The sequence below is a fragment of the Caballeronia sp. INDeC2 genome (genome assembly GCF_023631325.1).
GTDB lineage: Bacteria > Pseudomonadota > Gammaproteobacteria > Burkholderiales > Burkholderiaceae > Caballeronia.
Genome location: NZ_JALQDG010000037.1, coordinates 1 through 56020, shown reverse-complemented (window position 1 = coordinate 56020; position 56020 = coordinate 1). Strand labels below are relative to the sequence as shown.

The following is a 56020-nucleotide window of genomic DNA, read 5'->3' as shown; positions in this document are numbered from 1 at the left end:
TGCCCGGAGCGCAATTCGACGGCGCCTTCCTCGAATTCGATGACGAGCGTGCCTTCGACGGCGACGAAAGTCTCGTCCGAATTCGGATGAAAGTGCCATGGGTACGGCGCGTCCATCACGCTGATGTGGACATCGTGGTCGTTGGCGGTCGCGATGATGCGGTTCATGTAGCCGTCGCGGGCGACGTCGGCGATGGCTGCGTAGTCGATGGGTTCGTTCATTCGGTCAGGCTAACGCGGTGGGCGCGACGTGACAAACGAATGTTTTTCGCGTCGATGTGAGCGGAATTGGCATCCTCACACCCCACTCTGAACCCCGGAAAAATTCCCCCGCCCCATGATCGCCGCGATATTCCCAACAGCAGGCTGAACATAACGCACCGGCGGCGCATCCAGCGGCAGCGGCGCCGGGCCGGAATCCGTCGCGCGAGGATAGACCGGCAGCGGCGGCGCACTCTGCGCGCTCGACGCCACCGGGAACACGGGCCCGCCCATGATGCCCACGCCGATGAACGGATGCGCCTGCGCCACCGTCACAAGGCCAAACGTCAGTTTGGCGGCCACTATCGCGTATCTGATCGCTCTCATTTCCCGTCTCCCGCGTTGCAGTTGTTTGTCGATGGAGACATTCTGCGCGACGAAAATGAGCAAAGAATGAGAGCGATACATCGTCGTCGGTCTGCCGCGCGCGCACGCCCGCAAGCGCGGCTAAAACACCTTGCCCGGATTGAGCAGCCCGTGCGGATCGAGCGATGCCTTGATCGCGCGCATCGCCGCGATATCGGTCGCGCGGCGCGCGAGGTGCAGATAATCGCGCTTCTTCACGCCGATGCCGTGCTCCGCCGAAATCGAGCCTTCGAACGCGCGCGTGACGTCGTAGATGACGGCATCGATGTCGTCGTGGTCCTGTTTTCCCCTGCCGGGGAGATCGACGACGATGTGAATATTGCCGTCGCCCAGATGGCCGTACGTCATCACGATCGCGTCGGGCCAGCGCGCGCGCAGACGCGCTTCGCATTGCGCGGCCGCGTCGCCGACCTGCGCGATCGAAAAGCTCACGTCGTACGCCGCGTGGTTCGGGATGAAGCGATCGTATTCGCCGGGCGCATCGCGGATCGCCCAGAAGTCCCGCGCGTGCGCTTCGTTCGATGCGATCGCCGCATCCGTCACGATGCCCGCTTCCAGCATGCCGCCCAGAAATTCCTCGAAGGCTTGGCCGTGCCGGACCGGATCGGTGCCGACGCTTTCCAGCAGCACATAGAACGGATGCGCATCGGCGAGCGGCGCGCGCAGATTCTTCAGATTGGCGATGACCGTATCGTGATAACCCGCCCACATCACCTCGAACGCGGACACGCCCGGCGCGAGACTCGCCTGCGCGCGCGTGAGCAGCGTCGTGACCGCGGCGAAATCCGGCAGCCCGCACCATGCGGTGGCGGTCGCCGTGGGCTTCGGACGCAGCCGCAAGACGACGCGCGTGATCACCGCGAGCGTGCCTTCGCTGCCGATCAAAAGATGCCGCAAGTCGTAGCCGCTGTTGTTTTTGATCATCTTGTTCAACCCGCCGACAATCTCGCCGCTCGCGAGCACCGCTTCCACGCCGAGCACCTGATCGCGCATCATGCCGTACTTGATGACACGGTTGCCGCCTGCGTTCGTCGCGAGATTGCCGCCGATGGTGCAACTGCCGCGCGCGCCGAGATCGAGCGGAAAGTAGAAGCCCGCCGCGCTCGCCGCTTCCTGAACCACTTGCAGCGGCGTGCCCGCTTCGACGGTCATGGTCGCGGAAATTTCGTCTATCTCGACGATGCGGTTCATGCGATCGAGACTCAGCGCCACTTCGCCGCCGAGCAGATTCGCGCCGCCGACCAGTCCCGTAAGACCGCCTTGCGTGACGACCGGCTGCTTGTGCTTCGCGCAGATGGCGAGCGCCTGCGCGACTTCATCGGTGGTCCGCGCACGGATGATCGCGAGCGGCGTCTCGCCGGGCAAACCGCTCCAGTCCGCGACGCGCCTGTCGCCGAATTCGTCGGGCAGCGCCACGACCTGTGCGCCGAGCGCTTCACGCAATGCCATTACCGCTTCGTTTGCCGCCATGCGTCGTCTCCGTTCGTTGCTTCGCGTCGTTGTTACGCGTTGTGGTCAGATGCGATAGTGTGAACCAGATTTGGGAGACGACGATGGAAGGTGCGGATTTCGAAGGCGCGCTGGCTCAACTGACCGGCGCGGCGGAACTGGTCGCGGCGGGCGTGAGCGCGGATCGGCGCGTGCAGGCCTTCGAGATGCTGGCGTTCTTCCGGCTGCGTCAGGCACGCGCGGGCGAATCGCGTGCGCCGTTCACATCCGACGACGAGCTCTTCAAGGACACCGCAATCGCCGCGCTCACGATGGCCGGCAGAAAGCAGTTTCTCGCCGCGGCCGCGTTGCTCGAACAGGCGCGCGGGTTGTCGCGGAGTTAGGCATCCGCTGGAACTGCTAGAACAACTCGGTGTCCAGAGGCATCAGGTTGATCCACTTGACTGCCGTGCGCCGCTCCACGCCGTCGTCATGGATCGACCGTATCATCACGCGCTGGCCGCGCGCATCCCCGAGCACTTCGACGATTCTGTTGCGATATCGCGCAAGCGAGCCGCGTAACGGCTTGCGCTTCCTGCTGTTGCGGGGAGAAACTGCGGGCATTGGACGTGACAGCGATTTATGACGGCCACATCATAACGATGCTCACGCCCGCACTCAAATATTCAACCTCCTCACTGTGAACCGCCACACCATGCGTCGAATCATTGTCCGGACATCGCCCGTTCATGGCCGGGGCGTCTTCGCTCTCGCAGATCTGCCCATCGGCGCGATGCTGCTCGAATACAAAGGCCAGCGTCTGTCGTGGAAGGAAGCGCAGCGCATGCACGCGAAATCGACCGCGGAAGAGGGCCATACCTTTCTCTTCGGTCTCGACGACGGCAGCGTCATCGACGGCGCGCGCGGCGGCAATTCCGCGCGCTGGCTGAATCACAGTTGCGCGCCGAATTGCGAAGCGGAGCAGGACGGCGAGCGCGTCTTCATCCGCGCGATCCGGCCGATCGAGAAGGGGCAGGAGTTGTTCATCGACTATTGCCTGACCGTGGATGGCCGGCGCACCGCCGCGCTCAAGCGTCTCTATGCGTGCCGATGTCTCGCGTCGGGCTGCCGGGGAACGATGCTGTCGTCGCGCAGGTAGGGTCCGCGCGCCGTTGCATCCCCCGCGGCTCGCGGTCCGTATCGTCGTCTGAAGCGACGCGGGTCGCGAGACACATCGGCATCGCCATGAAAACAGCAAGTGAGTCGCGAAACACGGTGCTATATTGCGCGACATACCCAGCCCGAAGCGCAGCCCGGCTCATTCTGCACATGACGGACAACACCTCAGACGGCGCCGAGAACTTCGCCCCCGATTCCTCCGACGACGCCGACCGTCTGCGCCGCGAGCGCGCCAATCAGATGCTCGCGAACGTGGCGAAAGGCGACGAGCACGCGTTCGCCGAGTTGTATCGCGCGACATCGCCGCGCGTATTCGGCGTGATCGTGCGCATGATCCACGACCGCGGCGAAGCCGAAGACATCCTGCAAGAAGTGTTCGCCACCGTATGGCGCCGCGCCGATTCCTTCGATCCGGCGCGCGGCAGCGCGATCACATGGCTCGTCACGCTCGGGCGCAATCGTACGATCGACCGCATGCGGCAGCATCGCGAGGAACTGCTCGGCGAGAAAGACACGCCCGAAATCGCCGACGAATCGCCGACGCCCGCCGTCGCGGCCGAATCGCGCGAGGAGCGGCGGAGGCTCGAAGATTGTCTCGACCTTCTCGAACCGCAGCAGAAGAGCGCGATCCGCGAGGCCTTCTTCAGCGGCGCGACGTATAGCGAACTGGCGCAACGGCTCGCCGTGCCGCTCGGCACGATGAAGAGCTGGATTCGTCGCAGCCTGATGCAACTCAAGACGTGCCTCGAACAATGAACACGCCCGCCCGCGATGACGACGATCTGCGCTGCGCCGAATACGCGCTCGGCGTGCTCGATGCGGAGGAACGCGCCGCGCTAGAAGCGGACGTGACCCGCGATCCCGCGTTGCAGCGCGCGCTCGGCGCGTGGCAGCAACGGCTCGCGCCGCTCGCGGAAGACGTTCGCGCGATCGCGCCGCCGGAGCGCGTGTGGACGCGCATCCGCCGCGATCTGGGTTTCATGACGCCGCAAGCCGCGCCGCAGCGCAAGCGCTGGTGGGACAGCCTGAGCGTGTGGCGCTGGCTCACGATCGGCGCGAGCATCGCCGCGCTCGTCCTGCTCGGCGTGACTTTCAACGTGCTGCGGCAGCCGCCGCAAGCACCGCCGACGGCCGCCGTTCCCAACGAATACCTCGTCGCGAAGATCGCGCGCAAAGACGGCCTCGTGCACTGGACCGCGACCGTCGACGTGCGGCGCGCGCGCATGGTCGTCGTGCCCACGGCGCGCGCAACGGTGCCCGCGAATCGCACGACGGAACTGTGGCTCATCCCGCCGAACGCGAAGCCGATCGCGCTCGGCGTCTTCCCCGCCGATCAGCCCGCGACGATAACGCTGCCGCCCGACATCGTCGCGCAGATGAACGCACAGGCCGTGCTCGCGGTATCGGACGAGCCGCCGGGCGGATCGCCGACGGGCGCGCCGACCGGCGCCGTGCTCGCGACAGGCCAGATGCATTCGACCTGACGATTGCTGTCCTTGTGCGCCGCCCGCTGCTGCATCCGCTTGCGCGCGGCGTCCGTATCGCTCTGTGAACGTATGTTTGCGGAGCCGTCATGCCCGTCGTCGCTACTGTTTCAATCGTCGTCATCGGCTTTGTGCTGATGTTTTCGGTCGCGTGGCTCTGGCAGTTGCGCACGGAAAACGCCGGCATGGTCGATCCGGTCTGGGCCGCGTCGCTCGGCGCGGCCGCGGTTTTCATCGCCGCATGCGGAACGGGGGCGATCGTCAATCGCGTGTGCGTCGCGGCGGGCGGCGCCGTCTGGGGCGCACGACTCGCGCGGCATCTGTGGCGGCGCAATCACGGCAAGCCCGAGGATCCACGCTATCGCGCGTTTCGCAAGCGTTGGGGCGCGCACGCCGCGCGCAACATGCTCGGGTTCTTCCAGTTGCAGGCGTTTATTTCGATGCTGCTCGCCATCGCGTTCTTGGTCCCCGCGTATGCGAGCGACGCGGCGAGTCCGCTGGGCGTCGCGGGATTCGTCGCGATCTGGGCCATCGCCGTCTCGGGCGAAGCTGCGTCCGACCGACAATTGAAGCGCTTCGTCGCCGATCCCGCGCATCGCGGGAAAGTGTGCCGCGAGGGATGGTGGCGCTATTCGCGTCATCCGAATTACTTCTTCGAGTGCGTGCACTGGCTCGCTTATACGGTGCTGTCGATCGAACTGCCGTGGGCCTGGGCCACGCTCGCGCCGCCCGTGCTGATGGCGTGGCTGCTGCTGAAGGTATCGGGCATTCCGGTTCTGGAAGCGCGTCTGGCCGAAACCCGCGACGGGTATCGCGACTACATGCGCACGACGAGCGCACTGATTCCGTGGCCACGCAGGCAAGCGCGTATGAGCAGACGAAGGACATGGCGATGATGTCGGCGCGCGCGAAATGCCTGCAACACCGCGGACATGCCCGATGCGCTCGCGCGCGGCATGCGCATGCTTCTCGGCCAGCGTCTCATCGACGAACATGCGTACGACAAATCGCTGTGCACGCAGGCCTTCGAACGCCTGCTCGCTGAACCGCGCGCGAGCCCGATCGCAATCGACACGCAGGCCGCCAACGCCCAGCACTATGAATTGCCCGACGCCTCTGTATCTGGCCTATTGCGAAACCGCTTTCGATGAAGCGCGCACGGATGTCGTGCACTTCATCGTGTCGCGCGGCTAGTGCTTGGGCATCGAAGAAACCAAGGCCATCAGGTTCTGCGGCTTGACGCGGATGAGCCCGTTCCGGGGACTGTCGATGTCCGCGATCAGCGTGAACGAAATGGAAACGATCAATGGCATGAGCATCAGGAACCGCCGGCCCGGGTTCGGGCTGCGCGTGCCGTATCCGATCAGGACGTTGCAGAACAAGCCGATGGCGACCATGAGCGCCCACGCCGAGACCGGAATATGGTTCCACCAGGCGGCTTGCGTATAGCCTTGGGTATTGATGACATCATTCATTCCGGCGATCGTCAATGCAGTGAGCGGATTCGGTTGCGAACTCGCGCCGGCGCGCGCTTCGCTCCAAAGTTGCGATTGCAACTGATTCGTCGCTGCATTGATTTGCTGAAGCTCATCGCCGTCGTCTACCCGATAGAACCTTATTCGCTGATCCGTGTACCGGGCCAGAAGCGTCCGGATCGATGAAGCCTGTTCGACAGGAAGCAGGTCGGCGCGCAGCAACTCCGTGCCGATCGCGTTGGCTTCTTCCTCTTCGAGGTTCTTTCGCTGGTCGTAACGCCCTACCGCCATCGAAAGACTGAAGCCGATCACCAAAGCGAGCAGGGTCAGCGCGGCCGACTGCACGACGCCGAAATCGTCGCGCATGTCGTCGGCCATCGGCCGGACACGCCGTAACCGCGAGCCGAGATAGGCGGCCACCGACAGCAATAGAAAAGAAAGAACGAAGAAGGTGATCGGATGGCTGACCAAGCGTTGCACGTTGGGCTCCTTCGGCATCCGTTGACGAATCTGGCGATCGACGCCGCACGCATCGCGCATGACGAGCAATACCACATCGCTCGCCTCTACGCGCCGCCTCTCAACCGCCTCCGCTCACCGCACGATCCTGCAACTCTGCAACTCGATCCCTATCTTGAGCGCCTGACTGTCCGGCTTATATAGTCCGCTGAGCGTCGTCGCCTGACCTTTCACCAGATCAGCCGCAGCCGACAGCGAAGACGGATCGCCGATATCGCAGCGCACGAGATCCTGAAAGCCCTGATCGTCGATGTTCTTCGGCGTATGCCCGACCAAAGTCACCACGGCGGTCTGCCCGGACCCCACGATGCTTTGAACTTTCCCGTTCATCCGCAAGACCTTTCCCGAATACTTCGTATTGAAACCAAAAGTATTCTGCTTGTAGCGCGTGACGGCATCCGAAGCGGACATCGAAACCGATTCGGTGGCAGGCGCCGTCGCATTGACCGAACCGACGAGTCCGGAAGACCCGAGCTGATCGATCAATTGTTTGTTGTTTGCCGGATCGCTCTGCAAGAGCGCGAGCGCATTGCGGGCATCGATGTTCGTGGCATCGGTGGAGAGACCGCCGTTTCTTGCCGCCAATGCCGACAGCGCGAGCAACTGTCCCATGCGCGAGTAGACGCTCGCCGTCGACACGCAGGGCTTCGGACCGGCCGCTTGCGATGCGAGCCATTCGGCATTCAGACGCAGACTCGCGCTCGCCAGCGCATAGTCTCCCAGTCTCATCTTGGCAAGCGCCGCGTTCGTGCCGCTTTCGATGGTCTGATTCGTCACCGGGCTGCACGCGATATAGACGTTCATCCCGGACCCTTGCGCGTCCTGCGCGTATGTAGTCACGATCGCATCGAGATTGCCGGGCTGCGCGGTGTCCGAGCTATTTTGCGGCGACGCGCCGCCGCCTAGCGTATGCGCAAGAGACTGCACTGCGCCCAAGAGTCCCGCGATCGGATTTTGCTGGGCCATGACCGGCGCGCTGGTGACAGCGATGGCGATAGCAAGAGCGACCTGTTTCATATCTGTTCCTACGAGTTTGTCGAAAAGCGCCCGGAAGTCTCGGGCTCGACTCGGGGCAAGAGAGCGATAACGGCAAACTTTTCGAAAACTTGATCGAAAAAGGTCTATATCGGTCGACGATGCGGGGTTCTGTCAGCCAGCGTACCGTGCGTCTTCAAGTGGACTATCATCCGTCGTGTCACTTACGCCCACCGACCATGCCCGAGCACCTTACACACAGGATCGAGGCGAGAGAGCGAGCCGCCGGGTTCCTCTTCGTTGTCGCGTATGCGGCGCTTTCGTTGACGGCGATAGCGCTGGTCGGCCCTTACGGCTGGGACGACGGCGCCATCACCATGGCCTATGCGCGTACGTTGGGGCAGCACGGCGTCTTTGCGTTGACGCCGGCTTCGGCATCGGCGGAAGGTACGTCGAGCTTGCTCTTGACGGCAATGTTGGCGATGGGCCATTGGCTTTTCAATCCGGACTTCCTCGGCGCGATCACGACGGCGCAGTTGCTCGCGTTCATCGCACTCAGCGCTACCCTCGCGCTCGTGTGGCGCGCACTCGAACCGTCCCTGCCGAACCCGATGCATCGCGTCATCGTGGTTTCCTTGCTCGGGCTGCTGCCGACCTGTCAGGCCGAGATCGTCAATGGCATGGAAATGACGGTCTTTGCATTGCTGTTGTTTGCGTTCGTGCTTTCATGGCGCGCGCGATCGACGCTCGCTTTTGCGCTGTTGCCGCTTCTGTTGCTGACTCGCTTCGAGGCGGTGTTCTATCTGGGTTTCGCGCTCGGATGGATGGTCGTGTTTTGTCCACGGGATCGGCCGCGTGCCGTTCGAATGTGCGCCTGGCTCATGCTGTGTTTTCTGCTGATGACCTTGTGGAGATACTGGGTCTTCGGAGCGCTGCTGCCCAACACGATCGTGGCCAAGCTCCAGGTGCCCTACAGTAAAAAAGGCTGGGACGGCGTACGGGAAAAGCTGCGCGGGCTCAAGGATTTCCTCTTCGTGAATGCCGCGCTGCTGACTGGCCTGTACGTGAGCCGTAAGGGCGGACAGGAGCGGCGTCTGGATCCGATGCCCCTACTTCTGATATTGGCCTTCGGCGTATTCGCACTGATTTCGGGAAGAAACTGGGGCTATGCCGGGCGGATGTTCATCGCGGTGCTGCCCCTCTTCGTCCTTTCGCTCGCGGAACGTTTTGCGAACATGCGCCGACCGCGTGTATTGCGCGGGCTTTTGCTGTGTCTTTGCGCGAGCTTCCTGTTCAACATCGGCGTGCTGCGCGAAAACGTCGACACGATGATCCTCGGTGCGGCAATGCGTGGCGCACTGCCGGCCGCGCTGCATGCCACCGGCGACGCCGTCCGAAAAAGAGTGTGGCGGCACGATTCCCCCGGCGACTGGCGCGGTATCACGCCGAAAAACTACGCGATGACGGCTGCGTCGGTCGATCGTCTGCGCGAGCGTCTCGGACAACCGACGCTCAAGTTCATGACGCCGGACGTCGGTGGCGCCGCATTGTGCTGCGAACGTTTGAACATTCTGGATTCGGGGCTGCTCACCAATCCGACGCTGGCGCGTGGCGGTTATGCGCAGTTCGCGGACTATCTGAACACCGAACGCCCGGAAGTCATCGAAACGCATAGCTTCTGGAGCAGCGACAGCGGCATCTACACCGTCGCCGAATTCGAAACGGAGTATCTGCCCGTGGTTTTCGACGGGACGCTTTTCTGGCTACGTCATGACGTCCTGCAGCGTCTCGTGGCTCGCGGCGTGACGGCCGATTCCGTTCGCCCGGAGACGCTGCTCGACACGCGTTATCTCGGAGACAGCCGAGACGTTTCCTATCTGATGCGATTCCCCGCCGTGACGGTGCTCGGCCGATAAACCGCCGCAAAAAAAAAGCCCCGAACGAGCCGGGGCGAAGGTACGAGACCACCTTGTGTAGCGTTGAGGCTACCCGGCGAGCATAGGCAGACTCGCCCGCGCTCGACACTAGTAAAGTCCGAAACGCCGTGCGCGCATCGTCGCATGCTGACCGATGTCGTCCTTCAGAATCCCCACGCGCTGCCGATAACACACGCAAACGTCAACCCGGCACCGCCGTCACCAAACGATGAATCGCGACCCTTCCGAAAGCCCGCTCAAGGCCGCGTTCCTGCGGCACGAAGACACACTCGCGCCGCCCGGGCGCGCGCTCGGCGAGGACGATCACGCCGTCTATCGCACGCTGCTCGAATCGACCAAGGCGATTCCGTGGAAGATCGACTGGGCGACCATGGAATTCGCCTACATCGGACCGCAGATCGAATCGTTGCTCGGCTGGGCGCCGTCGTCGTGGAAGACGGTTCACGACTGGGCCGAGCGAATGCATCCGGACGACCGCGAAGCCGTGGTCGACTTCTGCGTGTCGCAATCGAAAGCGGGCACGGATCACGAAGCCGATTACCGCGCGCTTACCCGCGACGGCGGATACGTGTGGCTGCGCGATGTCGTGCACGTCGAGCGCAACGGGCAAGGCGAGGTCGATGCGCTGATCGGCTTCATGTTCGATATCAGCGAACGCAAGCGCACCGAGGAAAAGCTCGCGCAGTTGCAGCAGGAACTGGAGCGCCTCTCTTTCAGCGACAGCCTGACGGGCGTCGGCAACCGCCGCCGTTTCGACGACGTGATGGGTCGCGAATGGAATGCCGCGAAGGATTCGGGCAAGCCGCTGTCGCTCGTCATGATCGATATCGACTTCTTCAAGTCGTACAACGATTACTACGGCCACGTTCAAGGCGACGAATGCCTGAAACGCATAGCGGGCGTGCTCGGCGAAGCGGCGGGTCCGCAGCACTTTCTCGGCCGCTTCGGCGGCGAGGAGTTCGCGCTGATTCTCGCCGATACCGACGCCGAAGCCGCGATGCGCATCGCGGAGCGTTGCCGTGCGCTGATCGACGCAAAAGCGATCCCGCACGTGCGCTCGCCGCACGATCAGCAAGTGACGGCGAGCTTCGGCGTAGGCACCGTCATTCCCGGCGAGCGCATGGACGTGACGGCGTTCATCAATCTCACCGACGCGCAGTTGTATCAGGCGAAGGACAACGGCCGCAACCGGATCGCGGCGGTCGATCGAGCGGGCATGCAGGGCGAGGCGTTCAAGGCGCAGACCCGCTGAGCGTCAGACGCGCCCGGTCACCGGAATTGCCGCGCCCGTGATGCATTGCGCATCGGGCGACAGCAGGAACGCTATCACCGCGCCGAGTTCTTCCGGCTTCACCCAGCGGGAGAAATCGGCGTCGGGCATGTCGCGGCGATTCGGCGCGGTATCGATGATCGACGGCAACACGGCGTTCACCGTGACGCCCTTGTCCTTCAGTTCTTCCGCGAGCGCTTCGGTCAGGCGCAGCAGCGCGGCCTTCGACGCCGCGTAGGCGCCCATGCCCATGCCCGCTTTCATCGACGCGAGCGCGCCGATATTGACGATGCGCCCGCCCTCCTTCGCGCCAAGTTGCGCAAGCGCCGCCTTCGATGCGTTGAGCGCGGTCTTCACGTTGACGTCGAACATGGATTGCCAGGTGCCGGCGCTGCCGTCCGCGATCGTCTCCCAATGGAACGCGCCCGCCACGTTCACGAGCGCGTGCAGGCCGCCCGTCTGCTGCACGATGATGTCGACGGCTTTTTGCGCCGAGCGCGCATCCGTCAGATCGATGCCGGTAACGACGCATGCATCGGCAAGCGGCGCGGGCAATGAATCCGACGATCCTCCGTGACCGATCAACGCGACGCGCGCGCCGCGTTCGGCGAGCACGCGCGCGGTCGCGAGTCCCAGACTGCCGAAGCCGCCCGTGATGGCTACGATCTTTCCCTCGAGGCTGTTCATTGCGTGGCCGCTCCGTTCAATGGCGCAGGAGGAAGCATAGAACGGAACGCGGCGTGCGGCGAGTCGATCGCACCCGGCTATTCAGCCAATGCGGAAGCGTTCGCGCCGTCTTCTACGGGCGCGCGGCCCGCGAGCAGCCACACCGCCGCCGCGATCGTCAGCGCGCACACGCCCGCCACGCCGAGCGATGCCGCGAAGCCGCTCGCGAAACTCTCCCGCGCGATCCGCATGATCGCCGCGCCCTGCGGCCCGGCGAGGCCTCCTCCCGCATGCGCGAGATCGCCCGCGAGCAGGCGCGAGAGGAACGTGGCGTCGAGCACGCGCTGCGGATCGGCGAGGCTCGACGCATGGGTATCGAGCGCGGCGTGCGTGCGCGTAGCGAGCACGGCGCCCAGCACGCCCACTGAAGTGACGATAGCGGTGAAGCGCGTCGTCGTGCTGATGCCCGAGGCCATGCCGGTGCGGTGCGCCGGCACGCACGCCATGATCGCCTTTTGCGTGTCGCCGTTGAGCACGCCCGCGCCGAGGCCCGTGACGATCATGCCGACCGCAATCATCGCGTAACTCGACATGCCTGCGAAAAGCGCCGTCAGGAGATTGCCCGCGCCGATGGTCGCGAGGCCGAGCGTCAAGAGCGCCATCGGCGGGACGCGCTTGCCGAGCGACGCGCCGATATGCGGACCGACGACCATCGCGATCGCGAACGGCAACATGCCGAGGCCCGCGCGCACCGCTGGCAAGCCGAACGCGTTCTGCAGATAGAGCGGCAAGAACGTCATCATCACTTGCGCGCACGCGGCGTAGCCGAACATCGCGAGCACGGCGGCGACGAAGCGCGGCTGGCGGAACAGCGCGAGGTCGATCATCGCGTGTGTGCGCGAGCGCTGCACCCGCACGAAGACGACGAACAGCACTGCGCACCCGCCGAGACGCGCGACGGTGCGCCAGCCGGTCCAGCCCTCGGCTTGCGCGTCGATCAGCGCCCAGATGCCGAGCGCGAGCGCGCTGGCGAATAGCGCGCTGCCGGCGAGATCGAGTGATCCGGCTTCGCGGTTGCGAGATTCGCGCATGCCGCGCCATGCGCATGCCGCGAGCACCGCGCAGATCGGCAGATTCATCAGGAAAATCCAGCGCCATCCGGCCCATTGGGTGATGACGCCGCCGACGAGCGGCGCGATGGTCGTCGACACGCCCATGCACGTTCCCCACACCGCCCACGCGCGGGCGCGCGCCGCGCCTTCGTGAAAGGTGTTAGCTATGATCGCGAGCGCGGAGGTCAGCAGCATCGCCGCACCGAGGCCCTTCGCCGCGCGAGCGAGGTTCAGCGCCAGCGCGGACGGCGCGAGCCCGCAACCGAGCGACGCCAACGAGAACACGGCGAGGCCGACGATCAGCATCTTCTTGCGGCCGATGCGATCGGCGAGCGCGCCCGCGGGCAGCAGGCACGCGGCGAACGCGACCATGTACGCGCTCACGACCCATTCGACCTCGGCGAAACCGGCATGAAAGTCGCGCGCGATGGACGGCAGCGCCACCGCGACGACGTTCGTGTCGAGCGTGATCAGCGCGCAGGTCGCGGATGCGGTGAGCAGGACGAAGCGGTTCCCGGATGTGTTCGACATGACGATGCGCGGAAAGAGCGGAGAAGTCTCTCGATGCTAGTTGCGTCCGTCTTTCCTGTCATTGGCATAGAATCTTCGAATAATTATCGAATTCGTGAATACGGACATGCCTGTCGAGTTGCGTCATGTGCGCTGTTTTCTCAGCGTCGCGCGGCATCTGCATTTCGCGCGCGCGGCGGAAGAGCTCGGCATCGCGCCGCCCGCGCTCACCAAGCAGATTCAGGAAGCCGAGCGGCTGTTGGGCGTGCGGCTGTTTCATCGGACGAAGCGATCGGTCGCGCTGACGGCGGCCGGCGAAGCCTATCTCGGCGAAGCCGCCAGCGCGCTCGATCATCTCGCGCGCGGCGCCGAGCGCGCGGCGCTGGCGGAGCGCGGGGAACTGGGGAAGATCGTCATCGGGTATGTCGGGTCGGCGGTGTATTCGGGCGTGTTGCAGGCGACGGTGCGCGGCTTTCGGGAGCGCTATCCGCTCGTCGAGATCGGCATCGAGGAAATCGTGATGCGTGAAGCGGGCGCGCTGTTGATGGAAGGCCGCATCGATATCGCCTATGTGCGGCCGCCGGTGCCGTACCCGGAAGGCGTCGAGGCGCGCACCGTGCATCGCGATGCGTTCATCGTCGCGTTGCCGGGCGATTCGCCGCTGGCGGCGTCGAGCGTCATCGCGCCGGCGCAACTGTGCGATCAGTCGTTCGTCGTGCCCGAGCAGGAATCCGGCACGCTCGAAGTGGCGCGGCGCGGGCGCTTCACGGCGCGGATCGTCGCGCAGCCGGGCACGCTCGCGGACGTGCTCGCGCATGTGTCGCTGGGCGGCGATATCGCTATCGTGCCGCGCTCGCTCGCGCAATGCGTGACGGTGCCGGGCGTGGAGTATCGGGAGATCGCGGGGAAGGCGGTGCCGTCGGAAGTGGCGATGGTGTACCGGCGGTTCGAGCGGGCGGCGGCGGTCAAGGCGTATCTGGGTTTCGCGGCTTCATGATCGAAGCGCGCGCTGCGCAATCGGTTCGAAACCCGCGCGATGCGCCTTCGCCAGCGCCAATGCCTTGTCGTGCAGCGCCGCGCGATCCATCGCCAATGCTTCGCGCATCGCCGCATGGATCTCCGTGATCGGCACGACGTGCGGCGCATCCGCGATTTCCCATGTCGATGCATACGCGTGCTGCTTCGAAGCGTCCGCGTTTGCGTGCTGAAAATTCACGCGCGGCAAGCCGTACGCCATCGCGACGATCCGCCCATGCAGGCTGCTGCCCGCGAAACCTTCGCTGTTCGCGATCAACGCGCATATGTCCCACACATTCAGCGATTCGAAGACGGTCACTGCCGCATGGCGCATGCGTGCGGCCACGCGCGCGTAGACGGGGATGTCGTCGTGCCACGGCGCCGCGCCCGCGCGGAACAGCACGATGCCGAGGCTCGTCGTCTTGCCGAGCAGATCCAGTTGATGCGCGATGTGCGCGAGCGTCGCGTCATCGCCGAAATCCGCGCTGAATTGAACCGCCAGATAGCCGCGGCGTGCATCCGAATGCTTGCGAATGCGCTCGTCGAAGAGTTCGGCGATCAGCGATGCCGGGTCGGGCACGAGCCGCGCGTCGATGCCCGCGCGCTTCAACGTGGCTTGCGTTTGCCTGTCTCTCACGCTGATATGGTCAGCCGATCGCAGTTTCGTCAGCACTTCCTCGCGCAACGCGGCTTCACGGGCGTCGAGCGTTGCGCCGCCGATCGCGTTGAAGCAGATCGACGCGGCGCGCGCAAACGTCTCGCGGCCGATGACATACGGCGCGAGCGCATCCGTGCCGAGTTCGGCGCGCGCCCATGCGTTGCGGTCTTGCGCGCACGAGTCGTATCGGGCGATGCGCGTTTGGACCTCCTCGGGCTTGGTCAGCATCACGGCCGCTTCCCATGCGTCGCACGTCAGCAGTTCGCCGCCCGCGTGGATGAACGCGACGGGTTCGTCGCGCCAGCGCTTTGCCCGTTGCGAAAGCGCGGCGATGTCATGACCGCCGTGCGCCCGCAAGTCCCGCCGCCCGCATCCCGCGAACACCGGCTCGACCTCCGGACGACGCTCCGCCAGCAGACGCGCGACGACATGCGCGAACAGCATGTCGCCGAAGTTGTGTCGATCGAATGCGCCGAAGATGATGATCCGCCGCTTCGGCGCGGATAGAGCGTCAGGCAATCGGCCTCCTGTCGAACGTCCTCACGATCCTCTAATTCTCCACGATCAGACTTCCTTCACACACTGCATCGCAGGAGGGAAAGATGAAGATCGAACCGACGCCTATCGTGGCCGCATCGCTGATCGCCGGGAACGCCGGGCGCGATGCATCGTCCGAAGAAACGAGCGCTGACGCAATCGCCGCTTCCGAGCCGATGCCCTACGAAGATCTCCTGCCCTATCTGCTTCTGCCGATGGCCGGCGCGTACTGAATCCGAACCGATGGAGCATCCGATGTTCATCCGAGACGGCGTCACCTATGAGTTTCATCACATGGGCATCCCGACGCACGCGCCGCGCGCAGGCGAGCGTTACAGCGCGCAGTTCCGCATGTACACGAGCGACGCCGATTGCGACCTCATGCGCGTGCAATATCACCGCTTCGATGAAGGCAGCACGCTGCCCGAATTGATGCGCACCGTGCCGCATGCCGCGTTCAAGGTCAGCGATCTGGCGCGAGCAATCGAAGGCAAGGCGGTTCTGCTCGGCCCGTATGAGCCGATCGATGGTTTTCGCGTCGCGGTAATTCAGGATGGGGAATCGCCCGTCGAGTTGATCGAAACGATGCTCACCGACGAGCAGATCTGGGAGCGGGCGAAGAGCGGTGTGCGGGCGTCGATGTATCGTTGAAATGAAGCAAGAGGCCGCTTGGATAAGCGGCCGCTTTTCTCGTTTCTACAAGCGTTAGCGTTGATGCAACCGGCCGGAGCCGGTTCATCCTGGCATCGAGCATCAGGCAGTCACCCGTGTGATCCCGCCGCTCGACAAGAGCCGCACGCGCTGACCGGCATAAAACATCTGCCCGTCGGCGGACTGGGTGATCGCGCGCAGATCGCCGTTGTCGAGCCGCACCGTGATCTCGAGGCCCTTCTGCCGTTCGAGATGGTCCTGCACCTGATCGCCCGCCACGGCGCCGGCCAGTCCGCCGATCACACCGGCGAGCAACGAGCCGTGTCCGCGGCCGACCGCGCTGCCCGCGACCGCGCCGAGCAGGCCGCCGCCGAGCGCGCCGAGCGGGCTCGACTCGCCGTTGTTGTTTTCGATCGTCACGCCGCGCACGCTTTCGACGGTCGCCATGCGCACCGTTTCTTCGTGTTGCGTTTGCATGCTGTTGTACACGTCGGCGGAACTGCCCATCGACGCACAACCGCTCAATGCCACCGTGCAGGCGACGGCCAGTGCGCATACCGCCTTAGTCGACTTGTTCATGTTTTGCTCCTCAGATCGGACGATGCCTTGTTGGGTTCGGCTCGCGTCACGTATGTCGCGTCGCCATGGAATGCATCGTAAAGAGGCTGAATGAGCGCTGAATGATGACGCGCGGCGCGCTTGACCTGCATGATTGAAGCGCTTATACAGAACTCTCACCGCTCGCGACCGGAGTCCTGAATGACAAGAAACGCGATTCCCCTCGTGGTTTGCGCCGTCGCTCTCGCTGCGTGTTCCACCGACGGCTCCTATACCGCACCACCGCCCGGCACCGTGACGACCACGCTGCCCTCCGGCGGCGTCTACAAAGGCTCGCTCAAAGGCAGCGCCGCGGAAGCCACCCTGCTCATGCTCTTCGACGGCACCGCGTATCTCTTCTACGGCGGCGCGGGCGGCACGGGGCTCGCGGGCGTCGCGGTCGCGAAGAACGGCGCGCAGTCGAGCGACGGCCGCTTTACCAGCGATTCCGCGTTCGACTATCGCGTCGGCCGGGCGCCTGCATCGCCCGCCGTGTTCAACGTCGACTTCGCGCGTGCGCCGGCCGTCGATGGAACCGTCGCGAACAAGGACGGCAGCGCGGGGCTTGCGTTCTCCGGCAACGCCGCGACGATCCTCGACATCGCGCCGACTCGCGCCAACTTGGGCGGCCTCTACAGCGGGCGCGGCATGGCGCTGGGCGGTACGACGCAAACGCGCATCACGATCGCGGGCGACGGCTATCTGGCCGGCACGACGACATCCGGCTGCATCTTCAAGGGCACGGCCGCGCCGCACGAAGGCGCGAACGCATACGATATCTCGGTGACGTTCGGCCCCGCGCCCTGCCCGCTTCCCGATACGACCGTTACCGGTAATGCGGTGCTCGACAGCGCGCGCCTCATCGTGGCCCTGCCGAGCCCGAATCGTTCCGACGTATTTCTCTTCGACGGCCGGAAATAGCTTCCGCGTGAGGCGGCGCGCGGCCCCGAAATCAGTCGTCCAGTGCTTACATAAGCGTTTTCTGTCCTAAGATTCTTTCACTGCAGGCAGCGTCGCGGCGTTCGCGTCCGGTTGCTTTCCGGGCCATGCGGTTCGTCGAAAGTAGTCGTGGGTTGGTCGGTGCAAGTTTTCGAGGAGTCTTGCTTTGCATGGAACCGGAGCGCAGCGCCCAAGCGCCCGATCCGGTCGACAACAACAGGAGACAAACCAGATGAACGCAACGCTCAAGCTTTTGCCGTTGGCCGCCGGTGCGATGTTCGCCTGCCTGCCGTATGCGAACGCCGCGCAGGACAACGTCAACACGCTGTCGAACTTCCGTCAGACCGGCAATACCGCGCCGGCCGAAACCATCCCGCAAGCCGGCCAGACCGCCGACGCGCTGCGCAAGAATCTCGAGCAGATCAAGCTGCCGCCGGGCTTCAAGATCGAGCTGTACGCGGTGGTGCCGGAAGCCCGCGCGATGACGATCGAGCCGTCGACGGGCGTCGTGTTCGTCGGCACGCGAAAGAATCGCGTGTGGCAGGTGACCGATCGGACCAAGCAGCGCGTCGCGAGCGATGTCGTGCAATTCGCGTCGTCGGTGACGTTCAAGGTGCCTAACGGCGTGTGCTTCTCGCCCGACGGCGTGCTGTACGTCGTCGAGCAGAATCGTGTGCTCGGCTTTCCGGCCGCGCAGTTCTTCGGCGAAGGCGGGCCGGATGTCGCGGCGGCGGTCGTCGTGCCGCAGGGCAAGCTGATTCCGACGCAGTTCGAAAGCTTCAATCACGGCGCGCGGTATTGCCGCGTCGGGCCGGACAAGAAGCTGTACATCGCGCTCGGCCAGCCGTGGAACGTGCCGCCGAAGGACAAGCTCGCGGAACTGGATCGCAACGGGCTCGCCGGCATCATCCGTCTGGATCAGGACGGCAAGAACCGAGAAGTGTATGCGCACGGCGTGCGCAATTCGGTCGGCCTCGATTTCAATCCAAAGGACAAGACGCTCTGGTTCACCGATAACCAGGTCGACGGCATGGGCGACGACATCCCGCCCGGCGAGCTGAATCACGCGACGAAAGCGGGCGAGAACTTCGGCTTCCCGTGGTACGGCGGCGGCAAGGTCCGCACGGTCGAGTACAAGGACCAGAATCCGCCGGCGGGCGTCGTGTTTCCGCAGGTCGAGTTCGCCGCGCACGCCGCCGATCTCGGCATGTCGTTCTACAACGGCAAGATGTTCCCGCAGAAGTATCAGGGCGGCGTCTTCGATGCGGAGCACGGCTCCTGGAACCGCACGAAGCCGATCGGCGCGCGCCTCATGTTCATCCCGATCAAGGACGACGGCACCGCGGGCGAGGCGGAAGTCTTTGCGGAAGGCTGGCTTACGTCGAGCGGCGAGTACATGGGACGCCCGGTCGACGTGCAGATGCTGCAGGACGGCTCGCTCCTCGTCTCCGACGACTACGCGGGCGCGATCTACCGCATCTCGTATACGGGGGCCAAATGAGGATGACGTTGACGGCGGCAGTGTTGGCAGGCGTATTCGCGGCGATGTCGCACGCCTCGTTCGCCGCCGGCGACGTGAAGGCCGGGCGCGCGAAGGCGTCGGCGTGCGCGGCGTGTCACGGCATCGACGGCATGTCGAAACTGCCGGAAGCGCCCAATCTCGCCGGGCAGACGGAGGAGTATCTCGTGAAGGCGCTCAACGATTTCCGCTCGGGCGAGCGCAAGAACGAGATGATGTCGATGATGGCGAAGACCTTGTCGGACGCGGATGTCGCCAATCTGGCAGCGTATTACCACAGCCTCGGCAAACAGTGACTGCGGCAAGGTGTTGCAAATTTGCTGCGGTACAAACCCGATTGCGATTTTTTTATTTTAGGTATTGACGCGGAGGCTTAAGGGTTTATACTTACACCTGTCTCCTCCATGTCTCAACCGATGTGGATTCAAGCCCGCTCAATGAAGCGGGCTTTTTTTTCGCCTCGTATTTCTGCGCTAACCAGCGTCGCCGCGCCGCGCATCCAGCGCCTCGCGCGAACGTTCCAGCTCTTCCGCAATCATTTTTTCGTCGGGCAGCACCGTCTGATATTCAGCCGCCAGAATCTTGTTCGGCAGATTGTCGAGCGCGTAGCGTGCCTCCGCACTGCCCTTTCCCGCGCACAGAATCAGCCCGACCGGCGGGTTTTCGCCCGGCTTCATCCAGTGCTCGCGGGCGTAATTCAGATAGAGATGCATCTGGCCCGCGTCCGCGTAGCTGAACCGGCCGACTTTTAGATCGATAACGACGAGGCACTTCAGCCGTCGATGGAAGAACAGCAGATCGACGCGGAACCACGTATCGTCGATGCGCAGCCGTCGCTGCCTTCCGACGAACGCGAAGTCGTCGCCGAGTTCGAGCAGGAAATCCGCGAGGCGCCGGATCAGCGCGTCCTCCAGATCCGACTCGGAATACTCGTCCTTGATGTCGAGGAATTCGAGGACGAACGGATCCTTGATCGCTTCCTCGGGCGTGAGCGCATCGCCGGGCGCGCGCTCGGCGGCCTTTTCCAGCAGCGCCGCCTTGTTGCGCGACAGCGCGAGCCGCTCGAAGAGCTGACTGTTCACCTGCCGGTCGAGCTGGCGGACCGACCAGCCCTCGCGCAACGCTTCGCTTTCGTAGAAGGCGCGCGCGGCGTCGCTTTTCACGGAAAGCAGTCGCACGTAAGCCGACCACGGCAGTGCGAAACGGGCAGCGAGCGCGGCTAGACGTACGTCGGCGGTAGCGGACGGCGAGGAAAGCGCGGATTTTCCAGACGCCGTCTGGAGCATTTGCGAATCCGCCGGCGATTTTCCAGACGCCGTCTGGAAAATCCGCTCGGGCGGCCATTGCTGATAGAACGCGCGCATGTTGGCGAGGTTCGCCTTGCCGAATCCTCTGCCGAAACGGCTCGTCAGATCAGTGGCCAGCCGCGCGATGAGCGTCTCCCCGTAAGCCGCCCGATGCGCTCCGCCCTGCTCCGATTCGACGATCCGCCGCCCGATTTCCCAGTACGACGCCGTCATGATCGCGTTGACGCTCCGTGCGGCGGCGCGCCGCGCGCTTTCGAGCACCTCCACGATGCCCGAACGGAATTCGTCGTAGTCGTTTGCGGCAATCTCGTGCTTGGTCATGCGTCGAATGTCTCCGTGCGGTGCGGCCCGTCGGCACGCATCAGCGCTCGAATATAGCGGATTCGCCTCCCCGTCGAGGCGCGGCATCCGCACGGAGCTTCGATCTCGTCGATTGCTGGTCTCCAAACGCGCCCCTCGCGCAAGGCTTGGGGTTACCCTCCCAGGCTCGTAGGCCTCGATGCTTTATGTTGTCCACAGATTTGGTGCACAAGCCTGTGGATATCGTTTTAGATATTGCTGCAACGCATTGATTCGACAACGCTTACATCCGACGCCCAGCGACGCGCCCCGTTCGCGCCAGCCGGTTCAGTCGGCATTCGGCATGCAGGACGCGACTATCGCGTCGATGCGATTCATCTCGATGCTGAAAATCGACTGCGGCGCGGTGGCGTTCAACTCGTCCGCGGCGGAGCGCGGCAGCGCCATCGCAATGGTGGCCGTCGCGAGCAGCGCGACAACCACTGACAGGAACCAGGAAAGAACGACCATCGCCAACCTCGTCAAGAAAGTCTCTCTGAATCGGCGCGCGTGAACGTCAGCGCGTGATGTAAAGAGTACGGCCGCGCGATGCTTCGCACAGCCCTACGGACGGGGGGACTTGAAGGAGGGTGACTACGGGCGCAGCCGCGGCGCGGGCGTGGTCGAAACGCCCTGTGCGAGCGCCGCGGCTTCCTGCGCGCGCATCGCGCGGAGAAAGCCTTCGCGTTCTTTCAGGCGGCGCCAATATTCGGCGATCGACGGCGCGAAGCCATCGCTCAAATCCACAAACTCCGCGAGCATCAGCGCAAAGCCGACGGAAATGTCCGCCGCCGTGAAGCGCTCCGCGCACAGATACGGCTGCGCGTCGAGAAGCGGCGCGAGCGTGCGCAGGCGGGCGTGAAACCATCGCGCGTAGTCATCGGCGATCTGCGGCTGCAGGCGCTCCGGCGGCTCCAGATGCCGATAGCGCAGAACGAGCGTCTGCGGAAAGGTGAGCGTCGCTTCGCCGAAATGCAGGAAGTTGAGATAGCGGCCGAAATCCGCCTCGTGCGGCGCGACATCGAGCGCGCCCGGCGAATAGCGCGCCGCCAGATACTGGCAGATCGCCGACGATTCCGTCATGAAGAGCGCGTCATCCTCGAACGCCGGAATCGTGCCGAGCGGATTCACGTCCTTGAAACCGCGAGCGAACACGCGCGGCGGAAACGGCAACATCTTCAGTTCATATGGCACGCCGATCTCTTCCAACGCCCACAGCGGCCGGAACGAGCGCGCGCTCACGCAGTGATGCAGCGTAATCACGTCGATGCCCCGCTCAGCCGAGCCAGGACGGTTTGCGCTTTTCGAGGAAGCTGCGCACGCCTTCGCGACCTTCGTCCGATGCGCGAATCCGCGCGATGCGCTCGGCGGTCTCACCGATCAACGTTTCGTCGATGTCCTTGCCGGCGAAATCCGCGACGAGCCGCTTGCATTCGCGCACGCCGTTCGGGCTGTTCGCGGCGATGCTGGCGGCGATGGCATCGACGCATGCGTCGAGCTGATCGGCGGCGACGGCTTCATGCACGAAGCCAAGACGCAGCGCTTCGGCGGCATCGAAGCGCTCCGCCGTCACGAAGTACCGATGCGCCGCGCGCGCGCCCATCGCGCGGATCACGTAGGGCGCGATCGTCGCGGGCATCAGGCCGAGCTTCGCTTCGGAGAGGCAGAAGTGCGCCGTATCGGCCGCGACCGCAATATCGCACACCGCAACGAGGCCCATGCCGCCCGCGTAGGCGTCGCCCTGCACGCGCGCAATCACCGGCTTCCCGCATGCGTAGATCGTGTTGAGCATGGTCGCGAGGCCGAGTGCATCGGCGCGGTTTTCCGCTTCCGAATAGCCTGCCATGCGCTTCATCCAGGTGAGGTCCGCGCCCGCGCAGAACGCCGGGCCGTTCGCGGCGAGGATGATGACGCGCACGTTGGCGTCGTCGTCGAGCGCGCGGAAGGCGGCGGTCAGCTCGACGATCGTCGCATCGTCGAACGCGTTGCGCACGTCGGGACGATCGAGCGTCACGCGTGCGACGTGCCCTTCGATGCCGAGCTTCAGGCGTTGCAGATTCGTTGCGTCCGTCACGGTGTCGTCTCCCTGATACATGCGAATTGAGCGTTACTCAATTTATTGAGGCTGTCGGCCGAATTTTGTCGTTCAGTGTCTGCGAAAAACGCGCAAAAGGTCAACTCAATTGTTTGAGCACGACTCACAACTGACCGGACCACAATCATCCGGCCAGACCCATGATCGACATGTAACAGAGTGAGCATGCGCCGACGTAATATAGTCGGATATATTACGGTCTCGCCGAACTGCACGGCCCCACGCTCGCGGCCGCCAACGCGCCGCCCAACGTCGATCCATAACCAGAACTTCCATTCGATTTAAGGAGCCTTACGTGAAGACTCGTATTTTGCGCGCTTTGCTTTCCGCCTTCGTTCCGTTAGCCGTCGGCGTCACCGCGGGCATCGCTGCCACGTCGGCGCTTGCCGGGGAAGTGCAGGTCGCGGTCGCAGCCAACTTCACGGCGCCCGTGCAGGCGATCGCCGCCGACTTCGAGAAGGACACGGGCAACAAGGTCGTCGCATCGTTCGGCGCGACGGGTCAGTTCTACGCGCAAATCAAGAACGGCGCACCGTTCGAAGTGTTCCTCGCCGCCGACGATTCCACGCCCGCCAAGCTCGACAGCGAAGGCGCAACGGTGCCCGGCAGCCGCTTCACGTACGCGACGGGCGCGCTCGCGTTGTGGTCCGCGAAGGACGGCTACGTCGACGACAAAGGCGAAGTGCTGAAGAAGAACGACTTTCGGCACATCGCGATCGCCAATCCGAAGGCCGCGCCTTATGGCCTCGCCGGCTATCAGACGCTCGACAAGCTCGGCCTGACGGCGGAGATCAAGCCGAAGGTCGTCGAAGGTCAGAACATTTCGCAGACGCAGCAGTTCGTCGCGACGGGCAACGCAGAGCTCGGCTTCGTCGCGTTGTCGCAGATCTACAAGGACGGCAAGATCACGAGCGGCTCGGCGTGGATCGTGCCGTCCAATCTGCATGAGCCGATCAAGCAGGACGCCGTGATTCTGAACAAGGGTAAGGACAATCCGGTCGCGAAGCAGTTCATCGATTATCTGAAGGGCCCGAAAGCCGCCGCGGTGATCAAGTCCTACGGCTATCAACTGTAATTCCGCCCATGCCGCTCGATAGCGCCGATCTCCAGGCCATCACGCTGACGCTCGAACTGGCGTCGCTGACGACGGCGCTTCTGCTCGTCGTCGGTACGCCGATCGCGTGGTGGCTCACGCACACGCGCTCGAAGGTGAAAGGCATCGTCGGCGCGGTGGTAGCGCTGCCGCTCGTGCTGCCGCCGACGGTCATCGGCTTTTATCTGCTCGTACTGATGGGGCCGAACGGTTACGTCGGCAAGCTGACGCAGTCGCTCGGCATCGGCTTGTTGCCGTTCACGTTCACCGGTCTCGTGGTCGGCTCGGTGATCTATTCGCTGCCCTTCGTCGTGCAGCCGTTGCAGAACGCGTTCGAAGCCATCGGCCGCCGTCCGCTCGAAGCCGCCGCGACGCTGCGCGCCGGTCCGTGGGACACGTTCTTCACGGTGGCGCTGCCGCTCGCGCGGCCGGGCATCGTCACGGCGACGATTCTCGGCTTCGCGCATACAGTCGGCGAATTCGGCGTCGTGCTGATGATCGGCGGCAACATTCCGGGGCGCACGCGTGTCGTGTCCGTGCAGATCTTCGATCACGTCGAAGCGCTCGAATACGCTCAGGCGCACTGGCTCGCGGGCGGCATGGTGGTATTCTCGTTCGTCGTTCTTCTGATGCTCTATTCCAGCCGGCGTTCCGTCGCGGCTCATGTCTGAACTCACTACTTCCCGTCCGACGCTCGGCCACGCGCAACCCCGTTCCGGCGAAGCCATCGCGGCGCGCTTTCTCGTCGAGCACAAAGGCTTCACGTTCGATATCGATCTCACGCTGCCCGGGCGCGGCGTCACCGCGATCTTCGGCCATTCCGGTTCCGGCAAGACCACGCTTTTGCGATGCCTCGCGGGCCTCGCGCGGCCGCGCGTCGGGCGGCTCGTCGTCAATGGCGAAGTGTGGCTCGATACCGAACGCAACATCTTTCTGCCGACGCACAAGCGGCCGCTCGGCTATGTCTTTCAGGAAGCGAGCCTCTTTCCGCATCTGAGCGTGAAGAAGAATCTGCGCTTCGGGCTCGATCGCGTGGCGGCGGCGGAGCGTCGCGTGGATCTGTCGCAGGCGGCGGAACTGCTCGGCATCGGGCATCTGCTGGAGCGCGCGCCCGCCGGCTTGTCCGGCGGCGAGCGGCAGCGCGTGGGCATCGCGCGGGCGCTCTTGACGAGCCCGCGTCTACTCTTGCTCGACGAACCGCTCGCGTCGCTCGATCAGAAACGCAAGCTCGAAATCCTTCCGTATCTGGAACGTCTGCACGACGAGTTGGATATTCCCGTGCTCTACGTGAGCCACGCGCCGGAAGAAGTCGCGCGCCTCGCGGATCATCTCGTGCTGCTCGAAGGCGGCCGCGCGCTCGCGAGCGGCCCGATCGCCGATACGCTCGCACGGCTCGATCTGCCGCTCGCGCTCGCCGACGATGCATCGGTCGTATTCGAAGGCATCGTCGATGGATACGACAGCGCGTACGGTCTGCTCACACTCGCGTTGCCGGGTTCTCGCGCGAAGCTCGCCGTCGTGCATGCGCCGATGACCTGTGGCAAGACGATGCGCGTGGCCGTGAAAGCGCGCGACGTGAGCCTCATCACCGGCACGCACGAACACGAGCGCAGTAGCGTGCTGAACGTGTTGCCCGCGACGGTCGTCGGCATTGCGGACGACACCAATCCGTCGCAGGCCGTGGTGCGACTCGATGTCGACGGCTCGCCGCTGCTCGCGCGCGTCACGCGTTATTCGATCGACCGGCTCGGCATCGTCCAAGGCATGCGGCTGTGGGCGCAGGTCAAGGCGGTGTCGCTACTCGCCTAAGCGCGCCTTCAGCGCGGCGTATTGCAGAAGAATGATCGTCTTGCCGTCCACGATCTCGCCGCGCTCGATCATCTGCATGGCCGTTTGCAGCGGCACTTCGATCGTCTCGATCTCCTCGCCCTCTTCCTTCACTCCGCCGCCTTCCGACACGCGCATCGAGCCGTCGTAGTCCCCGATATAGAAGTAGAGCTTCTCCGTCACCGATCCCGGGCTCATGAACGCCTCGAAGATCTTTTCGACGTGATGCACCCGGTAGCCCGTTTCCTCTTCCACTTCGGCGCGGATGCGCTCTTCAGGCGTTGCGTCGTCGAGCAGGCCGCCGGGCGTTTCGATCAGCATGCCGTCGTGTCCGTTGACGAACGCGGGCATTCGAAACTGGCGCGTCAGCAGCACGTTGCCGATCTTGCGGTCGCGCAGCAGGATGGTCGCGCCGTTGCCGCGGTCATAGGTCTCGCGGCTTTGGCGCTGCCAGGCGCCATCGCGGCGCTGAAAATCGAAGGTCACCTTTCTGAGGACGTACCAGTCGTCCGCCAGGACTTCGGTTTTGAGGATGCGCACGCGGTCTTTCGTTTCCATCGGATCACCTGTTCGACAACTCGTTGAACTCATGGTAGCGTGCAGTTTCGTGCAATATCAAGCATATTCGTGCAACGCCATGTTGACCAGCCAACGCAAGAAAGCGATCCTCGACGCCCTGAAGCGCGACGGCCAAGTGCTCGCCGCTGAACTGAGCGCGCGTTTCGGCATTTCCGAGGACACCGTCCGGCGCGACCTGCGCGAGCTCGCCGCCGAAGGGCTGCTCCAGCGCGTGCATGGCGGCGCACTGCCCGCTTCGCCCGCGATCGCGCCGTTCGCGCGGCGCGAGGAAATGGAATCGGATGCGAAACGGTGCATCGCGAAGAAGGCAGCGGAGATGATCGCGCCGGGACAAATCGTGATCGTCGATGGCGGCACGACGTCCGCGCTGCTCGTGCGTCAATTGCCGGAGAATCTGCGCGCGACGATCGTCACGCATAGCCCGAGTGTCGCGGTGGCGCTGGCGGACCACGCATCGGTCGAAGTCGTGCTGATCGGCGGCACGCTCTACAAGCATTCGATCGTCACCGTCGGCGCGGCCGCCGTCGAAGCCATGTCGCATATTCATGCCGACATCTATTTCATGGGCGTCACCGGCGTGCATCCGACAGCCGGACTCACCACCGGCGATTTCGAGGAAGCGCACATCAAGCGGGCGCTCGCGGCGCGCGCGGCGGAAACCGTCGTGCTCGCGTCGGCGGCGAAGCTCAATGCGGCGTCGGCTTACAAGATCGGCGGGATCGAACTCGCGCAGGCGATCATCGTCGAGAAGGCCGCCGACACGAAACTGACCGAGCCGATCGAACAAGCCGGAATTACCGTGTTGCGCGCCTGAAATAGCGACACTTAATTACCGGGTAACGCGCCGAAAAATACGCGCCGATTCGTGTAATTGAATTTCTCCGGCAAGTGGAATAGCGTTGAAAGATGCGCCGTGTCCGGTCAACAGCGGAGGTCGGTTTTCCGTTATAGGCATCGACACCGCAAACAATTTTTCTGGAGAAGGTCGTGAATCGCCTGAAGGCTTTTATCGCGCTATCGCTGATCGCGAGCGCGGGCGTGACCGCCGATGCATACGCGTGGTCGCGCGTCGGCGTATGGGTCGGCGGACCCATGTATTACCCGTATCCCGTCGCACCCGTGCCGTATTACTACTATCCGCCGCCGCCCGTGGTCGTCCAGCCGGCCGCGCCGGTCCAGTACGTCGAGCAGGGACAGGCCGCCGCCGATCCAGGCGCGCCCGCCCAGCAAGCCGGCATGTGGTACTACTGCGACTCCGCGAAGGCCTATTACCCCTACGTCAAGCAATGTGCCGACGCATGGCGTCCGGTTCCGGCTACGCCGCCGCCATCGAACTGATGCCTTTTCCGGCGCCCTGAAACACACAACGAAGCGAACTCGCAAGATTCCATGAACTACTCAAGGCTTGCCCTGCTGCTCACGGCGATCGGCCTTTCGGCCTGTACCGTGATGCCCACCGGCCCGAGCGTGATGGCGCTGCCCGGCAGCACGAAGACGTTCGACCAGTTCCGCGCCGACGATGCATCGTGCCGCCAGTTCGCCCTCAATCAGGTCGGCGGCGTGGACGCCAATCAGGCGGCGACCAACAGCGCAGTCGGCAGCGCGGTCGTCGGCACTGCGCTCGGCGCGGCGGCAGGCGCGGCGTTCGGCGGCGGCTCGGGCGCGGCCATCGGCGCGGGCGCGGGCTTGCTGACCGGCAGCGCGTTCGGCGTCGGCGCATCGCAGGCATCGGGTTACAACGTGCAGCAACGCTACGACTACGCCTATCTGCAATGCATGTATGCCGCCGGCGACAAGGTGCCGGTGCGCGGCGCCGTGCGCACCACCGGTCAGCCTTCCGGCGCTTACAGCACGACACCGCCGCCGCCCCCGCCGCCTGGCTGGCAGCCGCCGCCCGGAACGTACTGACGAAGTCGTCAACGCCGCATGCGCCGCTCATCGCCACTGGCGTTCAGCGGCGCGTCGGGCACGAACGCCGGCGCAACGAGCAGGCCCGTCACCCAGCCGATGTAAAACCGCAAGTCGCTCCAGAACTCCGACCGTTCATAAACGCGAAACGCCTGCACGTGCGCGAGCCATAACACGAGTTGCAGCGCGCCGGTCAGCACGAGCCACGCGAGCGCGATCACACCGGTCGCGCGGGCGCAGCGCCTGAACGTCGACGCATCCCACTGTTCCCGCACGATGATGCATCCCGCGATCAGGACACAGGTCGCCGGAATCACGCTCGTCACGAGCACGTGCGCGCTCCATCCGAAGATCACGCCGGCGACGAAGCTGACGATCACCGCGAGCGCCGCCACGGACCACGCGAGCCACGACGGCGCGCGCGCCGCCATCCACGCGACCGTAATGAAGAACGGTATGACCGCCCATTGCAGCGCCTGCGCGACGGCTTTCGCGAGGTTCTCGCCCGCATGCTCGTTCGAATGGCCCGCCGCGACATACACGGTGATCGCCTCGTGCACGCAGACCGCGACCACCGCGAAGCTCAACGCCTCGCACGCGGCGAAGGCCGGCGATTTTTCGGCATGTTCGGGCGCATCGCCGAGAACGCGCACGCGTTCCAGCACGGGTTCGACGAAGAACGCGAGAATCGCGCCGATCAGGAGCGCGGCGGCGGCATCGGTCAGGGAGAAATGGCCGAAGACGGAAAAGAGGCCTTGCCACAGAAACTCGGGCGCGGCCGCGCACACGGCCACCCACAGCGCGAAGAAGAACCCGTTCGAAGCACTTCTGAGCGGCATGGCCACCTCGATGCGTTTTTATTGCTCCGGCAGCGGCGCGTCCTTCACGCGATCGATCAACGCCGTGCGCACGCGCTCGCGCAAGTCGGCGGGTATCGAAAAACATTCGTACGCGAGGGCCTGCGCGACGGTCACGACTCGCATTTCCTCGTAGCGCCGCCCGCTTTCGATCATCGCTTCGAATGCGTTGGCGCGCTCGTTGATTTCGATCGGATCGGCATCGACGAGCAGGACGGCGTGCGCGAGCACCGCGTAAAGCGGCTGATCCGCGTCGCCGTGCGGCACGCGCCGCCAGTATTGCGCCGTGCCCGCGATCTTGCGCGCGTCGTCGCCGGGGCCCCAGGCAAGATTGAAGCGGCCGTCGCAGAACGAGCCTTCGACGGCCTGCCAGTGCGTCAGCACGCCGAGCGAGTTGAGCGCATCGGCGAGAATTCTGCACAGATGCACGTAGACGGATTCGGAGAGCGTGCCCATCGGCGCGCGCACGGGATACGCGAGGCTCAGGTTGAGAACGCCCGGGCCTTGCGGCACGAGGCCGCCGCCCGACAGACGCAGCCACACGGGACAGCCGCGCCGCGCAAACGCCTCGCGCGCATCGGCGAGCGCCGCGTAACGCTGATAGCTGCGCGGCACGACCAGCGAAACGGGCGCTTCCCAGATATGGGCGACGGCCTCGCCCGCAGCCGCGCGCGAGAGTAGCGCTTCCTCGGCGTCGAGCGGATCGCTGGAAGGAGAAACGGGATCGATCAGTTGGAAGGGCATGGAATCGATGTCCGGGCGCGTCACGAGCGACGCCATCCACGCATGGTAGCCAATTACCGCGAAAAACGAGCGCGCCCCGTCGGCGGCCTTCTCCGGCGGGGCGCGCGCGGCTCGGGCGCGATCAGCCGGCCTTCGCCACGTGCTCCTTCAGCAACGCATTGACTTCGTTCGCCTTCTCCATCTGGCTCATGTGCCCGGCATCGTCGAAGACACGCACGGTCGCGCCTTCCGGCGCCGCTTTCGCGTGCGCGGCGGGAATGATCTGGTCCTTTTCGCCCCAGATCACGAGCACCGGCTTGCCCGTCGCGGCCAGCTTGCCGCCCGGCTGCGCGCTCTGCCGGCCGCCCGCGAACAATCCGCCGTTGAGCGATGTCAGCGCGTCGCTGACGCCGTCGAGCCGCTTGTACTTCAGCAGATCGTCGAGCATCTGGCGGCTCACGAGTTCGGGATTCGCGAACAGCAACTCGACGACCGGCTTCAACTCGCGGCGCGATTCGGCGGTCACGAAGCCTTCGGTATACGCGTTGTTCACTTCGTCGCCGAAACCGGCGGGCGAAATGAGCGAAACCGATTGCACGCGCGCCGGCTGATCGACGGCTATCTGCACCGCGATGCCGCCGCCCATCGAGTGACCGACGAGATGCGCGCGATCGATCGACACCGCGTCCATGAACTTGCCGACGAAGCCCGCGAGATCCGCCAGCGACGTTCCCGGCACTTTCGGCGTCGATTGCCCGTGGCCCGGCAAATCGAGCGCGAACACACGATTCTTCTCCGCGAGCGCATCGAGATTGAAGAGCCAGTTGTCGAGATCGCCGCCGAAGCCGTGGATGAACAGCACCGCGGGCCGATTCGCGTCGTCGCCGCCGCGCGATGCGTAGCGCACGCGGATGCCGTCTATATCGACGAAGTGATACGCCGCCGCTTCCTCGCCCTCGTCTTCGTCTTCGGCGGGCGTCACGTACGATGAGACGTACGCGTCGATATCGGCGTCGCTCACGCCGGATGCCGCGAGCACGCCGAGCAGCGCCTTCACCGGCAACGTATCGCCCGCCTGCGCCACTTTGCGCCGCAGCAAACCGGCGTCGGGCGCTTCGACGGCATTGGCGATCTTGTCGGTTTCGACATCGAGAATCGGCATGCCGACGGTGATCTCCGTGCCCTCTTCCACGAGCCACTCGTTGACCGTGCCTTCCTTCATCGACAAGCCCCATTTGGGCATCACGATCGGTGTGATTGCGGACATCAGTGCTTTCCTCCTTTCATGGTTTTTCGTGCGGCGTCGGCAATCTGCGCGGCGCTCGGAATATACAAATCTTCGAGCGTCGGCGAGAACGGCACCGGCGTATGCGGCGCGCAGACCATCTGAATGCCGGCCTTCAACGCGCCGAACGCCTGTTGCGCGACCTGCGCGGAAATATCGGTGGCGATGTTGCAGCGCGGATTCGCTTCATCGACGACGACGAGCCGCCCCGTGTTCTCGACCGTCTCCAGCACCGTGTCGATATCGAGCGGCGACAGCGTGCGCAGATCGACGACTTCCGCTTCGATGCCCTCCTTCGCGAGCGTCGATGCCGCTTCGAGCGCGCGATGCACCATCAGTCCATACGTGACGATGGAAACGTCCTTGCCGTCGCGCACGACGTTCGCCTCGCCGAACGGAATCGCGTACGAGTTCTCGGGCACTTCGCCTTCGAAGCCGTAGAGATTCTTGTGCTCGCAGAAGATGACGGGATCGTTGTCGCGGATCGCCTGAATCAGCAGGCCTTTGGTGTCGTAAGGCGTGCTCGGACAGACAACTTTCAGACCCGGGATGTGCGTGAACAGGGACGTCAGCATCTGACTGTGCTGGGCCGCCGCGCGAAAGCCCGCGCCGACCATCGCGCGAATCACGACGGGCGTCTCCGCCTTGCCGCCGAACATGTAGCGGAACTTGGCGGCCTGATTGAAGATCTGGTCGAAGCACACGCCCATGAAGTCGATGAACATCAGTTCCGCAACGGGACGCATGCCGCACGCCGCCGCGCCGATCGCCGCGCCGACATACGCGGATTCCGAGAGTGGCGTGTCGAGCAATCGGTCGCCGTGCTTCGCGTAGAGTCCCTTCGTCACGCCGAGCACGCCGCCCCACGCGTCTTTTTCGCCGTCCGCGCCTGCGCCGCCGACGATGTCCTCACCCAGCACGATCACGCTCGGATCGCGCGTCATTTCCTGATCGATGGCTTCGTTGATCGCCATCTTCATGCTCAGTTTGCGGGCCATGATGGTTATCTCCTCGATTCAGTATTTGACGTAGACATCGGTGAGCAGATCGGCGGCGGTCGGCAAAGGCGCGTCCTTCGCTTCCTGCACCGCGCGGTCGATCAACGCGGCGACTTCCTTGTCGATCGCGTCGAGTTCTCCGGGGGAAATCACATCGGCTTGCGTGACGGCGGCCGCGAACTTCTTCAGGCAATCCTTGTTCGAGCGGATATCGTCCAGTTCGCCCGGCGCGCGATAGGTCTGCGCGTCGCCTTCGAAGTGGCCGTAAAAGCGGATCATCTTGCATTCGAGCAGCGCCGGTCCGCCGCCTTCGCGCGCGCGCTTGATGACTTCGCCCGCCGCTTCGTAGACCGCGAAGAAATCGGTGCCGTCGACGGTCACGCCCGGAATGCCGAAGCCCGCCGCGCGATCGACATAGCTGTCGACGGCCGTGCCGTAATCGCGCGCCGTCGATTCCGCGTAGCCGTTGTTCTCGATCACGAAGATCACCGGCAGATTCCACACGGCCGCGAGGTTCAGGCTTTCTAGGAACGTGCCTTGATTCGACGCGCCGTCGCCCGCGAAGGTAATGCCCACTTCGCCCTTGCCGCGAAACTTCGCCGCGAGTGCCGCGCCGCAAATCAGGGGCGCGCCCGCGCCGAGGATGCCGTTCGCGCCCATCATCCCTTTCGACAAATCGGCGATATGCATCGAGCCGCCTTTGCCGTTGCACGAACCGCCTTTCTTGCCGTAAATCTCTTTCATCATCGCGACGGGATCGACGCCTTTCGCGATGCAGTGTCCGTGTCCGCGATGCGTGCTCGCGATGCGGTCGCCATCGTTCAGATGCGTCATGATGCCGACGCCCGCCGCTTCCTCTCCCGCGTACAGATGCACGAAACCGGGAATGTCGCCGCGGCCGAAATCGACGTGCAGCCGCTCCTCGAAATCGCGAATCGTGCGCATCTTGCGATACGCGCCCAGCAGTCCTTCTTTCGAGAGCGGCAAGCCGCCCGCATGCTGTTGCGACGCTGTCATGTCTGTCTCCTTGGTGGATTAACGAAGCTCGAGCTGACGCATCAGCCCGGACGTGGCCGCGTAACGCATGCACGCGGCCACGTCGATACTGCGAAAGGCGTTTTCCTTCAGCGTGATCGTGACTTCGTCGCCGGGACCGAAGGCGAGCTCGCGTTCGCCGTCCAGCGCGACGATGCCCGAGCGCTGCTTCACGCGATGCGGCACGCCATCGGTGAGGCGCGTCCAGCTCGCGATCGGCACGGGTTCGATGAGACCCGGCGCGATCGGCGCGTGCAGATCGAATTCGCCCTGACCCGGCACGGCGAGCTCGATCGCGACGCCGCCCGGATCGTGACGCCCGAGCGGTTCGAGCAAACCCGCGATCGCCGACATGCCGATCGCCTGCGGGTCGGCGTATGAGACATAGACGGCGGCGAGCGTATCGATCTTCCACAGCGCCCGCGCGCCGATGAAATGCTCGTGCGAGATGACGGCATCGACGAGCGCGATGTCGCGGCGCACGTCGCCTTTCGAATCGCGTATCTCGATGTCGAGCCGCTTGTTCGATGCGAGCGCTGCGTCCGACGGCACGCGGCCCGTCGCGTAAAGCCCCGCCGCGAGTCCCGAGATGGTCGGCTCGCGCATTTCCGGATACGCGTTGTTCGTGCCCGTCGAAAGACCCGCGATCGGCACTTGTCCGCACTCGCGCACGACCGCGCGATGCGTGCCGTCGCCGCCGAGCACGATGAGCGCATCGACGCCGGCCTCGCGCATCATCCGGGCGGCGCGGAACGTGTCGTCGACGCGCGCGGTCACGGGCATGTCGAGAAATTCGACCTTGGCGAGCCCGGCATCCGGGCCGTGCTTGCGCGCGAGATGGCGCTGGAGCATGACCTTCAGACCTTCGCGGTCCGGCATCATCAACACGCGCCCGACGCCGCACGAGGCCAGCGACGAAAGCAGCCGCAACACGATATTCACGCGATCCGCGAGCTGCAGGCTGTTCGCGTTCACGATGACGCGGCGAATGTCGCGCGCTGAAACAGGATTGGCAATGATGCCCACGAGCGGCGTCGCGCTATCACGCATGCCTGTGTCTCCGTTTTGTGTCGTGTGTTTTGTGCGGCGGATAAAGGCAAGCCCCATGCCAATCGACAAGGCGCTTTCAGGCGCGAAAAAGCGAGGGATTACCCGCGGAAAACGGCCGCTTCAGCGGGTGTACGGGGCGCCGCCGTGACAGGTGTCACAGCGGCAGGTGTATCGGCGGGGGTACAGGCGTATCGGCGATCAATGCCCGTTCGCGTCGCGCTGATTCGGCGAGCGGATGCCATAGCGCGCCATGCGCCGATACAGCGTCATGCGGCTCACGCCGATCTGCCGCGCGACCGCGCTCAGGTTCCAGCTCGCGGCGCGCAGGTACTGCATCAGCAGCATGCCTTCCGGCGGCAGGCGATGCGGATCGAACTCCTCGACGACGCGCGGCGTCGGCTCGACCGGCGCGGCCGCACCCGCGAATCCTTCCGGCAGATCGTCGACTTCGATCAAACCGTTCGAACACACGGCGCGCGCATAACGCAGCACGTTGCAGAGCTCGCGCAGATTCCCCGGCCATTCATGCCGATGCAAACGCTCGCGCGCCAGCGGCGACAGCGTGACCGCGCCTTCGAGGAACGTATCGACGAGCCAGTCGAGATCGCTTCGTTCGCGCAGCGGCGGCAGCGTAAAGCGCGCGCCGTTCAGGCGGTAGTACAGGTCTTCGCGGAAGCGTCCGTCCTGCATGAGCGCATCGAGCGAATGATGCGTTGCGGAGATGACCCGCACATCGACGGATATGGGCCGCGACGCGCCGATCGCCAGCACTTCGCCTTCGGCCAGCACGCGCAGAAGCCGCGATTGCAGATCGCGCGGCATGTCGCCGATTTCGTCGAGAAAGAGCGTGCCGCCGTCCGCTTCCTGAATGAGCCCGCGCTTGCCCTTCGCGCCCGCGCCCGAAAAGCTGTTCGGCAGATGCCCGAACAATTCGCTTTCGATGAGCGTCTCCGGAATCGCCGCGCAATTCACCGCGACGAACGGCCCCGCGCGCCGCGCGCTCGCGCGATGCAGCGCCTTTGCAAAGAACTCCTTGCCGCTGCCGGTTTCGCCGTTGATGAGCAGATTGATCGGCGAATCGACGAGCTTCGCGGCGCGTTCCAGTTGGCGCGTGAGCGCGGCATCGCCGCCGCTCAACGCGGCCAGCGGCGCGGGCACTTCGACGCTGCGCTGTGAAGTCGCGTTCGTGGCCGGCGTGAAGCACGGCGCGGGCGGCATCACGCTCAAGTAGAGCAACGTGCCCGATTTCGCGAGCGGGACCGCGCGCTGCTCGCTCGGCCGCGAATACACGAAGCGGCCGAGCTCGTCGATGCGCGTATCGAAGAGCGTATCGAACGGCACGCCGATCAGCGACGCCGCCGCTTGTCCGGGCGCGATCGGCCGGCCGATTTCGGCTGCGAGCATGGCGTGCGCGCGGCGATTGTGTCCGACGATGCGCCCGCTCGCGTCGAGCGCGATCAGATATTCGGGATCGACATCGACGAATTCGGGCGACGTGTTCAGCTTCAGAATCCAGTCCTGCCGATGCGTGCGCAGGAAGTTCGCGTTCTCGATATGTCCCGCGTAAATGCGCACGAGCTGGAGCGCGAGATTCTGGCTGTCGCGCGCTTGCGGCGACGTGAGCGCGGAGATGTCGAGGATCGCGGCAAGCGCGCCGCGCGAATCGTAAAGCGGCGCGGCGGTGCAGGTCAGCGGGATATGCGTCGCGTCGAAATGATCGATTTGATGCACGGTGAGCGCCTGGCCCGTCGTGAGCGCGGTGCCGACCGCGCACGTGCCCGCGCCGGCTTCGCTCCATTGCGCGCCTAAATAGAGGCCCGCGCGGCGCAGCGCGAAATCGGTGTTCGAGTCGCCGATGTAATCGACCGTCACGCCGAGCGCGTCGGTGAGCAGCACGACGTAGCCCATGCCCGCGACCTGCTCGTAAAGCGTCTCGAGACCGTGCCGCGCGATGCGCGCGAAATCGTCGATACGTTGCTGATGCTCGCGCAGCCGCGTCTGCGGCAGGATGCGCGCTTCCTGCATGCGCGACGGATCGAGCCCGTACTGATGCACGCAACGCCGCCACGAAGACTGAATGATGCTCTCGTGCGTGCGCAGCGGCGCGGGCGCGGACACGAACGGTTCCGCCCGCGTCGTCGCCGCGACGACTGCCTCGATGTGCTCGCGTTGCCGCATGTCCATCGTGCTCTCCTTGTCTCCTTGAGTGAGGCATTTATCGGCGCCTGGTAGCGCGCTTTCGTTTTGATCGCCTCCCGGAATGCTTTCATGCTTTGCCGCATGCGAAGCGGGGATAAACCGATTCGCACGAGCGTGTGTCAGGCCATATGATGCTCGAATCGGCAGGAAGCGTCATGCGGCGATAGCGCTGCGCCGCAACATGAAAACGTGCCGATGCCTCGGCGCATCAAAACGAAAAGACAGGAGACGGCGGATGGCAAAGATCGCTTTCGAAGACTTCGAGCGACAGATCGTGCAGCATCACATCATCAAGGGCAACGTGTACGAGAACGGCGCGGCGCTCGTCGAGCGCGCGAACAAGTGGATCGCGGAGAACGGAATCGACGTGCTGAACGTCGAGAGTCTCTCGACGTTCGGCGCCGGCGACGATACCAGCGTGAGCCACTGGTACTCGGGCATTCGCGTCTGGTACCGGATCGTGTAAGGAAAGACTCAGCCGCGGCCGACGAACGGCATCTTGGTCGCCATCACGGTATGGAACAGCACGTTGGCTTCGAGCGGCAGATTCGCCATGTACAGCACCGATTGACCGACGATCTTCACGTCCATCATCGGTTCGACGGCGATCTCGCCGTTCGCCTGCGGCACGCCGCGCGACATGCGCTCGGACAGCTCGGTGAAAGCGTTGCCGACATCGATCTGCCCGACCGCGATGTCGTGCTTGCGGCCATCGAGCGATGCGGTTTTCGTGAGGCCCTGCACCGCGTGCTTGGTCGCCGTGTAGGCCGCCGAGTTCGGGCGCGGCGCGTTCGCGGAAATCGAGCCGTTGTTGATGATGCGGCCGCCCGTCGGCGTTTGCGCCTTCATCGTGCGAAACGCCTGTTGCAGGCAAAAGAACATGCCGTTCAGATTGATGTCGACGACATTGCGCCATTGCTCAGGCGTCCAGTCCTCGAACGGTCCGGGCGGATTCGTCACGCCAGCGTTGTTGAACAGCAGATCGACGCGGCCGAAGCGCTCGACCGCCGCCTTGAAGAGCTTTTCGACCGATTGCGGATCGGAGACGTCGGTCGGTACGGCGAGCGCGCGTTCCTTCGCGTTTGACTCGCCGATCACCGCGTCGAGCGGCGCGGGACGCCTTCCCGCCAGCACGACCGACCAGCCGTCGCCGAGCAACGCGAGCGCGGCCGCGCGCCCGATGCCGCTACCCGCTCCGGTGACGATGGCGATTCGTTGAGACTGGCTGGTTATGTCGGACATGTTGGCGTTCTCCTGTTGTTATGCGCGCGACACGGGCGCGCGCCGAAATCGGGAGAACATTATCGACGATGAATCAGCGATTACGCGATGCTTCCGTCGTGACCGCGCCCGCTGTCGTCGTGTTGTGGACGCCGCTGCCATCGCAGAAGACGGCGGTCATGACCATCGGCACGACCTGCTTTACGACGGCCGTGCTGCCCGATTCGCGCACCTTCGCCTCCACCGTTTCCGATGCGGCGAGCACCACGACGCCGTACGCGGAATCGTTGATCGGCTGGCCGCTGCCGCGCTTGAACATGTCGTCGCCCTGCTCATAGCCCAGCACGGCGAAGACGCGGAAGCCGTATGCGGTGAGCTCGCTGCCCTGCGTCGGCTTGAAAGCGTTGACGGAATTCGCCTCGACGCGCATGGGGCGCGCATCGATGGACTTGTCGGCGACGAGCGGCGCGATGAACCTGTGCGCACTGGATTTGCAGTCGAGCTGGCTTTCGAGAGGCGTCGCGTTGCACAGGCTGGGCAGCAGTCCCCCGACCACGGCAGCGAATGCGGTGAGCGTTGCGAGAGGAGCGGTTTTCATGGCAGCGGTAACCAACGGGTTCGTAAAGTCCGACACTGATGCTCGGGCATCCGCGTCTATGCAATAAGCGAGCCAGCGAACCGGCCCGCACTTCGCGCACGCGCTGTATTGTTCCCGCAAAGGCTCGGTTTCTTGGTTGTTGGTTGACTTCTTGACCTGGGCGCTCCGCGCAGTCCTCGCGCTCGTACAGCAATTTCTACAGACGTTTTTGTAGTGGCGATAAGAACAGACTCTGCGCTTCGACCGGCCGAGTCTGTACGAGATCCCTCAATCCTTGTCTTTCGATGCGTCCGCCCGATGACACGCCGCACTGTCGCGGTGCCGAACACGGATTTCGGTGGAATGGTTATATTCGCGGTTCGACTAAAAAGGACGTTACATGACCGCCCTCTCCGATTTTCCGATCACCCGCAAATGGCCTGCTCAGCATCCGGAGCGCATCCAGCTCTACTCGCTGCCGACGCCCAACGGCGTGAAAGTCTCGATCATGCTGGAGGAAACCGGCCTGCCCTACGAGCCGCATCTCGTGCGCTTCGACAAGAACGACCAAATGTCGGAGGAGTTTCTATCGCTCAATCCGAACAACAAGATTCCCGCGATCATCGATCCGGACGGGCCGAACGGCGAACCGATGCCGCTCTTCGAATCCGGCGCGATTCTCGTCTATCTCGCGGCGAAGAGCGGTCAGCTGATGCCCGACGATCTGGCGAAACGTTACGAGACGCTGCAATGGCTGATGTTCCAAATGGGCGGCATCGGACCGATGTTCGGGCAAGTCGGCTTCTTCCATAAGTTCGCGGGCAAGGAATACGAGGACAAGCGGCCGCGCGCGCGTTACGTCGCGGAATCGAAGCGGCTGCTCGGTGTGCTCGACAAGCGGCTCGAAGGGCGCGACTGGATCATGGGCGACGAATACAGCATCGCCGATATTTCGACGTTCCCGTGGGTGCGCAATCTGATCGGCTTTTATGAGGCGCGCGAGCTCGTCGATTTTCACGAGTTTAAAAACGTCGAGCGTGTGCTCGAAGCGTTTTTGGCGCGCCCCGCCGTGAAGCGCGGGCTGGAAATCCCGAAGCGCGATTGATCTCGTGTCCGCGCGACACGCGCGGGCATTCTTCCTTTTTGTTGGAAGCGCGCACGCAAACGTATGCGGCGCGCGCGAAAAACGGTTGTCACACGACCGTCTTGAACGGCCGGTAGATTGCGCTCTTTCGAAAACGTCTGAAGATTGGCCGATCGCGCCATGCCGCGCGGGCCTGCGGACCTCCTCGCGCACGTCTCTCCTCTACCGAACATGTCAAAGCTCACCGTCAAGGCGCGCCTCGCGATCGTCACGGGCGCGGTCGCCGCCGTGCTCGTCACCGTTGGCGGCGTCGGATTATTCGGCGTCCAGCAAGGCAATGCCGCGCTGCGTCACGTCTTCGAAGGCCGCGCGCAGGCGCTGCAAACCATCTCGACCATCGACGAGCTCATCACGCAAAGCCAGTTCGCGATCAGCGACGCGGTGCTCGATCCGTCCGCGCAGAAGACGCAAGCCGTGCTCGCATCGACGCAGCAGCGCATCGCGAATATCGATGCCTTGCTCGGCCGCTATCTGCGCTATCCGCTCGACGCAACCGAGTCGCCGCTCGCCAAACGTCTCGCCACTGATTGGGCGGCGCTGCGCGAAAAGGGCTTTCGTCCGACGACCGACCTGCTCGCCGCTAACAATCTCTCCGAAGCGCAGTGGATCGTGACGCAGCAAATCGAGCCGCAGGCGAAGCGCGTGAAGAAGGAAAGCACCGATTTGCGCGCGTTCCAGCTCACCGCCGCGCGGCAGGAATACGACGACGCGCAGCGCGTGAGCCAGATCGTGCAGTGGACGGTCGGCGCGTGCATCGCCGCGGGCGTGGTGCTTGTCGGCTGGTTGTGCTTTTCGATGGCGCGCACGCTCCTGCGTCAACTCGGCGGCGAGCCGGAACTCGCGGCGAGCGTCGCGCGGCGAGTGTCGAAAGGCGATTTGCTGACGGACGTGCCCGTCTCGCCCGGCGACACGCAGAGCCTGATGCACGCGATGAGTCTGATGCGCAGCCAGCTCGCATCGATGGTCGGCGACATCAAGCGGTCGACGGACACCATCGGCATCGCGGCGGCGGACATCACCGAAGGCAATCACGCGCTGTCCGCGCGCACGGAAGAGCACGCGGCGAGCCTGCAGCAGACGTCGGCGAGCATGGAACAAATCGCGGCGACGGTGCGCACGAACGCCGATCACGCGAATCGCGCGCGCGAACTCGCAAAGGAAGCGTCGGAGCGCGCAAAGGAGGGCGAGCGCGCCGTCGCCGATGCGATCGCGCGCATGACCGATCTGTCCTCACGCTCGTCGCAGATCGCACAGATCACGGGCGTCATCGAATCGATCGCTTTTCAAACCAACTTGCTCGCGCTGAATGCTGCGGTGGAAGCGGCGCGCGCCGGCTCGCTCGGGCGCGGCTTCGCGGTCGTCGCGGAGGAAGTGCGCGCGCTTGCGCGGCGTTCGTCGGGCGCGGCGAAGGAAATCTCGCAACTGACGCGCGAGGTGAACGCGCACGTCGAATCGAGCGGTGCGACGGTGAAGCGCGCGGGTACGACGCTCGCCGATCTCCTCGATTCCGTCGACGGCGTGACCGCGCTGGTCGAAGCGATCGCGACGGCTTCGCGCGAGCAAAGCAGCGGCATCGACGAAGTGAACGACGCCGTATCGCAGATGGATCGGCTTATGCAAAAGAATGCGGCGCTCGTGAACGAGGCGTCGGCCTCTGCATCGTCGCTCGACGCACAGGCGCGTGAGCTCAGGCAGACCGTCCGCGCGTTTCAGGTCTAGCCGATTTTTTTCGCGCTCGACATGATTTTTTCAACCGGTTCAGAATGGGAGACGAAGCAGCGCGCGAATTTCGTTCGCCGGATGAAATGCGTTTTGTATCAAGAGCTTGATCCGGCGATGCTCAGGATATCCACATGCTTGTCCAGCGAATCTGTGGACAAACTCCGGTCCTTTCCAGCCGACGCGAATTCGCCGAATGTGTACGTTTTTCGACGCGATATTTGACGGTGGTGACGCCCATGGATGCCCTCTTCCGCTCTTTTTCTGCTCGCGCGTTTTCCTTTCGCTCCGCCCGATCGCGACGATTCCCGGCCATTGCGGCGATCGGCATGATCTGCGTCGCGGCTCACGCACAGACGCAATGCCCCGGCTACGTCGAAACCGACGCCGGCAGCGCGTTCGACCTGGCCTCGATCATCCGCGACACCGGCTCACCGCAATCCGCGCTCGATAAGGTGCGCAGCGCCGTGGCGCGAGTCAACGCGGGCGGCGGATGCTCGATCTTCCGCGACCGGCTCGCGTGCGAAGAAACGCTGACGCTCGCGAACAAGGCAATCGCCGCGCTGCAAGCGTGCGCGGCGTCGAAGGTGCCCAAGGGCACCGCGCACGGTTGATTCGGTTGGGGAAATAAAAAAGCGCGTGCCGCCTGATTCGGCGGCACGCGCTGTCGAGTTAGTCCGAACATGGGTCCGGACGGCTCGGAAGATCAGCGGTCCAGGAACGGACGCAGCTTGTCGGCGCGGCTCGGGTGCATGAGCTTGCGCATCGCCTTGCTTTCGATCTGACGAATACGCTCGCGCGTCACGTCGAACTGCTTGCCTAGCTCTTCGAGCGTGTAGTCCGAAGCCGTGTCGATGCCGAAGCGCATACGCAGAACCTTCGCTTCGCGCGGCGACAGCGCGTTGAGTGCATCGTCGATCGCGGCGCGCATGTTCGCGTGCACGGCTGCATCCGCCGGAGACGCGGCGCCCTGGTCTTCGATCATGTCGCCGAGCGTTGCATCGGCATCCTCACCGACCGGCGTTTCCAGCGACACCGGCTGCTTCGCGATTTTGAGAATGCCGCGGATCTTCTCTTCCGGCATTTCCATGCGCTCGGCGAGCACGGACGGATGCGCTTCCTGACCCGTCTGCTGAAGGATCTCGCGCGAGATGCGATTCAGCTTGTTGATCGTTTCGATCATGTGCACCGGCACGCGAATCGTGCGCGCCTGATCGGCGAGCGAACGCGTCACAGCCTGACGAACCCACCACGTCGCGTACGTCGAGAACTTCCAGCCGCGGCGATATTCGAACTTGTCCACGGCCTTCATCAGACCGATGTTGCCTTCCTGAATCAGATCCAGGAATTGCATGCCGCGATTCACGTACTTCTTCGCGATCGAAATGACGAGACGCAGGTTCGCTTCGATCATCTCGCGCTTGGCCTGACGCATCTTCAACTCGGCAGCCGTCATCTGACGGTTGATCTGCTTCAGTTGCTTGAGCGGCATCTCGACCACGCCTTCGATGTCGATGAGCTTTTGCTGCTCGGCCTGAATCGCCGGCAAGCTGCGCTCGAGCGACGCACCGTATTGCTTCGAGCCCGCAGCCGCGCGCGACGTCCATTCGAGATCGGTCTCATGACCGACGAACGATTCGACGAACTTCTCGCGCGGCATGCCGCAACGATCCACCGCGATCTGCAGCACACGACGCTCGATATCACGCACCTGCGCGACTTGCTGCTGAACGTCGACACACAGGCGGTCGATGGTCTTCGCCGTGAAGCGGATTGAACCGAGCTCGCGCTGGATTTCGGCGCGCGCTTTTTCGACCGCCTTGGTCGCCACCGCGCCCGAACCCTTAGGATTGCTCGCTTGTTCCGCCAGCTCGCGCACGCGCGCGAAAATTTCGAGACAGTCGGCCTTCAGCTGCTTCAAACGCGCTTCGTTCGATGCGCCGGCATCGCCGCCGCCGTCGAGATCGTCGTCGTCTTCGTCGTCGCTGCCGGATTCGTCGGTGTCCGTATCGATGTCGGCGGAGTCGTTCGTATCGGAAGCCGAAATATCTTCGTCTGCCGTGTCCTCTTCCTTCAGGCCGTCGACCAGATCGTCGATCTTCAGCTCACCCGATTCGACTTGCGCAGCGTCCGCGAGAATGGTTGCGACGGTCGACGGGCACGCCGCGATCGCCTGAATCATCTCGTGCAGGCCGTCTTCGATCCGCTTCGCAATGGCGATTTCGCCAGCGCGCGTGAGCAGCTCGGTTGCGCCCATTTCGCGCATGTACATGCGGACCGGATCGGTCGTGCGGCCGAATTCGGAATCGACCGTCGACAGCGCGTTTTCCGCTTCTTCGTCCGATTGCTCGTCCGTGACGACGCTCGGGGCGCTATCGCTCAGCAACAGCGTTTCGGCATCCGGCGCCTGCTCGTAGACCGCAACACCCATGTCGTGGAACGTGCTGACGATGGTTTCCATCGCCGCGGTTTCCGCGAAGTTGTCCGGAAGGTGGTCGTTGATCTCGGCGTGCGTGAGATAACCGCGCTCCTTGCCCAACTGAATGAGCGCGCGCATCTGGCGCTGCCGCTCTTCATTCTGCTCCGCGGTCATCGCGACATCGGGCTGTATCGTGCCGGCCTGGCCCTTCCCTTTGTTCGCCCGCCGGCCGGGTGCCTTGCGCGCCGGCGCGACGATATCCAGCTCCGAATCTTCCCGATCAAAACTTGCCATACTTTCTCCTCGACAGGTTTGCTCGGCGACGACAGATCCCCGGGAGCGAGCGTAACGGCTCGCGATGATTTCGATGACAGCTTCGACCACGGACGGCTTGCTGAAAATCGCATCGAGCAAAACACGCAAACCGCATCCAGACGCGGCACTTGCGTTTTCCAATCGCCCATTCAGGCGCAACCTTAGAGTATATCAGCATTTTGCTGCGACGCAGCAGCCTGTTTAAAACTTTTCTCGGCGTGCGTAAATCGCGACATTTGTCTGATCTAAGCGAAGCTTCGTCGATGCCGCTGCGCGCGATATCGTCTGTAAGAGCGAACTTAAAGGGAGCGACTCGGACCGGCTATGACTCGACGGTCTCGTCGCTTCCTTCGCTTTTGTAGATGGGGCAGCGTTGGCCGTCTTCAAGCGCAGGAGCGCTTTGAGATCGCTGAGGTGTGTTTCGTATCGAGGCTTGGGTTCTGACGCAGGCGATCCAGGATGTTGAACGGGACCCTGCTCCGCGCCGGTGGCGCCTTCCTCGTTAAGCGACACGATTTGGCCAGCTTCGACGGCAGCAATGAAGTCGTGCGCCCACGCGCCAGCATGCACACGCGGCCGCGCTTCGTCACGGTGGTGAATCACGACAGAGCGGGCATCATCCGCGACGCGGTAACGTCGCAGGCCATCGCGGCTCACAAAAGGCTGGCCAGCGAAATCGGCAATCGCTGTATCGAGTTGCTTCGAGCGTGCGACCTGGCTTTGCTCCTCTGCCTGCGCTTGTCGCTGGCTTCGTGCTCGATAGGCGAAGTCGACCGGAGCGCGCAAAAGGGTGCGGAGATAGCTGATTGGATGCGAGGCGCGTCGGAGATGTTGCCAACTGGCTTCCACGACATCGGACAGGAGTTTTCCGTGAAGCTTCGCTTCGCGCATCAGTTTGAATACCAGGAATTCACGAAATCCCAGAGACAGCAGGCGGTCGAGGTCCGCGGGAAGGCGTCCTGATTGTCTCTTTTGAGTAGTAGGGTTTAGATCCTTATATATAGGGCCGTCTGCCACGGTGACAGACGGTGGCGCGAAAGAAAACGCGAGGTCGGCCTTGTTCGCGTTTTCCCGATCGAGAGCGGGAGATTTCTCGGCCGCGATCGCGGGTTCGACGAGACCGAGCAGGGTAGCTGCTTTCGGCGTCAGATGGATGTACGCACGCCCAAAGAGCCCGGCCGCCCCGTAGCGCGTCTGCGGAGGTCTTGTGATGAGGCCGGTGCTCTCGAGATCGTCCATGCTGCGATAAAACGTGCGCATGGATTGCTGCGCGCGTCCGGTCAGCAATTCACGTCGGGCGAAGATGGGCGCGTACGGTCGAGACGCATCGACAGTGCGAGCCAAGGCTGCGAGCAATGCGCGAGCACGTGCGGGCAGGGCCGCCGTGTGAGTCGCTCGATGGGCGGCGCGAAAAATCACCCAAGGAAGGTTCGATCGATCGCAAGCGTATTCATCGAGAGCGATTTGATCCGTTGCCGCAGCTAACGAATCGGAGTTTTCAGGGCGAAAAACAGCCTCGCCTGCAACGGAAAGTTGCGCGATACGCATGTCAAGTACGTCCATTTCGAAAAATGGAAGACAAACGCTTGACTGCCCATCGCGTTCCGCTAAACTTCGAGGTGTGTACTCGTGACCCGATTGGCGTCGGGAAGCGGAACGGGCGATATGCAGTTAAGCCCGATATTCAAAAGCCTTCGGTTGGCGCCGAAGGCTTTTGTCTTTTTACAGCTTGCTCATTACATAGCAGCCTCGTTGGTGCTGATACATCAAGTGATTGATTTATAAGGAAGTTCTACTAGGTTCAGCGACATCGACGGCGTTAATTGCTGTTAAGTCGTTGATTTCAAATGAAAACCTAGTAGAGCATCAGTCTTGATCGGATTCGCTCAACGTCTTGTTGATGAACTCGGCGATTCGCTGCCCCCACTGCTCCGCGTCCGTCGCGTCCTTGTCGAAGAAGCGAACGCCGACAACGCCGTTTCTCGTGGAAACCTCGCAAACCTTTTTTCGACCCGAGCGAACAACGGTTGCACTCGGGGCTGCTGTGCGCGGCTTCTCGGCTGCCAGCGCAACAGCCTTGTCTTGGGTAAAGTTCTCGTCGTCGATTAGGCGGCGAATTGCTTCCACCACCTTTTCCGACTTGCCTGCTTCGGTCAACGCGGCGAGCTTTTGCGCCGCATTGCTTCCCAAGCGCTCGGGCTTCTCAGCAAGTGCCAACTTAGCCGCTTCGGGCAACGCGTCAAACGAAAAGATTCGAGTGACGTGGCTCTTACTCAAGCCCGCACTTTCAGAGATCTCGGTGCGCGAAAGTCCGCTCAGTTCTTGCAGTCGCTTAAAGTTCCAATACTTCTCGAAGTCCGTCAGCGATGGCGACAACAGATTCGAAAAGAACGCTGCAAACTCGATCTCTCCCTCCTCTATCGACGCGACGTTCGCGCGAATCGTCGCGCGCCCAAGTTCTCTGTACGCGGCAACGCGGTTGTGGCCCGCGACGATTTCAAAGCGACCTGCCGGCAATGCGCGCACCAAAATTGGCGTGGCGAGCGCATGTTGAGCGAGGTTGCCCTTCAATTCCTGGAACTGTTCAGCGGTAAGCTTGCGACGTCGTCCGCTTACTTCGACGAGCGCATCGAGCGGCACTTCCAGTGCCGCTCCCGCCTCAAGCTGCGACTCGAGTTCCTTGATTCGCGCCTGCGCCGTGTTGATGCGATGCTGCGCATCCATCAATCGCCCCGGCGACGTTCGCGGCTCCGTATTAACGGGACGCGATTGCGCCGCCTCTGTCGGCTTGCTGCCGATATTCGCTGTCTTGGCGAGGAGTCTGTCCCCGATGCCCATTTATTCCTCCCTCTGATTCCACGCGCGGACGAACTGCGCGTCGAGATGCTCGGCGAGTCGGTCGAGCGGCTCTTTGAATCGGTTATATGCGGCAGTGCTGCCGTCCGGTTTCGATAGGTCGTAGACCGTGGACAGTTGCGCCGACGCGCCCTTCGGCACGGTCGATTCCGGGATCTCGAACGGCAGCACGCGATCGCCGTAAGCCTTTTGAAGCCATCCGCGCACGACGCGCGAGACGTCATCGGACTTGGCCTTGGTCATAATCACGTTCACGAAGTCGAACCGCTTTTGCTCGAGCACGCCCGGTAGCTTCTTCGCGATGTCGGCGAAGAGGTGCCAGAACTGCGTCGAGCTCGCGAAGTCGAGCGCCTCGGGCGGGCAGGGCAGCAAGATTGCATCGGACGCGAGCAACGCGTTGATCGTCAGATAGCTAAGCGCCGGAGGCGTGTCGATAACGATTGCGTCGTACTCGTTGGCAAGCGGCATCAGGCCTTTGCGAACGATCTCCCAGAATTCAAAAGTGCTATCGTTCAGAACCTTTGCGGGAATCTCGAACTCGGCGTCAAAGAGCGATGACGAAGCCGGGATGAGGTCCAAGTTGTGCCAGTACGTTTCCTGCACGGCGTAGTGCAGCGTCTCCCGATCACCGTAGATGAGCGGAAGAAGGGTCTGATCGTCTGAAATTTCAGCGTCGGGCGCCCAGCCGCACAACTGCGTAGTCGTGCCCTGCGGATCGCAGTCGATGACGAGCACCCGGCGTCCGAGCAATGTCAACGCTTGCGCGGCCGAGACGGCAGTCGTCGTCTTGGCGACACCGCCCTTGAAGTTTGCGACGGTCACGATGCGCCCGCGCTTGTCCTCCGGCCGACGCGTCCGTTCCTTCGTCGCTCGAATCCACGTCAACGCCTCTTCGAGCGTGAACTCCTTGCTACGGCCTGCGCCTTTGGACGTTCCCGCGGGCAGATCGCCCTTGGTGGTCAGGTATTGGAACCGCTGCTTATCGACGCCGCAAAGCGATGCGACTTGCGCGCTCGTGAACGTTGGCGCGCTTTTGCGCGGATACGGCTCCAACATCGCATCACGGATCTGATTAAGAATGTCGGTGGCTTGGGCCGCCACTCCCAAGAGCGTTTCGATCGAAACGGATTGATCGACTTCGGGAAGCCGAGCGCTTAGCATGGAATTCGCAGTCACTGGCGGGCCTGGGTAAGCAAAAAATTCTTCGGTTGGTGAAAAAGAAGCTGCAAACCGAAGAATAAACGGCGAACTGGTAAACCTCAAGTAAACTCTGAAGTACTTGACCGCCCGCAGCGGGCATTTTTACAACGCTAGCCGCTCGTGTAAACGCGAAATTGGGACGGTTCTCAAGATTTTCGGACTGTCGAAGCGCTGCGGATCAGCCTTTCGACGCCGAGAAAGCGGCCCGTGTCCTCGTTTCCGAGATAGAGAGAGGTGGTGGAGAGGTCGGCATGGCCAAGGCCGGCGCTCACTTCGCGCAGCTCCGCGCCGTGCCCGAGCGCGTGCGTTGAGTGCGTGTGACGCAGCCAGTGCGTGCTGGCGCGCTTCAAGTGGCGGCCAGTGCCCGGCGCGCGCGACTCCATGAACGCCGCGGCGTTCGAGAAAATGCTCTTGAAAATTTTCCCGATACCATCAGGGGTTAGCGCTTGACCGCTGCGCGCCTGAGCGATGATCGGCGTGCCTTCTGTGCAATCCAACGGATCTCGCAAGCCGCGCAGTGCGAGATTTTCCTTCAACGCCTCGACGACGACCGGTGGCAAAAGCACCGTGCGCGGCGCGCCGCGACCCTGATCGACGGACAGACGCCAGACCGCGCCGTCGACGCCGGGCAACCGTCCGACACTGAGCGCGTCGGTGGTTGCAGCGGCGAGTTCGGCGCGACGCAGTCCGGTCGCGTAGGCGAGGAGCAGCGCCAACCTGTCGCGATGCTCCGAAAAGGAATACTCGGCCCGCTCGACCGACTGCAGCACGCATTTCCACTGCGCCAGGTCGAGCGAGCGCGTGGCCGACTCGAACACGGGCGGGGCCGCGACGCGCGCGAATCCAGCGAATGGATTAACCGCCAGATAACCCTCGCCGACGAGCCATTCGCACATCGCGCCTAATATGGAACGAGCGGTCTCGCGGCTGCGATCGGAGAGCGGCCCGGCAAACGGCCGCCAGCCGGCGAAGCATCGTTCGCCCCTGTGCCGGGCAATCCAGCGGACTGCCGGCTGCGGATCGGCCAAAAAGGTCTTGATATATTCGCCGCATTCGCTGCTATCGAGCGATGACAGCGGTTTGCCTTTTTCCACCAGAGCCCACAGCAGCAAGCGCTCGGCCTCGCGCCGATAAGCACGCCGCGTGTGCGCGCTACCCGATCGGGCGTCGAGCCACGCGAAAATCGCGCGTATATCCGTATCGAACGAAGCACCGGCGTCCGCCCGATTCGTTCCTTTCGACCCATCGAGCGACGCCGGAATGCGCAGCGCTTCGATCGGCGCAATCGCGATCTCGCCAGCTTCTACCGATGGCGCCGGCGCGACGTCGCCCGCTTGCCACTGCCGCCGCGGCACCAGCGCGACCGGTGAAATCGCGTGCCGAAGCGCATGAGCATGAAGTTGAAGCCAGTCGACCACGCGTTGCGCGCCCTTCGGCCCGAGCCTTGGCACGGCGGTGTACCAGCGATGCCGTCGGCGCTCGATCAGTTCGATGACATCCGCGATTGTCGTCAGCCCTGCCGACGTGAGCCGCGCGGTAATGGCCGGCTCGAACCAGCCGTCGACGGGATGCTCCCGACTCGGATCCTGCGCAAGCGATGCCTCCATGCGCGCGAGCGCATCCGCCTGGCGACGCCGCAGCCGCGCATTACGCGCTGCCCGCCGATCCAGAGCAGGGGACGTGTCCGGCGGATGGGCTTCCTCAAACAGCGCCAGCAACTCCGACTCGCTGTAAACACCGTCCGGGTCAGTGGCTTCGCGGAAGTCTTCGAGCGTCGGGGCCGCTGCTGCAGGCTTCGGCTCGAACAACGGAATGCTGCCAGGACGAAGTCGCAGCAAATGCGCGGCTTCCGTATCGCGGGCGCGCCGGGCAAGCACGGAGAGCGTGTCGCGCAATGCGTCGATCAGACGTCGCGTAGTGCGAACGTCGGCGCTGGCATCGCCATACGATGCATGCAACTGCGCCTCCGACACGCCATCGAGGTAACCGCGATACAGCGCGAAATGCTGGCGCGTGAGCCGGTTCGGCGTCGATCCAGCCGCACTTTCTGCCAAACGTTGTCCAGAACGTGCTGTGTTGCCAGCCATTTACTCTTTCTTTTCAGTGGGTTGGCGCGAGGTTATCAACCAGCTTCGAATTTGACAAGCAAAATCGCTACATCTGATAAGTCGAATTATCAGCACTTGCACTGCTGAACGGTCGATCGAATTCGCCGCGCTTGAATGTTAATCTGACGCGGCGCATATTTTCACGACATCCTTAGTCGCCATCCGCAGGAGAAACGAGCCGATGCTTGATCCTGTACGCCCCACCGCGAAACCGCCCGAGCAGGACGACGCCTTCCGCCCGAGCCTGCCTGAGGTGTACGCGTCGGTTCACGTTCCGGAGGGCGGCCGATGGATCCGCCGCTTCCTCGCCTTCGCCGGTCCGGGCTACATGATTTCCGTCGGCTATATGGATCCGGGCAATTGGGCGACAGATATCGCCGGCGGATCGCGCTTCGGGTACACGCTGCTGACGGTCATCCTGTTGTCGAACCTGATGGCGATTCTGCTGCAGGCGCTCGCGGTCCGGCTGGGCGTCGCGACCGGACGCGACCTCGCGCAAGCGTGCCGCGATCACTATTCGAAGCCGGTGAACTTCGCGCTGTGGTTCGCGTGCGAGGCGGCGATCGTCGCGTGCGATCTGGCCGAAGTCATCGGCACCGCTATTGCGCTGCAATTGCTTTTCGGCATTCCGCTGATCGCGGGCGCGCTCCTGACCGCGTTCGACGCCTTTCTTTTGCTGCTGCTGATCAACAAAGGCTTTCGCTTGCTGGAAGCGTTCGTCATCGCGCTGCTAGTCGTGATCGCGAGCTGTTTCGCGTTGCAGATCGCGGCGGCCGCGCCGCCTTTTGCCGATGTCCTGCGCGGTTTCATCCCTTCGACGCGAATCGTCGCGGATCGCGAAATGCTTTTCGTGGCGATCGGCATCCTCGGCGCGACGGTCATGCCGCACAACCTGTATCTGCATTCGTCGATCGTGCAGACGCGTGCGTACGGCAAGTCGATCCGCGCTCGCCGCGCCGCGATCCGCTGGGCAACGATCGACAGCACCATCGCGCTGACGCTCGCGCTTTTCATCAACGCCGCGATCCTGATCGTCGCCGCCGCCGTGTTCCACGCGAGCGGCCACGACGAGGTCGCGGAGATCGGCGACGCGTTCCGCTTGTTGTCGCCGCTTCTGGGCATGGGCATCGCGTCGACGCTCTTCGCGGTCGCGCTGCTCGCGTCGGGCCTGAACTCGACCGTGACCGCGACGCTCGCCGGCCAGATCGTGATGGAAGGTTTTTTACGCTTGCGCATTCCGAACTGGGCGCGGCGTCTCATCACGCGCGGGATCGCCATCGTTCCGGTGATCGTCGTCACGGCGATCTACGGCGACAAGGGCACGGGCCAGTTGCTCGTGCTGAGCCAGGTGATTCTGTCGATGCAGCTCCCGTTCGCCGTGATCCCGCTGGTGCGCTTCGTGTCGGACCGCCGCACGATGGGCGTATTCGTCGTGTCGCGCTGGACGAGCGGACTGGCGTGGCTGGTCGCCGGCGTGATCGTCGCGCTCAACATCAAGCTGCTCGCCGACACGCTGCTGTCGTAACCGCGCATCGCGCGCGGATTGCACCTCTATATATAAGGAGAAACGGACAATGAGCGGCGCGTTCATCGACATCACCCTCCGCGACGGCACGGCCATGCCCGCTTACGTGACTCAGCCCGCGAAGGGTTCGGGGCCGGGCATCGTGTTGCTGCACGACACGGACGGCCTGAATGACTTCGTCAGGCACACGGCCGATCTGTACGCCGAAGAAGGCTATGTCGTGCTCGCGCCGCGGCTTCCCGACCACGATCCGAAGCCGGGCGGCATTGCGGCGGAAAATTTCGCGGCGCTCGTCGATGGCGTTCGCGGGTTGCCGCAGCATGCGGGCAAAGTCGGCGTGATCGGTTTCGGACGCGGCGGGCGCTTCGCGACGCGCATCGCGGCGCAGGCCGACGTCGATTGCGCCGCCTGCTATTACGCGGACGATTTCGCCGCCTGCCTCGCCGACATCCCGACGATCCGCTGCCCGATGGTCTTCCACTTCCCCGAACACGACGCGCCCGATCCGCGCGAACTCGATGTCGCGCTCGCGGGCAAGCCGCACATCGAGCGATACACGTATCCGGGAACATCGGCGGGATTCGTCATTCCCGGCAACGCACACTACGACAAACCCGCCGCGCTGATGGCGTATTCGCGCACGCTTTCGATGCTACGCAAGACGCTCGGCCCGCTCTTCGATCTGAATCAACTGTGGGAGCAGCACTGCTACTTCGAATTCGGCACGCGCGATGTCGACGCCGTCATGCCGACCATGGTCGCGCAACCCTACGTGAACCACGTTCCGACGATGACGGGCGGCGTCGGTCACGATCAGTTGAAGCGCTTCTACAAGTATCACTTCGTCGATTCGAATCCGGCCGATACGAAGCTGATTCCGGTGTCGCGCACGATCGGCGCGGATCGCGTCGTCGACGAGTTCGTGTTCTGCGCGACGCACGACCGCGAAATCGACTGGCTGCTGCCCGGACTTCCGCCGACGGGCCGCTATTTCGAAGTCCCGATGCTCGCCGTGATCCGCTTTCGGGGCGACAAGCTCTATAACGAGCACATCTACTGGGATCAGGCGTCGGTGCTGGTGCAGATCGGCGTGCTCGATGCGGACGGGCTGCCGATCGTGGGACGGCAGGCCGCGAAGAAGCTCATCGACGAAACCTTGGCGAGCAATGAGTTGATGCCGAACTGGTCGTCGAGCGAGGGCAAGCCGATCTGAGCCGTTGCATACTACGGTCACACTAATAAAACCATCCGGAGACAGGCATGACCGATGTGGCAGGCGGGCACTCCGCGCCCCAATGTCCATTTCATGACGCATCGCGCGCGCCGAACGGCTGCCCGGTGAGCGCGCGCGCAGCCGAGTTCGATCCCTTCGGCGACGGCTATCAGCAAGACCCGCCCGAATACGTGCGCTGGGCGCGTGAGCAGGAGCCGGTGTTCTTCAGTCCGAAGCTCGGCTACTGGGTCGTCACGCGCTACGACGATATCAAGGCGATCTTCCGCGACAACCTCACGTTCAGTCCGTCGATCGCGCTGGAGAAGATCACGCCGACCGGCCCCGAAGCGAACGCGGTGCTCGCATCGTACGGCTTCGCGCTCAACCGCACGCTCGTCAACGAGGACGAGCCCGCGCACATGCCGCGCCGACGCGCACTGATGGACCCGTTCACGCCCGAGGCGCTCGCGCATCATGAACCGATGGTGCGCGCGCTCGCACGCGAGTACGTCGATCGCTTTATCGACGACGGACGCGCCGATCTCGTCGATCAGATGTTGTGGGAAGTGCCGCTCACCGTCGCGCTGCATTTTCTCGGCGTGCCCGAGGAAGACATGGACACGTTGCGCCGCTATTCGATCGCGCACACGGTCAACACGTGGGGCCGGCCGAAGCCCGAAGAGCAGGTCGAAGTCGCGCACGCCGTCGGCAAGTTCTGGCAATACGCGGGCAAGGTGCTCGACAAGATGCGCGAAGACCCGTCCGGTCCCGGCTGGATGCAATACGGCATTCGCAAGCAAAAGGAATTGCCCGAAGTCGTCACCGACTCGTATCTGCATTCGATGATGATGGCCGGCATCGTCGCCGCGCACGAGACGACGGCAAACGCGACCGCGAATGCGATGAAGCTCCTGCTGCAACATCCCGAGGCGTGGAGCGACATCTGCGAAGACCCGAGCCTGATTCCGAACGCGGTCGAAGAGTGTCTGCGGCATAACGGCTCGGTCGCGGCGTGGCGGCGACTCGCGACGAAGAACGTGAAGATCGGCGGCATCGACATTCCCGCGGGCTCGAAGCTTCTGATCGTCACGTCGTCGGCGAATCACGATCAACATCAGTTCGCCGATGCCGACCTCTTCGACATCCGCCGCGAAAACGCCAGCGATCAACTGACGTTCGGCTACGGCGCGCATCAGTGCATGGGGAAGAACCTCGCGCGCATGGAGATGCAGGTTTTCCTCGACGAACTCACGCGCCGCCTGCCGCATATGCGGCTCGCCGAGCAGCGCTTTACGTATGTGCCGAACACGTCGTTTCGCGGGCCGGAGCATCTCTACGTCGAATGGGATCCGGCGATGAATCCCGAGCGCGCCGACCCGAACGTGCGCGAGCCGCGCGCGGTGGTGCGCATCGGCGAGCCGTCGTCGCATGCGGTGAGCCGCGCGGTGATCGTCGATTCGGTTCAGCCGTGCGCGGATCGTATCGTGCGCGTGCGGCTCGTATCGGCGGACGGGCGCGATCTGCCGCGCTGGACGGTGGGCTCGCATATCGACGTCGTCTGCGGCGAAACCGGCCTGTCGCGCCAGTATTCGCTGTGCGGCGATCCCGATGACGCCCGAGCTTTCGAAATCGCCGTGCTGCGCGAGACGGAAAGCCGCGGCGGATCGGCGTGGGTTCACGAGAACGTGAAGCGCGGCGCGCAATGGCGCATCCGTGGGCCACGCAATCATTTCCGTCTCGACGAGCGCGCAAAAAAGCTCGTGCTGATCGCGGGCGGCATCGGCATTACACCGATCAGCGCGATGGCGCGGCGCGCGCGCTCGCTCGGCATCGACTACCAGGTGCATTACAGCGGACGCTCGCGAACATCGATGGCCTTGCTCGACGAAATGCGCGCGCTGCACGGCGAACGCCTTCGCGAGTACGTCTCGGAAGAAGGCTCGCGCAACGATTTCGCGACGCTCGCGGTGGGCGAGGGCACCCTCGTCTACGCATGCGGACCGGCGCGCATGCTCGATGCGTTGGGCGTTGCGAGCGCGTCCTGGCCCGAAGACGCGCTTAGGATCGAACATTTCGAATCGAAGCTGGGCACGCTCGATCCGGAGCATGAGCGCGCCTTCGAGGTGGAGCTGAAGGATTCGGGTATGGTGCTGACCGTCCCGGCCGATCAGACGCTTCTCACGACACTCAGACGTGCGAACGTGGATGTGCAGAGCGATTGCGAAGAAGGTTTGTGCGGATCGTGTGAAGTGCGCGTGCTCGACGGTGAAATCGATCACCGCGACGTGGTGCTCACGAAAGGCGAACGGCAATCGAACGATCGGATGATGGCGTGCTGCTCGCGCGCGAAGAGCAGAAAGCTCGTTTTAGCGCTTTGACGCTTGTCGGGATTTCGAGCGGATTCTGCGATTCGCTCGAAGTCATCGCTTTCGTTGACAGATGGCATTATGTCGCGGTATTACGCAAGTGATTAACTGCCGTTATCTTCATCGCCTCGTCATGTATGAGCGCTAGAAGCGCCCATAAAGATGAATTCGTTATACCCAGTGGTTAATTCGCATATAAGAATAACGGTTGGCGAAGCCTTTCCTACTGCCCTCCCTGCTTACCCGTACTGGGGAATTGATCATACGACCGGCGCAATTTTCATCGCTATATAGGATGATTATTGAACGCGCGTTCGAGGATTTCTGCAATAAACGGCACGTAAGGCGAGGGACTTTTTACTCAGATCAGGGTTTATACCTAGTAATATGAAATTTTTTACGCATATTTTGCGTTTAGAATTGTTACTAATTTGGTGCGTCGCACAAGCGCCAAAACCGAATAACTTCCAATAAGTTTTGCTGCACGGTCGCGCGAAACCTCGCGCGTGGTGAATCATGCTCGCGCGATTCACGTCAGCAAGACGAAAGAGAAGGCCGGTGCTTAACCTGAGAGATTTTATTAAAGGCCCATATAAATGGACCATGCAATTGGCTGCACATTCGCCGCGTCCCGTTCGGGATTTTTTCTGCGGAGAGAACCTCGTCTTACGGGCGAGGTCATTCCGTAGTCGGCGCGACGCGTCTTGAAGTCGCTCTCTCATGCATCGGTCGGTCGGACATCGCTCCGCACGCGACGCTGCGCATCAATCTGCCGGAGTTCGGATCGAACTCATCCGTCCATTCGTACTGGACGCGTTTTCCGCGTCGCGTGAATTCATCGCGCACGGAAATTCCGCTCACGCTTTCGCTGTTTGACGAGGATAGAAAATGACTGACGTAGTGATCGTATCGGCCGCGCGTACGGCGGTAGGCAAGTTCGGCGGCTCGCTCGCGAAGATCGCG

56 protein-coding genes (1 of these 56 cut by a window edge) are annotated in these 56020 nt (G+C 63.5%); 27 read left to right on the top strand and 29 right to left on the bottom strand.

Features of this window, described 5'->3' with window-relative positions:
* The 3 genes from NCS28_RS23775 to NCS28_RS23765 all read right to left on the bottom strand — a co-directional run.
* Positions 1-221: the 5' portion of a cupin domain-containing protein gene (locus NCS28_RS23775; protein WP_250516233.1), read on the bottom strand. The gene continues 118 nt to the left of window position 1, outside the view; the window shows 221 of its 339 coding nt (coding positions 1-221); the start codon lies at positions 219-221; the stop codon falls past the left edge of the window.
* 75 nt (positions 222-296) lie between these two features.
* Positions 297-668, bottom strand: coding sequence for a hypothetical protein (locus tag NCS28_RS23770; RefSeq protein WP_250516232.1), 372 nt, complete (start codon positions 666-668; stop codon positions 297-299).
* Positions 669-707: 39 nt separating this feature from the next.
* Positions 708-2096, bottom strand: a complete 1389-nt coding sequence (locus NCS28_RS23765) for an FAD-binding oxidoreductase (protein ID WP_250516231.1) — start codon at positions 2094-2096, stop codon at positions 708-710.
* A gap of 59 nt (positions 2097-2155) precedes the next feature.
* Here NCS28_RS23765 and NCS28_RS23760 point away from each other — a divergent pair, with 59 nt between their 5' ends.
* On the top strand, positions 2156-2458 hold the full coding sequence (locus tag NCS28_RS23760) for a hypothetical protein (RefSeq protein ID WP_250516230.1): 303 nt from the start codon (positions 2156-2158) through the stop codon (positions 2456-2458).
* A 16-nt stretch (positions 2459-2474) separates the two neighbouring features.
* Here NCS28_RS23760 and NCS28_RS23755 read toward each other — a convergent pair whose 3' ends face one another.
* The gene (locus NCS28_RS23755; RefSeq protein ID WP_250516229.1) at positions 2475-2678 is read right to left on the bottom strand and encodes a hypothetical protein; all 204 of its coding nucleotides are present in this window, start codon (positions 2676-2678) and stop codon (positions 2475-2477) included.
* Between the two features lie 91 nt (positions 2679-2769).
* Between NCS28_RS23755 and NCS28_RS23750 the strand changes: the two genes are divergently transcribed.
* From NCS28_RS23750 to NCS28_RS23730, 5 genes are all read left to right on the top strand, one after another.
* Positions 2770-3213: an SET domain-containing protein gene (locus NCS28_RS23750; protein WP_250516228.1), complete on the top strand. Its 444-nt coding sequence runs from the start codon at positions 2770-2772 to the stop codon at positions 3211-3213.
* Positions 3214-3383: 170 nt separating this feature from the next.
* On the top strand, positions 3384-3989 hold the full coding sequence (locus tag NCS28_RS23745; RefSeq protein WP_250516227.1) for a sigma-70 family RNA polymerase sigma factor: 606 nt from the start codon (positions 3384-3386) through the stop codon (positions 3987-3989).
* Positions 3986-4717: an anti-sigma factor gene (locus NCS28_RS23740; protein WP_250516226.1), complete on the top strand. Its 732-nt coding sequence runs from the start codon at positions 3986-3988 to the stop codon at positions 4715-4717. The genes NCS28_RS23745 and NCS28_RS23740 overlap by 4 nt, the downstream gene beginning before the upstream one ends.
* Before the next feature lie 89 nt (positions 4718-4806).
* Entirely contained in the window at positions 4807-5613 is an 807-nt protein-coding gene (locus NCS28_RS23735; protein ID WP_250516225.1) for a DUF1295 domain-containing protein, read from the top strand.
* 36 nt (positions 5614-5649) lie between these two features.
* Complete coding sequence (locus NCS28_RS23730) at positions 5650-5868, top strand: hypothetical protein (protein WP_250516224.1); 219 nt, start codon at positions 5650-5652, stop codon at positions 5866-5868.
* A 39-nt stretch (positions 5869-5907) separates the two neighbouring features.
* Here the strand turns inward: NCS28_RS23730 and NCS28_RS23725 are convergent, their stop codons facing one another.
* Both NCS28_RS23725 and NCS28_RS23720 read right to left on the bottom strand, forming a co-directional pair.
* The gene (locus NCS28_RS23725; protein WP_350029807.1) at positions 5908-6747 is read right to left on the bottom strand and encodes a bestrophin-like domain; all 840 of its coding nucleotides are present in this window, start codon (positions 6745-6747) and stop codon (positions 5908-5910) included.
* A 39-nt stretch (positions 6748-6786) separates the two neighbouring features.
* Positions 6787-7728 (bottom strand): OB-fold protein, encoded by a 942-nt coding sequence (locus NCS28_RS23720; RefSeq protein WP_250516223.1) that lies wholly within the window; start codon positions 7726-7728, stop codon positions 6787-6789.
* Positions 7729-8009: 281 nt separating this feature from the next.
* On the opposite strand from NCS28_RS23720, the gene NCS28_RS23715 reads away from it, so the two are divergent.
* Both NCS28_RS23715 and NCS28_RS23710 read left to right on the top strand, forming a co-directional pair.
* Positions 8010-9602 carry a hypothetical protein gene (locus NCS28_RS23715; RefSeq protein ID WP_250516222.1) on the top strand — a complete coding sequence of 531 codons (1593 nt, stop codon included), beginning with the start codon at positions 8010-8012 and terminating at the stop codon, positions 9600-9602.
* A gap of 229 nt (positions 9603-9831) precedes the next feature.
* A complete protein-coding gene (locus NCS28_RS23710; protein WP_250516221.1) occupies positions 9832-10875 on the top strand; it encodes a GGDEF domain-containing protein in 1044 nt (347 codons plus the stop codon).
* 3 nt (positions 10876-10878) lie between these two features.
* Here the strand turns inward: NCS28_RS23710 and NCS28_RS23705 are convergent, their stop codons facing one another.
* Positions 10879-11580: an SDR family NAD(P)-dependent oxidoreductase gene (locus NCS28_RS23705; protein ID WP_250516220.1), complete on the bottom strand. Its 702-nt coding sequence runs from the start codon at positions 11578-11580 to the stop codon at positions 10879-10881.
* A gap of 77 nt (positions 11581-11657) precedes the next feature.
* Entirely contained in the window at positions 11658-13202 is a 1545-nt protein-coding gene (locus tag NCS28_RS23700; RefSeq protein ID WP_250516219.1) for an MFS transporter, read from the bottom strand.
* 106 nt (positions 13203-13308) lie between these two features.
* Between NCS28_RS23700 and NCS28_RS23695 the strand changes: the two genes are divergently transcribed.
* Positions 13309-14178 carry a LysR substrate-binding domain-containing protein gene (locus tag NCS28_RS23695; RefSeq protein WP_250516273.1) on the top strand — a complete coding sequence of 290 codons (870 nt, stop codon included), beginning with the start codon at positions 13309-13311 and terminating at the stop codon, positions 14176-14178.
* Here NCS28_RS23695 and NCS28_RS23690 read toward each other — a convergent pair.
* Complete coding sequence (locus NCS28_RS23690) at positions 14173-15375, bottom strand: polysaccharide pyruvyl transferase family protein (protein WP_250516218.1); 1203 nt, start codon at positions 15373-15375, stop codon at positions 14173-14175. The genes NCS28_RS23695 and NCS28_RS23690 overlap by 6 nt on opposite strands.
* Before the next feature lie 83 nt (positions 15376-15458).
* On the opposite strand from NCS28_RS23690, the gene NCS28_RS23685 reads away from it, so the two are divergent.
* Both NCS28_RS23685 and NCS28_RS23680 read left to right on the top strand, forming a co-directional pair.
* On the top strand, positions 15459-15626 hold the full coding sequence (locus NCS28_RS23685) for a hypothetical protein (RefSeq protein ID WP_250516217.1): 168 nt from the start codon (positions 15459-15461) through the stop codon (positions 15624-15626).
* Positions 15627-15648: 22 nt separating this feature from the next.
* A complete protein-coding gene (locus NCS28_RS23680; RefSeq protein WP_250516216.1) occupies positions 15649-16044 on the top strand; it encodes a hypothetical protein in 396 nt (131 codons plus the stop codon).
* Positions 16045-16146: 102 nt separating this feature from the next.
* On the opposite strand, the gene NCS28_RS23675 is transcribed toward NCS28_RS23680, so the two are convergent.
* Positions 16147-16623, bottom strand: coding sequence for an outer membrane lipoprotein (locus NCS28_RS23675; protein WP_250516215.1), 477 nt, complete (start codon positions 16621-16623; stop codon positions 16147-16149).
* A gap of 180 nt (positions 16624-16803) precedes the next feature.
* Here NCS28_RS23675 and NCS28_RS23670 point away from each other — a divergent pair, with 180 nt between their 5' ends.
* From NCS28_RS23670 to NCS28_RS23660, 3 genes are all read left to right on the top strand, one after another.
* Positions 16804-17562 carry a hypothetical protein gene (locus NCS28_RS23670; protein WP_250516214.1) on the top strand — a complete coding sequence of 253 codons (759 nt, stop codon included), beginning with the start codon at positions 16804-16806 and terminating at the stop codon, positions 17560-17562.
* Between the two features lie 250 nt (positions 17563-17812).
* Positions 17813-19081, top strand: a complete 1269-nt coding sequence (locus NCS28_RS23665) for a PQQ-dependent sugar dehydrogenase (RefSeq protein WP_250516213.1) — start codon at positions 17813-17815, stop codon at positions 19079-19081.
* Positions 19078-19395 (top strand): c-type cytochrome, encoded by a 318-nt coding sequence (locus NCS28_RS23660; protein ID WP_250516212.1) that lies wholly within the window; start codon positions 19078-19080, stop codon positions 19393-19395. The genes NCS28_RS23665 and NCS28_RS23660 overlap by 4 nt, the downstream gene beginning before the upstream one ends.
* A gap of 177 nt (positions 19396-19572) precedes the next feature.
* Here the strand turns inward: NCS28_RS23660 and NCS28_RS23655 are convergent, their stop codons facing one another.
* The 4 genes from NCS28_RS23655 to NCS28_RS23640 all read right to left on the bottom strand — a co-directional run bounded on the left by NCS28_RS23655 (position 19573) and on the right by NCS28_RS23640 (position 22840).
* Entirely contained in the window at positions 19573-20727 is a 1155-nt protein-coding gene (locus NCS28_RS23655; RefSeq protein ID WP_250516211.1) for a PDDEXK nuclease domain-containing protein, read from the bottom strand.
* A 306-nt stretch (positions 20728-21033) separates the two neighbouring features.
* On the bottom strand, positions 21034-21216 hold the full coding sequence (locus NCS28_RS23650; RefSeq protein WP_250516210.1) for a hypothetical protein: 183 nt from the start codon (positions 21214-21216) through the stop codon (positions 21034-21036).
* A 123-nt stretch (positions 21217-21339) separates the two neighbouring features.
* Positions 21340-22008, bottom strand: a complete 669-nt coding sequence (locus tag NCS28_RS23645; RefSeq protein ID WP_250516209.1) for a glutathione S-transferase family protein — start codon at positions 22006-22008, stop codon at positions 21340-21342.
* A gap of 13 nt (positions 22009-22021) precedes the next feature.
* Entirely contained in the window at positions 22022-22840 is an 819-nt protein-coding gene (locus NCS28_RS23640) for an enoyl-CoA hydratase/isomerase family protein (RefSeq protein WP_284505700.1), read from the bottom strand.
* 319 nt (positions 22841-23159) lie between these two features.
* Between NCS28_RS23640 and modA the strand changes: the two genes are divergently transcribed.
* Genes modA through modC form a run of 3 tightly spaced genes read left to right on the top strand, consistent with a single transcriptional unit; the run spans position 23160 to position 25742 of the window.
* Positions 23160-23915, top strand: coding sequence for a molybdate ABC transporter substrate-binding protein (gene modA, locus NCS28_RS23635; RefSeq protein WP_250516272.1), 756 nt, complete (start codon positions 23160-23162; stop codon positions 23913-23915).
* An 8-nt stretch (positions 23916-23923) separates the two neighbouring features.
* Complete coding sequence (gene modB, locus NCS28_RS23630; protein WP_250516207.1) at positions 23924-24604, top strand: molybdate ABC transporter permease subunit; 681 nt, start codon at positions 23924-23926, stop codon at positions 24602-24604.
* Entirely contained in the window at positions 24597-25742 is a 1146-nt protein-coding gene (gene modC, locus NCS28_RS23625) for a molybdenum ABC transporter ATP-binding protein (RefSeq protein WP_250516206.1), read from the top strand. Before modB ends, modC begins: the two co-directional genes overlap by 8 nt.
* Here modC and NCS28_RS23620 read toward each other — a convergent pair.
* On the bottom strand, positions 25731-26318 hold the full coding sequence (locus NCS28_RS23620; protein WP_250516205.1) for an NUDIX domain-containing protein: 588 nt from the start codon (positions 26316-26318) through the stop codon (positions 25731-25733). The two genes, modC and NCS28_RS23620, sit on opposite strands and share 12 nt — an antisense overlap.
* A 31-nt stretch (positions 26319-26349) precedes the next feature.
* On the opposite strand from NCS28_RS23620, the gene NCS28_RS23615 reads away from it, so the two are divergent.
* The 3 genes from NCS28_RS23615 (at position 26350) to NCS28_RS23605 (ending at position 28247) form a co-directional block, all read left to right on the top strand.
* Positions 26350-27153 carry a DeoR/GlpR family DNA-binding transcription regulator gene (locus NCS28_RS23615; protein ID WP_250516204.1) on the top strand — a complete coding sequence of 268 codons (804 nt, stop codon included), beginning with the start codon at positions 26350-26352 and terminating at the stop codon, positions 27151-27153.
* A gap of 173 nt (positions 27154-27326) precedes the next feature.
* Complete coding sequence (locus NCS28_RS23610; protein ID WP_250516203.1) at positions 27327-27677, top strand: hypothetical protein; 351 nt, start codon at positions 27327-27329, stop codon at positions 27675-27677.
* Between the two features lie 51 nt (positions 27678-27728).
* Positions 27729-28247, top strand: coding sequence for a YMGG-like glycine zipper-containing protein (locus NCS28_RS23605; protein WP_250516202.1), 519 nt, complete (start codon positions 27729-27731; stop codon positions 28245-28247).
* An 8-nt stretch (positions 28248-28255) separates the two neighbouring features.
* Here the strand turns inward: NCS28_RS23605 and NCS28_RS23600 are convergent, their stop codons facing one another.
* The 7 genes from NCS28_RS23600 to NCS28_RS23570 form a co-directional block, all read right to left on the bottom strand.
* Positions 28256-29086: a hypothetical protein gene (locus NCS28_RS23600; protein WP_250516201.1), complete on the bottom strand. Its 831-nt coding sequence runs from the start codon at positions 29084-29086 to the stop codon at positions 28256-28258.
* 18 nt (positions 29087-29104) lie between these two features.
* Positions 29105-29848, bottom strand: a complete 744-nt coding sequence (locus NCS28_RS23595) for a lipoyl protein ligase domain-containing protein (protein ID WP_250516200.1) — start codon at positions 29846-29848, stop codon at positions 29105-29107.
* Between the two features lie 121 nt (positions 29849-29969).
* The gene (locus tag NCS28_RS23590; protein WP_250516199.1) at positions 29970-31094 is read right to left on the bottom strand and encodes an acetoin dehydrogenase dihydrolipoyllysine-residue acetyltransferase subunit; all 1125 of its coding nucleotides are present in this window, start codon (positions 31092-31094) and stop codon (positions 29970-29972) included.
* Positions 31094-32110 carry an alpha-ketoacid dehydrogenase subunit beta gene (locus tag NCS28_RS23585; RefSeq protein WP_061116144.1) on the bottom strand — a complete coding sequence of 339 codons (1017 nt, stop codon included), beginning with the start codon at positions 32108-32110 and terminating at the stop codon, positions 31094-31096. Before NCS28_RS23585 ends, NCS28_RS23590 begins: the two co-directional genes overlap by 1 nt.
* Before the next feature lie 18 nt (positions 32111-32128).
* Positions 32129-33127: a thiamine pyrophosphate-dependent dehydrogenase E1 component subunit alpha gene (locus NCS28_RS23580; RefSeq protein WP_250516198.1), complete on the bottom strand. Its 999-nt coding sequence runs from the start codon at positions 33125-33127 to the stop codon at positions 32129-32131.
* A gap of 18 nt (positions 33128-33145) precedes the next feature.
* The gene (locus tag NCS28_RS23575) at positions 33146-34195 is read right to left on the bottom strand and encodes an ATP-NAD kinase family protein (RefSeq protein ID WP_250516197.1); all 1050 of its coding nucleotides are present in this window, start codon (positions 34193-34195) and stop codon (positions 33146-33148) included.
* Positions 34196-34393: 198 nt separating this feature from the next.
* Complete coding sequence (locus NCS28_RS23570) at positions 34394-36379, bottom strand: sigma-54-dependent Fis family transcriptional regulator (protein WP_250516196.1); 1986 nt, start codon at positions 36377-36379, stop codon at positions 34394-34396.
* Positions 36380-36629: 250 nt separating this feature from the next.
* On the opposite strand from NCS28_RS23570, the gene NCS28_RS23565 reads away from it, so the two are divergent.
* Complete coding sequence (locus tag NCS28_RS23565; protein ID WP_250516195.1) at positions 36630-36860, top strand: hypothetical protein; 231 nt, start codon at positions 36630-36632, stop codon at positions 36858-36860.
* Positions 36861-36868: 8 nt separating this feature from the next.
* Here NCS28_RS23565 and NCS28_RS23560 read toward each other — a convergent pair whose 3' ends face one another.
* Complete coding sequence (locus tag NCS28_RS23560) at positions 36869-37636, bottom strand: SDR family oxidoreductase (RefSeq protein ID WP_250516194.1); 768 nt, start codon at positions 37634-37636, stop codon at positions 36869-36871.
* A gap of 73 nt (positions 37637-37709) precedes the next feature.
* Complete coding sequence (locus tag NCS28_RS23555; RefSeq protein WP_250516193.1) at positions 37710-38213, bottom strand: hypothetical protein; 504 nt, start codon at positions 38211-38213, stop codon at positions 37710-37712.
* A gap of 379 nt (positions 38214-38592) precedes the next feature.
* Here NCS28_RS23555 and NCS28_RS23550 point away from each other — a divergent pair, with 379 nt between their 5' ends.
* The 3 genes from NCS28_RS23550 to NCS28_RS23540 all read left to right on the top strand — a co-directional run bounded on the left by NCS28_RS23550 (position 38593) and on the right by NCS28_RS23540 (position 41669).
* On the top strand, positions 38593-39297 hold the full coding sequence (locus NCS28_RS23550) for a glutathione S-transferase N-terminal domain-containing protein (RefSeq protein ID WP_250516192.1): 705 nt from the start codon (positions 38593-38595) through the stop codon (positions 39295-39297).
* A gap of 210 nt (positions 39298-39507) precedes the next feature.
* Positions 39508-41055: a methyl-accepting chemotaxis protein gene (locus NCS28_RS23545; protein WP_250516191.1), complete on the top strand. Its 1548-nt coding sequence runs from the start codon at positions 39508-39510 to the stop codon at positions 41053-41055.
* Between the two features lie 227 nt (positions 41056-41282).
* The gene (locus tag NCS28_RS23540) at positions 41283-41669 is read left to right on the top strand and encodes a hypothetical protein (RefSeq protein WP_250516271.1); all 387 of its coding nucleotides are present in this window, start codon (positions 41283-41285) and stop codon (positions 41667-41669) included.
* Positions 41670-41761: 92 nt separating this feature from the next.
* Here the strand turns inward: NCS28_RS23540 and rpoD are convergent, their stop codons facing one another.
* The 5 genes from rpoD to NCS28_RS23515 form a co-directional block, all read right to left on the bottom strand.
* Positions 41762-43768 carry an RNA polymerase sigma factor RpoD gene (rpoD, locus tag NCS28_RS23535; protein WP_250516190.1) on the bottom strand — a complete coding sequence of 669 codons (2007 nt, stop codon included), beginning with the start codon at positions 43766-43768 and terminating at the stop codon, positions 41762-41764.
* A gap of 222 nt (positions 43769-43990) precedes the next feature.
* Positions 43991-45337, bottom strand: coding sequence for a replication protein O (locus NCS28_RS23530; protein ID WP_250516189.1), 1347 nt, complete (start codon positions 45335-45337; stop codon positions 43991-43993).
* Between the two features lie 318 nt (positions 45338-45655).
* Positions 45656-46627 carry a ParB/RepB/Spo0J family partition protein gene (locus tag NCS28_RS23525; protein WP_250516188.1) on the bottom strand — a complete coding sequence of 324 codons (972 nt, stop codon included), beginning with the start codon at positions 46625-46627 and terminating at the stop codon, positions 45656-45658.
* Positions 46628-47806: a ParA family protein gene (locus NCS28_RS23520; protein WP_250516187.1), complete on the bottom strand. Its 1179-nt coding sequence runs from the start codon at positions 47804-47806 to the stop codon at positions 46628-46630. It abuts the gene before it with no gap.
* 185 nt (positions 47807-47991) lie between these two features.
* Positions 47992-49818: a site-specific integrase gene (locus NCS28_RS23515; protein WP_250516186.1), complete on the bottom strand. Its 1827-nt coding sequence runs from the start codon at positions 49816-49818 to the stop codon at positions 47992-47994.
* 316 nt (positions 49819-50134) lie between these two features.
* Between NCS28_RS23515 and NCS28_RS23510 the strand changes: the two genes are divergently transcribed.
* From NCS28_RS23510 to NCS28_RS23500, 3 genes are read left to right on the top strand one after another with little or no spacing between them, the layout of a single operon-like run.
* Positions 50135-51478 carry an Nramp family divalent metal transporter gene (locus NCS28_RS23510; RefSeq protein WP_250516185.1) on the top strand — a complete coding sequence of 448 codons (1344 nt, stop codon included), beginning with the start codon at positions 50135-50137 and terminating at the stop codon, positions 51476-51478.
* Between the two features lie 49 nt (positions 51479-51527).
* A complete protein-coding gene (locus NCS28_RS23505; protein ID WP_250516184.1) occupies positions 51528-52691 on the top strand; it encodes a dienelactone hydrolase family protein in 1164 nt (387 codons plus the stop codon).
* 47 nt (positions 52692-52738) lie between these two features.
* Positions 52739-55069, top strand: coding sequence for a cytochrome P450/oxidoreductase (locus tag NCS28_RS23500; protein ID WP_250516183.1), 2331 nt, complete (start codon positions 52739-52741; stop codon positions 55067-55069).
* Positions 55070-56020 lie beyond the last annotated feature (951 nt).

What these genes read in the sequence shown, in the direction of transcription:
- NCS28_RS23755 (WP_250516229.1), bottom strand. Translation starts at nt 2,678, where the DNA reads ATGCCCGCAGTTTCTCCCCGCAACAGCAGGAAGCGCAAGCCGTTACGC.
- NCS28_RS23505 (WP_250516184.1), top strand. Translation starts at nt 51,528, where the DNA reads ATGAGCGGCGCGTTCATCGACATCACCCTCCGCGACGGCACGGCCATG.
- NCS28_RS23580 (WP_250516198.1), bottom strand. Translation starts at nt 33,127, where the DNA reads ATGACAGCGTCGCAACAGCATGCGGGCGGCTTGCCGCTCTCGAAAGAA.
- NCS28_RS23570 (WP_250516196.1), bottom strand. Translation starts at nt 36,379, where the DNA reads ATGGACATGCGGCAACGCGAGCACATCGAGGCAGTCGTCGCGGCGACG.
- NCS28_RS23675 (WP_250516215.1), bottom strand. Translation starts at nt 16,623, where the DNA reads ATGAACAAGTCGACTAAGGCGGTATGCGCACTGGCCGTCGCCTGCACG.
- NCS28_RS23650 (WP_250516210.1), bottom strand. Translation starts at nt 21,216, where the DNA reads ATGGTCGTTCTTTCCTGGTTCCTGTCAGTGGTTGTCGCGCTGCTCGCG.
- NCS28_RS23590 (WP_250516199.1), bottom strand. Translation starts at nt 31,094, where the DNA reads ATGTCCGCAATCACACCGATCGTGATGCCCAAATGGGGCTTGTCGATG.
- NCS28_RS23605 (WP_250516202.1), top strand. Translation starts at nt 27,729, where the DNA reads ATGAACTACTCAAGGCTTGCCCTGCTGCTCACGGCGATCGGCCTTTCG.
- NCS28_RS23695 (WP_250516273.1), top strand. Translation starts at nt 13,309, where the DNA reads ATGCCTGTCGAGTTGCGTCATGTGCGCTGTTTTCTCAGCGTCGCGCGG.
- NCS28_RS23710 (WP_250516221.1), top strand. Translation starts at nt 9,832, where the DNA reads ATGAATCGCGACCCTTCCGAAAGCCCGCTCAAGGCCGCGTTCCTGCGG.
- NCS28_RS23730 (WP_250516224.1), top strand. Translation starts at nt 5,650, where the DNA reads ATGCCCGATGCGCTCGCGCGCGGCATGCGCATGCTTCTCGGCCAGCGT.
- NCS28_RS23720 (WP_250516223.1), bottom strand. Translation starts at nt 7,728, where the DNA reads ATGAAACAGGTCGCTCTTGCTATCGCCATCGCTGTCACCAGCGCGCCG.
- NCS28_RS23765 (WP_250516231.1), bottom strand. Translation starts at nt 2,096, where the DNA reads ATGGCGGCAAACGAAGCGGTAATGGCATTGCGTGAAGCGCTCGGCGCA.
- NCS28_RS23560 (WP_250516194.1), bottom strand. Translation starts at nt 37,636, where the DNA reads ATGTCCGACATAACCAGCCAGTCTCAACGAATCGCCATCGTCACCGGA.
- NCS28_RS23660 (WP_250516212.1), top strand. Translation starts at nt 19,078, where the DNA reads ATGAGGATGACGTTGACGGCGGCAGTGTTGGCAGGCGTATTCGCGGCG.
- NCS28_RS23685 (WP_250516217.1), top strand. Translation starts at nt 15,459, where the DNA reads ATGAAGATCGAACCGACGCCTATCGTGGCCGCATCGCTGATCGCCGGG.
- NCS28_RS23555 (WP_250516193.1), bottom strand. Translation starts at nt 38,213, where the DNA reads ATGAAAACCGCTCCTCTCGCAACGCTCACCGCATTCGCTGCCGTGGTC.
- NCS28_RS23735 (WP_250516225.1), top strand. Translation starts at nt 4,807, where the DNA reads ATGCCCGTCGTCGCTACTGTTTCAATCGTCGTCATCGGCTTTGTGCTG.
- NCS28_RS23680 (WP_250516216.1), top strand. Translation starts at nt 15,649, where the DNA reads ATGTTCATCCGAGACGGCGTCACCTATGAGTTTCATCACATGGGCATC.
- NCS28_RS23665 (WP_250516213.1), top strand. Translation starts at nt 17,813, where the DNA reads ATGAACGCAACGCTCAAGCTTTTGCCGTTGGCCGCCGGTGCGATGTTC.
- NCS28_RS23510 (WP_250516185.1), top strand. Translation starts at nt 50,135, where the DNA reads ATGCTTGATCCTGTACGCCCCACCGCGAAACCGCCCGAGCAGGACGAC.
- NCS28_RS23585 (WP_061116144.1), bottom strand. Translation starts at nt 32,110, where the DNA reads ATGGCCCGCAAACTGAGCATGAAGATGGCGATCAACGAAGCCATCGAT.
- NCS28_RS23550 (WP_250516192.1), top strand. Translation starts at nt 38,593, where the DNA reads ATGACCGCCCTCTCCGATTTTCCGATCACCCGCAAATGGCCTGCTCAG.
- NCS28_RS23545 (WP_250516191.1), top strand. Translation starts at nt 39,508, where the DNA reads ATGTCAAAGCTCACCGTCAAGGCGCGCCTCGCGATCGTCACGGGCGCG.
- NCS28_RS23700 (WP_250516219.1), bottom strand. Translation starts at nt 13,202, where the DNA reads ATGTCGAACACATCCGGGAACCGCTTCGTCCTGCTCACCGCATCCGCG.
- NCS28_RS23705 (WP_250516220.1), bottom strand. Translation starts at nt 11,580, where the DNA reads ATGAACAGCCTCGAGGGAAAGATCGTAGCCATCACGGGCGGCTTCGGC.
- NCS28_RS23615 (WP_250516204.1), top strand. Translation starts at nt 26,350, where the DNA reads ATGGTAGCGTGCAGTTTCGTGCAATATCAAGCATATTCGTGCAACGCC.
- rpoD (WP_250516190.1), bottom strand. Translation starts at nt 43,768, where the DNA reads ATGGCAAGTTTTGATCGGGAAGATTCGGAGCTGGATATCGTCGCGCCG.
- NCS28_RS23500 (WP_250516183.1), top strand. Translation starts at nt 52,739, where the DNA reads ATGACCGATGTGGCAGGCGGGCACTCCGCGCCCCAATGTCCATTTCAT.
- NCS28_RS23620 (WP_250516205.1), bottom strand. Translation starts at nt 26,318, where the DNA reads ATGGAAACGAAAGACCGCGTGCGCATCCTCAAAACCGAAGTCCTGGCG.
- modC (WP_250516206.1), top strand. Translation starts at nt 24,597, where the DNA reads ATGTCTGAACTCACTACTTCCCGTCCGACGCTCGGCCACGCGCAACCC.
- NCS28_RS23655 (WP_250516211.1), bottom strand. Translation starts at nt 20,727, where the DNA reads ATGACCAAGCACGAGATTGCCGCAAACGACTACGACGAATTCCGTTCG.
- NCS28_RS23565 (WP_250516195.1), top strand. Translation starts at nt 36,630, where the DNA reads ATGGCAAAGATCGCTTTCGAAGACTTCGAGCGACAGATCGTGCAGCAT.
- NCS28_RS23530 (WP_250516189.1), bottom strand. Translation starts at nt 45,337, where the DNA reads ATGCGTATCGCGCAACTTTCCGTTGCAGGCGAGGCTGTTTTTCGCCCT.
- NCS28_RS23750 (WP_250516228.1), top strand. Translation starts at nt 2,770, where the DNA reads ATGCGTCGAATCATTGTCCGGACATCGCCCGTTCATGGCCGGGGCGTC.
- NCS28_RS23745 (WP_250516227.1), top strand. Translation starts at nt 3,384, where the DNA reads ATGACGGACAACACCTCAGACGGCGCCGAGAACTTCGCCCCCGATTCC.
- NCS28_RS23600 (WP_250516201.1), bottom strand. Translation starts at nt 29,086, where the DNA reads ATGCCGCTCAGAAGTGCTTCGAACGGGTTCTTCTTCGCGCTGTGGGTG.
- NCS28_RS23640 (WP_284505700.1), bottom strand. Translation starts at nt 22,840, where the DNA reads ATGTATCAGGGAGACGACACCGTGACGGACGCAACGAATCTGCAACGC.
- NCS28_RS23525 (WP_250516188.1), bottom strand. Translation starts at nt 46,627, where the DNA reads ATGGGCATCGGGGACAGACTCCTCGCCAAGACAGCGAATATCGGCAGC.
- NCS28_RS23670 (WP_250516214.1), top strand. Translation starts at nt 16,804, where the DNA reads ATGACAAGAAACGCGATTCCCCTCGTGGTTTGCGCCGTCGCTCTCGCT.
- NCS28_RS23740 (WP_250516226.1), top strand. Translation starts at nt 3,986, where the DNA reads ATGAACACGCCCGCCCGCGATGACGACGATCTGCGCTGCGCCGAATAC.
- NCS28_RS23520 (WP_250516187.1), bottom strand. Translation starts at nt 47,806, where the DNA reads ATGCTAAGCGCTCGGCTTCCCGAAGTCGATCAATCCGTTTCGATCGAA.
- NCS28_RS23770 (WP_250516232.1), bottom strand. Translation starts at nt 668, where the DNA reads ATGTATCGCTCTCATTCTTTGCTCATTTTCGTCGCGCAGAATGTCTCC.
- NCS28_RS23595 (WP_250516200.1), bottom strand. Translation starts at nt 29,848, where the DNA reads ATGCCCTTCCAACTGATCGATCCCGTTTCTCCTTCCAGCGATCCGCTC.
- modB (WP_250516207.1), top strand. Translation starts at nt 23,924, where the DNA reads ATGCCGCTCGATAGCGCCGATCTCCAGGCCATCACGCTGACGCTCGAA.
- NCS28_RS23575 (WP_250516197.1), bottom strand. Translation starts at nt 34,195, where the DNA reads ATGCGTGATAGCGCGACGCCGCTCGTGGGCATCATTGCCAATCCTGTT.